At 67.0% G+C, this 57,671-nt stretch carries 42 protein-coding genes and 1 tRNA gene (2 of these 43 running past the window's edge); 29 read left to right on the top strand and 14 right to left on the bottom strand.

Features of this window, described 5'->3' with window-relative positions; all coding sequences use genetic code 11:
* The 3 genes from BpN12_RS28270 to BpN12_RS28260 form a co-directional block, all read right to left on the bottom strand.
* Window positions 1-357 carry the start of a fumarate hydratase gene (locus BpN12_RS28270; protein ID WP_246795479.1) on the bottom strand. Its footprint begins 1,167 nt before the window's first position, so the window shows 357 of its 1,524 coding nt (coding positions 1-357); it begins with the start codon at window positions 355-357; its stop codon lies off the left edge, out of view.
* Window positions 358-430: 73 nt separating this feature from the next.
* Window positions 431-1,018 carry a TIGR00645 family protein gene (locus tag BpN12_RS28265; protein WP_246795478.1) on the bottom strand — a complete coding sequence of 196 codons (588 nt, stop codon included), beginning with the start codon at window positions 1,016-1,018 and terminating at the stop codon, window positions 431-433.
* A 184-nt stretch (window positions 1,019-1,202) separates the two neighbouring features.
* Window positions 1,203-2,102 (bottom strand): DMT family transporter, encoded by a 900-nt coding sequence (locus BpN12_RS28260; protein ID WP_246795477.1) that lies wholly within the window; start codon window positions 2,100-2,102, stop codon window positions 1,203-1,205.
* 389 nt (window positions 2,103-2,491) lie between these two features.
* On the opposite strand from BpN12_RS28260, the gene acs reads away from it, so the two are divergent.
* The 10 genes from acs to BpN12_RS28210 all read left to right on the top strand — a co-directional run bounded on the left by acs (window position 2,492) and on the right by BpN12_RS28210 (window position 21,210).
* Window positions 2,492-4,474 (top strand): acetate--CoA ligase, encoded by a 1,983-nt coding sequence (acs, locus tag BpN12_RS28255; protein WP_246795476.1) that lies wholly within the window; start codon window positions 2,492-2,494, stop codon window positions 4,472-4,474.
* 106 nt (window positions 4,475-4,580) lie between these two features.
* The gene (locus BpN12_RS28250; RefSeq protein WP_425306332.1) at window positions 4,581-5,042 is read left to right on the top strand and encodes a DUF4212 domain-containing protein; all 462 of its coding nucleotides are present in this window, start codon (window positions 4,581-4,583) and stop codon (window positions 5,040-5,042) included.
* Window positions 5,039-7,051, top strand: a complete 2,013-nt coding sequence (locus BpN12_RS28245) for a sodium:solute symporter family protein (RefSeq protein WP_246795475.1) — start codon at window positions 5,039-5,041, stop codon at window positions 7,049-7,051. Before BpN12_RS28250 ends, BpN12_RS28245 begins: the two co-directional genes overlap by 4 nt.
* Window positions 7,052-7,541: 490 nt before the next feature.
* Complete coding sequence (locus BpN12_RS28240; RefSeq protein ID WP_246795474.1) at window positions 7,542-9,500, top strand: sensor histidine kinase; 1,959 nt, start codon at window positions 7,542-7,544, stop codon at window positions 9,498-9,500.
* Between the two features lie 263 nt (window positions 9,501-9,763).
* The gene (locus BpN12_RS28235) at window positions 9,764-12,970 is read left to right on the top strand and encodes a type VI secretion system Vgr family protein (RefSeq protein ID WP_246795473.1); all 3,207 of its coding nucleotides are present in this window, start codon (window positions 9,764-9,766) and stop codon (window positions 12,968-12,970) included.
* A gap of 84 nt (window positions 12,971-13,054) precedes the next feature.
* Complete coding sequence (locus tag BpN12_RS28230; protein ID WP_246795472.1) at window positions 13,055-17,863, top strand: RHS repeat-associated core domain-containing protein; 4,809 nt, start codon at window positions 13,055-13,057, stop codon at window positions 17,861-17,863.
* Window positions 17,860-18,294: a hypothetical protein gene (locus tag BpN12_RS28225; protein ID WP_246795471.1), complete on the top strand. Its 435-nt coding sequence runs from the start codon at window positions 17,860-17,862 to the stop codon at window positions 18,292-18,294. The genes BpN12_RS28230 and BpN12_RS28225 overlap by 4 nt, the downstream gene beginning before the upstream one ends.
* 61 nt (window positions 18,295-18,355) lie before the next feature.
* A complete protein-coding gene (locus tag BpN12_RS28220) occupies window positions 18,356-18,619 on the top strand; it encodes a PAAR domain-containing protein (RefSeq protein ID WP_042625545.1) in 264 nt (87 codons plus the stop codon).
* A gap of 97 nt (window positions 18,620-18,716) precedes the next feature.
* Window positions 18,717-18,983, top strand: a complete 267-nt coding sequence (locus tag BpN12_RS28215; RefSeq protein WP_246798029.1) for a DUF3761 domain-containing protein — start codon at window positions 18,717-18,719, stop codon at window positions 18,981-18,983.
* A gap of 265 nt (window positions 18,984-19,248) precedes the next feature.
* Window positions 19,249-21,210 (top strand): methyl-accepting chemotaxis protein, encoded by a 1,962-nt coding sequence (locus tag BpN12_RS28210; protein ID WP_246795470.1) that lies wholly within the window; start codon window positions 19,249-19,251, stop codon window positions 21,208-21,210.
* A 130-nt stretch (window positions 21,211-21,340) separates the two neighbouring features.
* Here BpN12_RS28210 and BpN12_RS28205 read toward each other — a convergent pair whose 3' ends face one another.
* The 3 genes from BpN12_RS28205 to BpN12_RS28195 form a co-directional block, all read right to left on the bottom strand.
* On the bottom strand, window positions 21,341-22,459 hold the full coding sequence (locus BpN12_RS28205; RefSeq protein ID WP_246795469.1) for an alpha-hydroxy acid oxidase: 1,119 nt from the start codon (window positions 22,457-22,459) through the stop codon (window positions 21,341-21,343).
* Window positions 22,456-23,142, bottom strand: coding sequence for a Fe2+-dependent dioxygenase (locus BpN12_RS28200; protein WP_246795468.1), 687 nt, complete (start codon window positions 23,140-23,142; stop codon window positions 22,456-22,458). Before BpN12_RS28200 ends, BpN12_RS28205 begins: the two co-directional genes overlap by 4 nt.
* Window positions 23,143-23,278: 136 nt before the next feature.
* Window positions 23,279-25,675: a TonB-dependent receptor gene (locus BpN12_RS28195; RefSeq protein WP_246795467.1), complete on the bottom strand. Its 2,397-nt coding sequence runs from the start codon at window positions 25,673-25,675 to the stop codon at window positions 23,279-23,281.
* A gap of 395 nt (window positions 25,676-26,070) precedes the next feature.
* Here BpN12_RS28195 and BpN12_RS28190 point away from each other — a divergent pair, with 395 nt between their 5' ends.
* From BpN12_RS28190 to BpN12_RS28180, 3 genes are all read left to right on the top strand, one after another.
* Window positions 26,071-26,316, top strand: a complete 246-nt coding sequence (locus BpN12_RS28190) for a hypothetical protein (protein ID WP_246795466.1) — start codon at window positions 26,071-26,073, stop codon at window positions 26,314-26,316.
* A gap of 1,193 nt (window positions 26,317-27,509) precedes the next feature.
* Complete coding sequence (locus tag BpN12_RS28185) at window positions 27,510-27,746, top strand: type II toxin-antitoxin system Phd/YefM family antitoxin (protein WP_246795465.1); 237 nt, start codon at window positions 27,510-27,512, stop codon at window positions 27,744-27,746.
* Complete coding sequence (locus BpN12_RS28180; protein ID WP_246795464.1) at window positions 27,746-28,123, top strand: type II toxin-antitoxin system VapC family toxin; 378 nt, start codon at window positions 27,746-27,748, stop codon at window positions 28,121-28,123. Before BpN12_RS28185 ends, BpN12_RS28180 begins: the two co-directional genes overlap by 1 nt.
* A 281-nt stretch (window positions 28,124-28,404) precedes the next feature.
* Here BpN12_RS28180 and BpN12_RS28175 read toward each other — a convergent pair whose 3' ends face one another.
* Window positions 28,405-29,004: a recombinase family protein gene (locus BpN12_RS28175; RefSeq protein ID WP_246795463.1), complete on the bottom strand. Its 600-nt coding sequence runs from the start codon at window positions 29,002-29,004 to the stop codon at window positions 28,405-28,407.
* 651 nt (window positions 29,005-29,655) lie between these two features.
* Here BpN12_RS28175 and BpN12_RS28170 point away from each other — a divergent pair.
* The 3 genes from BpN12_RS28170 to BpN12_RS28160 all read left to right on the top strand — a co-directional run bounded on the left by BpN12_RS28170 (window position 29,656) and on the right by BpN12_RS28160 (window position 34,202).
* On the top strand, window positions 29,656-32,034 hold the full coding sequence (locus tag BpN12_RS28170) for a KAP family P-loop NTPase fold protein (protein WP_246795462.1): 2,379 nt from the start codon (window positions 29,656-29,658) through the stop codon (window positions 32,032-32,034).
* Window positions 32,035-32,289: 255 nt separating this feature from the next.
* The gene (locus BpN12_RS28165; protein ID WP_246795461.1) at window positions 32,290-33,264 is read left to right on the top strand and encodes an SIR2 family protein; all 975 of its coding nucleotides are present in this window, start codon (window positions 32,290-32,292) and stop codon (window positions 33,262-33,264) included.
* A 722-nt stretch (window positions 33,265-33,986) separates the two neighbouring features.
* Window positions 33,987-34,202, top strand: a complete 216-nt coding sequence (locus tag BpN12_RS28160; protein WP_246795460.1) for a helix-turn-helix transcriptional regulator — start codon at window positions 33,987-33,989, stop codon at window positions 34,200-34,202.
* A 120-nt stretch (window positions 34,203-34,322) separates the two neighbouring features.
* Here the strand turns inward: BpN12_RS28160 and BpN12_RS28155 are convergent.
* The 3 genes from BpN12_RS28155 to BpN12_RS28145 form a co-directional block, all read right to left on the bottom strand.
* Window positions 34,323-35,128, bottom strand: a protein-coding gene (locus tag BpN12_RS28155; protein WP_246795459.1) for an IS5 family transposase whose coding sequence is annotated in 2 segments (ribosomal slippage) — window positions 34,323-34,798 and window positions 34,798-35,128 — 807 coding nt in all. Because the reading frame shifts where the segments join, the coding sequence is not laid out codon by codon here.
* A 237-nt stretch (window positions 35,129-35,365) separates the two neighbouring features.
* Window positions 35,366-36,913: a site-specific integrase gene (locus BpN12_RS28150; RefSeq protein WP_246795458.1), complete on the bottom strand. Its 1,548-nt coding sequence runs from the start codon at window positions 36,911-36,913 to the stop codon at window positions 35,366-35,368.
* A 55-nt stretch (window positions 36,914-36,968) separates the two neighbouring features.
* A tRNA-Ser gene (locus BpN12_RS28145) sits at window positions 36,969-37,058 on the bottom strand.
* 206 nt (window positions 37,059-37,264) lie between these two features.
* Here BpN12_RS28145 and BpN12_RS28140 point away from each other — a divergent pair.
* Both BpN12_RS28140 and BpN12_RS28135 read left to right on the top strand, forming a co-directional pair.
* Window positions 37,265-38,110, top strand: a complete 846-nt coding sequence (locus tag BpN12_RS28140) for a lytic transglycosylase domain-containing protein (RefSeq protein WP_246795457.1) — start codon at window positions 37,265-37,267, stop codon at window positions 38,108-38,110.
* 216 nt (window positions 38,111-38,326) lie between these two features.
* Window positions 38,327-39,301, top strand: coding sequence for a cupin domain-containing protein (locus tag BpN12_RS28135; RefSeq protein WP_246795456.1), 975 nt, complete (start codon window positions 38,327-38,329; stop codon window positions 39,299-39,301).
* A gap of 51 nt (window positions 39,302-39,352) precedes the next feature.
* On the opposite strand, the gene BpN12_RS28130 is transcribed toward BpN12_RS28135, so the two are convergent.
* Window positions 39,353-39,946 carry a DUF302 domain-containing protein gene (locus tag BpN12_RS28130; RefSeq protein ID WP_246798028.1) on the bottom strand — a complete coding sequence of 198 codons (594 nt, stop codon included), beginning with the start codon at window positions 39,944-39,946 and terminating at the stop codon, window positions 39,353-39,355.
* Between the two features lie 34 nt (window positions 39,947-39,980).
* Window positions 39,981-41,339, bottom strand: a complete 1,359-nt coding sequence (locus BpN12_RS28125) for an FAD-dependent oxidoreductase (protein WP_246795455.1) — start codon at window positions 41,337-41,339, stop codon at window positions 39,981-39,983.
* Window positions 41,340-41,800: 461 nt separating this feature from the next.
* Between BpN12_RS28125 and BpN12_RS28120 the strand changes: the two genes are divergently transcribed.
* On the top strand, window positions 41,801-43,246 hold the full coding sequence (locus BpN12_RS28120) for an NAD-dependent succinate-semialdehyde dehydrogenase (RefSeq protein WP_246795454.1): 1,446 nt from the start codon (window positions 41,801-41,803) through the stop codon (window positions 43,244-43,246).
* A 214-nt stretch (window positions 43,247-43,460) separates the two neighbouring features.
* On the opposite strand, the gene BpN12_RS28115 is transcribed toward BpN12_RS28120, so the two are convergent.
* Window positions 43,461-44,627, bottom strand: coding sequence for an alkane 1-monooxygenase (locus BpN12_RS28115; protein ID WP_246795453.1), 1,167 nt, complete (start codon window positions 44,625-44,627; stop codon window positions 43,461-43,463).
* A 576-nt stretch (window positions 44,628-45,203) separates the two neighbouring features.
* Between BpN12_RS28115 and BpN12_RS28110 the strand changes: the two genes are divergently transcribed.
* The 10 genes from BpN12_RS28110 to hutG all read left to right on the top strand — a co-directional run bounded on the left by BpN12_RS28110 (window position 45,204) and on the right by hutG (window position 57,333).
* Window positions 45,204-46,667, top strand: coding sequence for a cryptochrome/photolyase family protein (locus tag BpN12_RS28110; RefSeq protein ID WP_342346210.1), 1,464 nt, complete (start codon window positions 45,204-45,206; stop codon window positions 46,665-46,667).
* A 206-nt stretch (window positions 46,668-46,873) separates the two neighbouring features.
* A complete protein-coding gene (locus BpN12_RS28105) occupies window positions 46,874-47,860 on the top strand; it encodes an alpha/beta hydrolase family protein (protein ID WP_246795451.1) in 987 nt (328 codons plus the stop codon).
* A gap of 47 nt (window positions 47,861-47,907) precedes the next feature.
* Entirely contained in the window at window positions 47,908-48,705 is a 798-nt protein-coding gene (locus tag BpN12_RS28100) for a 4'-phosphopantetheinyl transferase family protein (RefSeq protein WP_246795450.1), read from the top strand.
* Between the two features lie 450 nt (window positions 48,706-49,155).
* Window positions 49,156-50,679 carry a histidine ammonia-lyase gene (gene hutH, locus BpN12_RS28095; RefSeq protein ID WP_246795449.1) on the top strand — a complete coding sequence of 508 codons (1,524 nt, stop codon included), beginning with the start codon at window positions 49,156-49,158 and terminating at the stop codon, window positions 50,677-50,679.
* Between the two features lie 4 nt (window positions 50,680-50,683).
* Window positions 50,684-51,379, top strand: coding sequence for a histidine utilization transcriptional repressor HutC (hutC, locus tag BpN12_RS28090; RefSeq protein ID WP_246795448.1), 696 nt, complete (start codon window positions 50,684-50,686; stop codon window positions 51,377-51,379).
* Between the two features lie 89 nt (window positions 51,380-51,468).
* Window positions 51,469-53,157: a urocanate hydratase gene (gene hutU / locus BpN12_RS28085; RefSeq protein ID WP_246795447.1), complete on the top strand. Its 1,689-nt coding sequence runs from the start codon at window positions 51,469-51,471 to the stop codon at window positions 53,155-53,157.
* Window positions 53,158-53,168: 11 nt separating this feature from the next.
* Window positions 53,169-53,810: a HutD/Ves family protein gene (locus tag BpN12_RS28080; protein WP_246795446.1), complete on the top strand. Its 642-nt coding sequence runs from the start codon at window positions 53,169-53,171 to the stop codon at window positions 53,808-53,810.
* Between the two features lie 4 nt (window positions 53,811-53,814).
* Entirely contained in the window at window positions 53,815-55,038 is a 1,224-nt protein-coding gene (gene hutI / locus BpN12_RS28075) for an imidazolonepropionase (protein WP_246795445.1), read from the top strand.
* A gap of 52 nt (window positions 55,039-55,090) precedes the next feature.
* The gene (locus BpN12_RS28070; protein ID WP_246795444.1) at window positions 55,091-56,467 is read left to right on the top strand and encodes a formimidoylglutamate deiminase; all 1,377 of its coding nucleotides are present in this window, start codon (window positions 55,091-55,093) and stop codon (window positions 56,465-56,467) included.
* 62 nt (window positions 56,468-56,529) lie between these two features.
* Window positions 56,530-57,333, top strand: coding sequence for an N-formylglutamate deformylase (hutG, locus tag BpN12_RS28065; RefSeq protein WP_246795443.1), 804 nt, complete (start codon window positions 56,530-56,532; stop codon window positions 57,331-57,333).
* A 94-nt stretch (window positions 57,334-57,427) separates the two neighbouring features.
* Here hutG and BpN12_RS28060 read toward each other — a convergent pair whose 3' ends face one another.
* On the bottom strand, window positions 57,428-57,671 hold the final stretch of the coding sequence (locus BpN12_RS28060) for an aldehyde dehydrogenase (RefSeq protein WP_246795442.1). The gene runs 1,244 nt beyond the window's last position; only the last 244 of its 1,488 coding nucleotides appear in the window; its start codon lies off the right edge, out of view — the gene reads right to left on this strand; the stop codon is at window positions 57,428-57,430.

Raw genomic sequence — 57,671 nt, 5'->3', positions numbered from 1 at the left:
TTCGGGCGGGTTGACGATCGAGGCGCGCAGCACGTTGTCGGGGTGCGTGTAACCGCGGCGCACGCCCTCGTTGATCATGTCGGTCACGCTCATCGTCGCGCCGTCCCAGCGCACGTCCATGCCGACCTTCACGAAGATCGTCACGATGCCGGTGTCCTGGCAGATCGGCCGGCGGCCTTCGGCGCACATCCGGCTGTTGGTCAGGATCTGCGCGATCGCGTCCTTCGCGGCCGGGCTCTGTTCGGCTTCGTAGGCGCGGCCGAGCGCCTCGATGTAGTCGAGCGGATGGTAATAGCTGATGTACTGGAGCGAATCCGCGACGCTCTGGATCAGGTCTTCCTGTTTGATGACGGTCATGGCTGTGACTCAGTGGGGACTATTTGTGTAAAAAATCATCGGGCCGGTCTGGTGCCGGCCCTTGCCGGCCTTGTCAGGCCGGCTCGCGAGGCGCGTGCGGCACCTCGTCGAAATGCTTCGGATGGGTATGCGTCGTGAGGCGGTCGACCCAGGCCATCACGAGCGCCGACACCAGGAACGACAGGTGGATCAGCACCTGCCACATGATGGCGTGCTGCGAATGCTGGTCCGGATCGATGAAGGTTTTCAGCAGATGAATCGATGAAATGCTGATCAGCGCCATCGACAGTTTCACTTTCAGTACGCCGGCGTTCACGTGGTCGAGCCACTCGGGCTCGTCGGGGTGGCCCTCCACGCCGAGGCGCGAGACGAAGGTTTCGTAGCCGCCCACGATCACCATGATCAGCAGGTTCGAGATCATCACCACGTCGATCAGCCCGAGCACGGCCAGCATCACGTTGGTCTCGTCGAGCGAGCTCGCGTGCGAGAGCAGGTGCCAGACTTCCTTCAGGAACAGGTAGACGTAGATGCCCTGCGCGACGATCAGGCCCAGATAGAGCGGCACCTGCAGCCAGCGGCTCATGAAAATGAGGGACGGGAGCGGCCTCATCTTGCGGCGGCGAACGGGCGAGGCATGCGGATTGGTCTGCGGAGCGGACATGGTCGGGCGGCTTGGAGCGCTTGTGTCTTGGGGGACGTGCCGGAAAGGCGCGCTATTGTAACGTGCCCGCCGGGCGGACGGCATCGGCGCGCCCGGCCGGCCGCGGGTGCCGGCGACCGGGCACGGGGCCGCAGCGTGAGGTGGCGGCGGCCAAGCGCGTGGCCGGCGCCTGCCGGCCGCGCGTTCAGGACAGCGGGTTCGGCGTGCGGCGCGGCTTCAGGCTCGCGAGCAGGATGCCGGTGACGACGCAGGCCAGCGCGAAGCCGTGCGCGAGCGTCGGGCGCTCGCCCAGGAACGTGATTCCGTAGATCGCGGCCGAGATCGGCAGCACCGCGCTGAACACGCCGGCGAGGCTGCCCGGCACGTGCCGGATGCCGATCATCCACAGCGTGAACGAGAAGATGCTGGCGGCGAGCGCGTACCAGACGACGAGCGCCCAGGTGCCGGCCGGCACCGCCGCGTAGTCGAAATGCGGCAGCGCCAGCAGCCCGAGCGGCAGCATCAGCAGCATGCCGAACAGGTGCGTGTAGGCGCAGATGTCGAGCGCGCGCAGCGTCCTGGTGAGCCGGCGCGACAGGATCACGTAGAACGATTCGCAGCATACGGCGCCGAGGATCAGCAGGTTGCCGGTGAGCGAGCCGGGCGTCGCGCCGGCCGGCTCGCCCTGGCCGTGGACCACGTTGATGGTGACCACGCCGACGATGGCGAGCGCGATCGACAGCAGCGCGCGGCCGTCGGGACGCTCGCGCAGGAACAGCCAGGCGAACAGCGCGACTACGGCGGGGATGGTGCTGGTGATCACGCCGGCCGCCACCGCGCTGGTGCGCTGCACGCCGTTGAGCATCAGCAGCGTGAACAGGAACGTGCCGAACAGCGCCTGCAGGAACAGGTTCAGCCATTCGGCGCGGCTCACGGCGCGCATCTTCGAGGGCCGCCAGAGCGGCCAGAGCACCGCGTTGGCGATCACGAAGCGCAGCGTGGCGAGGATGGCGACGGGCATCACCACGACGATGGACTTGCCGACACCGACGTTGCTGCCGACGAGCAGCATCGACAGAATCAGAAAGAGAGCGTAGCGATTCAAGCTGGAATCCGGGCGTTGAGTTCAGTTAGCATTGTAACGACCCGCGCGGCGCCGGCCCCCGGCGCGGCGGGCGTGCCGGCCAGTGTGCTCAAGTGCGCGTAAGTGGCGGGTAAGTTGCGCAGCTTATCGTGTCCGACACGCCCGCGGGTACCGCTTCATGCGGCGCCGCAGCATGGCGGACGGCGCGTGCCAGGCGCAGCGCCCGCCGCGCGGCATGCACGTCGAGTGGCATGCAACAGAAAGAGACAGCAACGCAAGATGCGCCGCCCGCCGCGATGCCGGCCGCGGCGCTTTCAGGAGGCACGGCGCGCGAGCTTCACCGCGCCGTGTGCGGTGCGCGATCCGCGCGCCGTCATGCAGTGGGTTTCACCTTCATCAAGGGGTAGTCGATGTCTGCGATTGAATCGGTTCTGCACGAACGCCGTCAGTTTGCTCCGCCCGCCAGCGTCGAACAGGCGGCCAACATTTCCGGCATGGACGCGTACCGCGCGCTGGTCGACGAGGCCGGCCGCGATTACGAAGGCTTCTGGGCGCGTCTCGCGCGCGAGTCGCTCGACTGGCACAAGCCGTTCTCGACCGTGCTCGACGAGTCGAACGCGCCGTTCTACAAGTGGTTCGAGGACGGCGAGCTGAACGCCTCCTACAACTGTCTCGACCGCCACGTGGCCGCCGGGCGCGGCGAGCGCGTCGCCGTGATCTTCGAGGCCGACGACGGCGCCGTCACGCGCGTCACCTACACCGAACTGCTGGCGCGCGTGTGCCGCCTCGCCAACGCGCTGAAGGCGCGCGGCATCGGCAAGGGTGACCGCGTGATCATCTACATCCCGATGTCGATCGAGGGCATCGTCGCGATGCAGGCCTGCGCGCGGATCGGCGCGACGCACTCGGTGGTGTTCGGCGGCTTCTCGGCGAAGTCGCTCAACGAGCGGCTGGTGGACGTGGGCGCCTGCGCGCTGATCACGGCCGACGAGCAGTTGCGCGGCGGCAAGACGCTGCCGATCAAGAGCATCGCCGACGACGCGATCGCGCTGGGCGGCTGCGAGGCCGTGAAGAGCGTGATCGTCTATCGCCGCACGGGCGGCGAGGTCGCCTGGCACGAAGGTCGCGACCTGTGGATGGACGAGATCACCGCGAACCAGCCCGACACCTGCGAACCGGAATGGGTCGGCGCCGAGCATCCGCTGTTCATCCTCTACACCTCGGGCTCGACCGGCAAGCCGAAGGGGCTGCAGCACAGCACCGGCGGCTACCTGCTGTGGGCCGCGCTGACGATGGACTGGACCTTCGACCGCAAGCCCGACGACGTGTTCTGGTGCACCGCCGACATCGGCTGGATCACCGGCCACACCTATATCACCTACGGGCCGCTCGCGACCTGTTCGACGCAGGTGGTGTTCGAGGGCGTGCCGACCTATCCGAACGCGGGCCGCTTCTGGAAGATGGTGGCCGACCACAAGGTCACCGTGTTCTACACGGCGCCCACCGCGATCCGCTCGCTGATCAAGGCCTCGGGCGCCGACGAGGCGGCCCATCCGTCGCAATACGACCTGTCGAGCCTGCGCATCATCGGCACGGTGGGCGAGCCGATCAATCCGGAATCGTGGATGTGGTATCACAAGAACGTCGGCGGCGAGCGTTGCCCGATCGTCGATACCTGGTTCCAGACCGAGACGGGCGGCCACATGATCACGCCGCTGCCGGGCGCCACGCCGACCGTGCCGGGCTCCTGCACGCTGGGGCTGCCGGGCATCATGGCGGCGGTGGTCGACGAAACCGGCCAGGACGTGCCGAACGGGCAGGGCGGGATCCTCGTGATCAAGCGGCCGTGGCCCGCGATGGCGCGCACCATCTGGGGCGATCCCGACCGGTTCCGCAAGAGCTACTTCCCCGACGAACTGGGCGGGCGGCTTTATCTGGCCGGCGACGGCACGGTGCGCGACAGGGACACCGGCTACTTCACCATCATGGGCCGCATCGACGACGTGCTGAACGTGTCGGGGCACCGGCTCGGCACGATGGAGATCGAATCGGCGCTGGTCTCGCACGAACTGGTGGCCGAGGCGGCCGTGGTGGGCCGCCCCGACGACATGACGGGCGAAGCGGTGGTCGCGTTCGTGGTGCTCAAGCGCACGCGCCCGGAAGGCGAGGAGGCGCAGCAGATCGCGAAGACGCTGCGCGACTGGGTCGGCAAGGAGATCGGTCCGATCGCGAAGCCCAAGGACATCCGCTTCGGCGACAACCTGCCCAAGACGCGCTCCGGCAAGATCATGCGGCGCCTGCTGCGCTCGCTGGCCAAGGGCGAGGCGGTCACCCAGGACACCTCGACGCTGGAGAACCCGGCGATCCTCGAGCAGCTCGCCGAAGTGCGCTGAGCGAGCCGGCGCCGCGCTCGGCAGGCGCGGCATTGCTCACCCGGCGGCGCGCCCCTGCGCGGCAATCCCGATTGCCCGCGCGGGGGCTTTTTTGTTAGATAAGCGGATGCCCGCTCCCTCACGCTCCCGCCCGGCGTCGACGGCCGCTCCGACGCCGACTTCGACCTCCTCGCACCGCACCGCGCCGCCGCCCGTGCCGGACGAGCTGGCACGCGCGCACGCGCGCTACTGGCGCTTCAATCTCGCGCTGATCGCGGTGCTGATGACGATCGGCTTCGCGGTGTCGTTCCTCGTGCCGTTCTTCGCGCCGGCGCTCGCCGCGCTGCGCTTCGCCGGCTTCAGCCTGCCGTTCTATCTCGGCGCGCAGGGCGCGATCCTAGTCTACCTGCTGCTGATCGCCGTCTACGTGGTGCTGATGCAGCGTGCCGACCGCACGCTGCGCCGCGCCTATGCGGCCTACGCCGCGCATGCCTCGCCCGCCGCCGGACGCGGCGGCGAGCCCCGCGGTGCGCCCGGCAACGCCGCCGACGGCATACCCGGCAGTGGCCCGGCGGGCGGCGGCCGATGACGCACCGGCTGATCCGCGCCTACGCCTGCTACACGATCGGCTTCCTCGCCTTCGTGCTGCTGCTCTGGCGCATCGAGCGCACCACCGGCCCCGGCGTCTGGATCGGCTACGTGTTCCTGTTCGTGCCGATCGCCGTCTACGCGGTGATCGGGCTGCTCTCGCGCACCTCGGACCTGGTCGAATACTACGTGGCCGGGCGGCGCGTGCCGTCGGCGTTCAACGGCATGGCGACCGCCGCGGACTGGCTGTCGGCCGCCTCGTTCATCGGCCTGGCGGGCTCGCTCTACGCCACCGGCTACGACGCGCTCGCCTACCTGATGGGCTGGACCGGCGGCTTCTGCCTCGTCGCGTTCCTGCTCGCCCCCTACGTGCGCAAGCTCGCGCGCTACACGATTCCCGACTTCCTCGGCACGCGCTACTCGAGCACGCTGGTGCGCGCGCTCGCGGCGGGCGCGGCGATCCTCTGCTCGTTCGTCTATCTGGTCGCGCAGATCCAGGGCATCGGGCTGATCGCGACGCGCTTCATCGGCGTCGATTTCGCGATCGGGATCTTCTGCGGGCTCGCGGGGATCCTGGTCTGCTCGTTCCTGGGCGGGATGCGCGCGGTGACCTGGACCCAGGTCGCGCAGTACGTGATCCTGATCAGCGCGTTCCTGATCCCGGTGTCGCTGATCGCGTGGAAGAACGGGCTCGGGCCGCTGCCGCAGGCCAGCTACGGGCACCTGATGGCGCGCGTCGAGGCGCTCGAGGCGCAGGTCCGCGCCTCGCCCGACGAGCGCGCGGTGCGCGAGGCGTTCCGGCATCGCGCGGCGGCGCTGCAGGTGCGCATCGACGGGCTGCCGGCCTCGTATGGCGCGGCGCGCGCGCATCTGGCCGACGAGCTGAACGCGCTGCGCCGCCGCAACGGCCCGTTGCGCGAGATCAGCCAGCGCGAGCGCGAGCTGGCCGCGTTCCCGCGCGACCCGGCGGCCGCGCGCGTGGTGTGGGAGCAGGCGCGCGACGAACTGCTCGCGCGCGCGGCCGAACCGCTGCCGATGCACGTGCCGTTCCCCGCCGCGAGCGACGACGAGCAGCGCCCGCGCGAACGCAACTTCCTCGCGCTGCTGCTGTGCCTGTCGCTCGGCACGGCGAGCCTGCCGCACATCCTCACGCGCTACAACACCACCACCTCGGTCGCCTCCGCGCGGCGCTCGGTCGGCTGGACGCTGTTCTTCATCGCGCTGTTCTATCTGACCGTGCCGGTGCTCGCGGTGCTGATCAAGTTCGAGATCCTCGCGCATCTGGTGGGCCAGCCGTTCGCGGCGCTGCCACCGTGGGTCACGCAGTGGCAGCATTCCGAGCCGGGCCTGATCGGCGTGGTGGACGTGATCCGCGATGGCGTGGTCCACTGGTCCGACATCCAGATGCAGCCCGACATCGTGGTGCTGGCCGCGCCCGAGATCGCCGGGCTGCCCTACGTGATGTCGGGGCTGGTGGCGGCGGGCGCGCTGGCCGCCGCGCTGTCGACGGCCGACGGGCTGCTGCTGACGATCGCCAATGCGCTCTCGCACGACGTCTACTACCACATGGTGGCGCCCGACGCGACGGCCCAGCGCCGCGTGACGATCTCGAAGGTGCTGCTGCTCGGCGTCGCGCTGCTCGCGTCCTATGTCGCGTCGCTGAACACCGGCAAGATCCTGTTCCTGGTCGGCGCGGCGTTCTCGCTGGCCGCCTCGAGCTTCTTCCCGGTGCTGGTGCTCGCGGTGTTCTGGAAACGCACCACCACGCGCGGCGCGGTGGCCGGCATGGTCACCGGGCTCGGCGTGTGCGTCTACTACATCCTCTCGACCTATCCGCTGTTCACGCAGCTGACCGGTTTCGCCGGGCCGACCTGGTTCGGCATCGAGCCGATCAGCTCGGGCGTGTTCGGCGTGCCGGCCGGCTTCGCGGCCGCGATCGGCGTGAGCCTGCTGGACCGGCGGCCCGACGCCTACACCCGCGCGCTGGTCGACTACATCCGGCATCCATGATGGGCGGCGCGCCGGAGCTCCGGGTGGGCCGTGATTGCCAAACGAACCCCGGCGCGGCAGGATGGATGACACCCCGGCGGGGCAGGCCGCGGTGGCGGCGTCGGGCCGGGGCGGACCGCGCCGGCTGCATCGGGCCAGGCATTGGTCCGGCTTCGGGCGCCGATGCCGGTGCCGGTGCCGATGCCGATGCGGCCATGATGGCGAGCCCGGGCCCGGTCGCATCGAGCCGCCGGTTGGCGCCGGCCCAGCCGGTCGATCCGCAATTCGCCGAGCGCTTCATGAACGAGCTGACCGAAAACGACAGGAAGGTGCCGCCGCGGAGCCGCCGCGCGGCGGCACGCGGACGGCGTGCTGGTGCCGCACGGGTTGGCGTGCCGGTTGGCGTGATGAGCGGCACGCGGCGCGCGCGGCCGGGCCTGCCGGCGCCTGATGCCTGCGGCCGGCGCCGTTTGACCGGCGCGCGCCGCCCGGTTCGTCGGGGGGCGGCGTCATGCCCGGCTCGCGGCTGCTGAAAGGGTCCCGGACGAAGGCGCTACGGCGCCTCGGCACCTACCAGAAGATCCGCATCGGGTTCCTGATCGTCGCGGCGATCATCGCGCTGCTGTGCGCCACGATCATTGCCGGCAACGTCGACCGGTTCCGCAAGAGCAGCGGCGACCTGCAGGGCTTCGAGCTGGCGCGCAGCGCGATGGAGGCGGCCAGCATCGTGTCGAGCGAGCGCGGGCCGATGAACAACCTGCTGGTCAACCCGCTGCCCGATGACGCACGCGAGCGCTACGAACTGGCGGTGGCGCGGGCCGCCTCCGACCAGGCACTGGTGCGCTTTCGCACGCTCGCCGCGCAGCAGGGCGCGCGCGGCGACCAGCAGGCGGCACGCGCGCCGGCGATCATCGATGCGGTCGGCCTGCGGCTCGCGCGGGCGCGCCGCGAGGTCGACGCGCTGGCCGCGCGCGCGCCCGCGCAACGCGAGGCGGCGCAACTGCGGCACGTGCAGGCCGAAATGTTCGCCGTCGTCGATGCGCTGATGCCGCTGACCGACGATCTGCTGATCCGCCTCACGCGCAACAACCCCGGCGTGGCGGGAGCGGTGATCCTGGCGCGTCAGGCCGGCAATCTGCGCGAATATTCGGGCCGCCTCGGCTCGAAGCTGGTCGCCGCGCTGTTCGCGCGGCAGCCGCTCGCCGACCAGCCGCTGATGGAGATCGCGCACCTCAGCGGCCAGATCGACGAACTGCGCGCGATGATCACCAGCACCATCAAGCCCTATCTCGACGATGCCCCGCTCGCGCGCGACTTCCGCGAGCTGCGCGGCTCGATGGGCGGCGGGCTGATGCCGCTGGCCGCCTCGATCGTCGCACCGGGCCGCGACGGCATCTACGGGATGAGCGCGGCCGATTTCTCGCGGCAGGCGGTGCTGTATTTGCGCGCCTCCGAGCTGCTGCGCGACCGCGCGATGGCGATCGCCAGCCGCGAGGCGGTGGCGTCGCGCGACCTCGCGCGGGCCAGGGTGGTGGTGTCGGTGGCCATGACGCTGCTGAGCTTCGTGATCCTGCTGGTGTTCGCGCGCGGCGCGCAGAACGCGCTGCTCAAGCCGCTCGGCGTGCTCGGCAAGCGCATCGCCGCGCTCGGCGACGGCGACAGCGCCTCGGTGATCCGCCCGCCCGCCGCGGCCGGCCCCGAACTCGTGCGCGTGTATCGCGCGTTCGAGATGCTGCGCGCGGCCCAGGCGCGCCGCGAAGTGCTGGAGCGCCAGCGCAGCGACATGCTGATGCTGTTCTCGCACGACATGCGCGCGCCGCTGACCTCGCTGATCATGCTCGCCGGCACGACCGGGTCCGCGAGCGGCGACGACGCCCGGCAGCGGCTGGAGAAAGTGGAAAAGCTCGCGCGCCACACGCTCGCGATGGCCGACGGCTTCGTGCAGGTGTCGCGCGCGGAGGCCAGCGAATTCGAGTCGATCCCGGTCAATCTCAGCGATCTGCTCAACGAGGCGCGCGACACGATCTGGCCGGTCGCGCGCGACCGGCAGATCGAGATCGACGACGTGCCGCGCCGCGACGACGCGATGGTACACGGCGACCCCGCATTGCTGTCGCGGGCCTTGATCAACCTGTTGAGCAATGCGGTGAAATACACCACGCCGCATACCCGCGTCGAATGCGCGGTGGAAATCCTCGACAATCGCGCGGCGGTGCGCTGCACGATTCGCGATCATGGTTATGGCATCGACGATGAGGCGCAGCGGCATTTGTTCGAGCGTTATCGGCGCTTTCGCCTGGAAGGCCAGCCGGAAACCAGCGGCGTCGGACTCGGGCTGGCCTTCGTGAAGGCGGTGATCACGCGCCATCGCGGCGAGATCCGGGTGCAGAGCGCCGCGTGGCGGGGCACCACTGTCACGATCACGCTGCCGGCGGCTCGCGAAGCCTGGCCGGCGCCGCCGCGCCGATGATTGCAGCCCGTTTATACCGGTATTAAATGCCGATAATCGGTAACTCGATTGAAAATGTTTCCGATTTTCCAATTGACAGCGGGAAAATCGAGGCTTTCCTCGGTTTCAATCGAAAGCAAACTCGTTAAATTTTGCGAGGATTACCGGCGCATTGCCATTCTGTTGTAAATTTCATGTTTTGTAATAATCCGCAAGGCGCCGGAACCGTTCGATTGCCGCGCGGATCGTCGCGCATACGAAGTGAAAGACCACGTGATCCGCGTATGAATCTCGACCAATTGACTCAGGCCATTCAGGGGGGGCTGATTCAGCAAGATCGATTGCTGAAGGCCGATATCCCGGCGTTACCCGACAACACGCTGATTCCGCGCCGCGCGCTCACGCACGCCGAGCTCGGTCGCGACTATTCGGTCACGCTCGACCTCGTCTCGAGCGCGGGCGACGTCGAGCTGAAGACGCTGATCGCGCAGCCGGTGACGCTGTGGATCCGCCAGGCCGACCAGTCCTACCTGCCGACCCACGGCTACATCCACACCGCGCGCCGGCTCGGCGCCGACGGCAGCCTCAGCACCTACCAGGTGACGTTCGCGTCGTGGATGCACTTCCTGCGCTTTCGCAGCGACATGCGGATCTGGCAGGACCAGCCGGCCGACCAGATCGTCACCGACGTGTTCAACGCGCATCCGCAGGCGCAGGGGCAGTTCCTGTTCCAGCTGTCGAAGCCGCTGCCGCCGCGCTCGTACTGCCGGCAGAGCGAGACGGACTGGCAGTTCGTGCATCGGCTGCTCGAATCGGAAGGGCTGTTCGGCTTCTGGCGCTTCGCGCAGGACGGCAAATCGCACACGCTGGTGATCACCGACGATCTCCATTCACTCGACAGGCTGGTGCCGGACACGCTCACGTTCTGGCGCGCGGGCGCCGCCAGCGAGGCGAACGCGCTGACCCAGTGGTCGGGCTCGCGCACGCTGCAGAGCGTCACGCACACCACGCGCACGTTCGACTACAAGGCGCCCGCGCCGGCCGCGAACCCGAAGGGCACGACGCTGCCCACGCGCGGCGACCAGGGCGACCTGCCTTCGCAGCTCGAGGTCTATCACTACACGGGCGCCTATACCTACCTCGACCAGGACCGCGGCGATCACCTCTCGCAGCTGAAACTCGAGGAATGGGAGTCGCGTGCCAAGCGCTTCCACGGCGCGGGCGGCGTGTACGGGATCGACGCGGGGCGGCGCTTCACGCTCGCCGACCATCCGGTCCACGATCGCGACGCGGCCGGCGAGCGCGAGTTCGCGACGATCCGCGTCGCGCGCTACATCGAGAACAACCTGCCGCTGTCGGATCACGAGACCAGCTTCCCGCACAGCCTGAAGGCGCGCATCGACGCCGCGAAGGCGGCCAACCGCGGCGCCGCGAACACGGTCGGCCATGCCGACGGCAGCGAAGGCTTCTTCGTCGCCGAGCTCGAGGCGCAGCGCATGACGGTGCCGTACCGCAGCCCGTTCGAGCACGACAAGCCCGAGATGCATCTGGAGACGGCGATCGTGGTCGGGCCGTCGGGCGAGGAGGTCTACACCGACGAGTTGAACCGCGTGAAGGTGCGCTTCGTGTGGGACCGCCTGAACGACGGCGACGAGCGCGCCTCGTGCTGGATGCGCGTGGCGCAGTCCGACACGGGCGGCGGCTACGGCGGGGTCCACATGCCGCGCGTGGGCGAGGAAGTGATCGTCGGCCACGTGGGCGGCGACTGCGACCGGCCGATCGTGCTGCACCGCGTCTACAACGGCGCGGTCAAGCCGCAGTGGCACAGCAACGGCATCCTGTCCGGCCATCGTTCCAAGGAGTACGGCGGCAGCGGCTACAACCAGATGGTGATGGACGACGCCACCGGCCAGAACCGCGTGCAGCTGATGAGCAGCAGCGCCAACAGCCTGCTGCATCTGGGCTACCTGATCGACCAGAGCGGCAACTCGCGCGGCGCCTACCTCGGCAGCGGCTTCGACCTGCGCACCGACGACTACGGCGCGGTGCGCGCGAGCCAGGGCCTGTACGTGACGACCTATCCGAAGGCCGCCGGCAGTCAGCCGCTCGACGTGAAGGAGACCCAGCAGCAGCTGGTGAACGCCGAGAGCGTGGTCGAGGCGATGTCGGAGGCGAGCGTCCAGCACCAGGCCGAGAGCCTGCAGGACGCGCACGACGCGATGCGCGCGCTGACCGACGCGACCCAGAACACCGTGACGGGCGCCGCCGCCTCGGGCGGCAACACCGCGGGCGGCGGCACCGGCAGCGCCAATGCGTTCCAGCAGCCGGTGATGGTGTTCGGCAGCCCGGCCGCGATCGGGCTGTCGTCGCAGCAGTCGATCCACGTGTCGGCGTCGCAGCACGTGAACCTGGTGAGCGGCGAGAGCACCCACATCGCGGCCGGCAAGTCGCTGCTGGCGAGCGTCGGCGAGAAGCTGAGCCTGTTCGTGCAGAACGCGGGCATGAAGCTGTTCGCGGCCAAGGGCAAGGTCGAGATCCAGGCGCAGTCGGACAACATCGAGATGACCGCGCAGAAGGGCGTGAAGATCGTGTCCTCGACCGAGCGGATCGAGGTCGCGGCCGACCAGGGCATCCTGCTGACGAGCGGCGGCGCCTACATCCGCATCGCCGGCGGCAACATCGAGATCCACGCGCCGGGCAGGATCGACGTGAAGGGTGCCTCGCACGTGTTCGCGGGGCCGGCCAGCATGGGCTACCCGCTGCCGTCGCCGCGCCCCGACCAGCCGGGCCAGCTCGAACTGCTGCACAAATATGCGAACGGCGAGGCCGTGAAGGGCGGCCAGTTCTCGATACTCGACGCGAACGGCGGCGTGCTGCGCCAGGGCGCGCTCGACGCGAGCGGCAAGACCGTGGTGAGCGGCCTGCCGGCCGGCGCCGCGCAGGTGCAGTTCGGCGAGGATCCGCGCAACCAGTACGATCCGGCGAGCGTGTTCAAGTCCGCCGCGTGGCCCGCCAAGCCCGCGCAGGGCGGCGACGCGGCGGCCACCGCGATGTCGCAGCTCGGCGGGCTGCTGCCGGGCGCGGCGGCTGGCGGCGCGGGCGCGGCCGGTGCCGCGGGCGGCCTCGGCGGTCTGGGTGGCTTGGGCGGTGCCGCGTCGGGGCTCGCGGGCGCGGCCTCGCAGGCATCGGGGCTCTCGGGGCTGGCCGGCGCGGCCGGCGGTTCGTCGCTGGCCTCGGGCGCGATGTCGGCCGTCTCGGGCGCCTCGAAGCTCGCGGGGCTGGCCGGGCAGGTGGCGAACGGCGGCGCGGCGCAGGCGCTGTCGGGCCAGGCGCTCGGGCTCGCGCAGGGCGCCGCCATGAAGGCCTTGCCGGCCGGCGCCGGCGGCGCGCTCGCCCAGGCGAGCCAGCTCGGCGCGGCCGCCAAGCAGGTCAGCACGCTCGCGCAGGGCGCGCGCGGCGCCGTCGGTGCACTGGGCTCGCTCAAGGCGTAGTGGCGTAGCCCGCTTTCTCGCATTCGTCGTCAACGCCGGCCGGGGCGAGTCCCGGACGGCTTCTTCTTTCGAACCGGAACCGTCATGGCTGATTCCGCGGGCGTGCTGATGCCCAAACCGACCGACGTCTACGTCGGCCCGCTGCTGCAGATCGAAACCGTCGACGTGTCCGCCGGCATCAAGGCCTGCGATCGGTGGCTGCGCAGCATCAGCCACGACATCATCACGATCGAGCGGCTCGAGATGGTGGCCAACGCGCTGCCGGTGGTCGCGAACATCATGTCGGCCGTCGATCTGGTGCTCGACATCAAGGACCTGATCGAACATCACCAGCAGGGCCAGGAGCCGGACCTGTTCGACTGGATCAACCTCGGCCTCGACCTGATCGGCATCATCCCGATCCCGCCCGCCACCTCCGAGTTCCGGATGGGCGCGCGGCCGGTGCTGAAGCTGGTGCGCCAGAAGATCCTCGAGAGCGGCAAGGCGATCGGCGAGGCCACCATCCAGGTGATGCAGACGGCGCTGCTGCAGGCCGTGATCGACAGCCTCAGCGAGCAGTTCGCGGGCAAGATCCAGAGCTTCGTGGACGGCATGAAGAGCCAGCTCGACGGCATCCTCAAGACCTGCGCCGACTACATCGAGAAGTTCCTGAACGGCTTCGCCGACCTGTTCGCCGAGGTGGCGGGCGAGAAGGAGCTGAGCACCGCGCACAACTACCGCGCCGCCGACCAGCACGCGAGCCAGATCGCCGACGGCTTCTCGGCGCACGACGCGCGCAAGACCTTCAGCGGCCTCGGCCATTTGATCGTCGACTTCGTGAAGATCGAGGCGAAGGACGTGATCAACAGCGGCACGCAGGTGGCCAAGGCGCTCGACCTGCCGTACCGCGAAGCGCTGATGAAGATGGCGAACCTGCTGCGCGGCATGATCCCGACCGTCAAGCAGCGCATCATCGCGCTCGGCGGCGTCGATGCCGGCACCATCGGCTGGCTCATCAACCTGATCCAGCTCGCCATCGAGAAGAAGCGCGACATCATCGAGAGCAAGCGCCGCCACGCCACCGGCGTGAAGGAGAGCGGTACCACCAAGGTTCATCACGAGGAAGGCGAGGGCAAGCAGGAAACCATCCGCCATACCGAGGATGCCGAGCATCCCGGGCCGAACCAGTGCAAGCTCGGCTGCCCGGTGTCGTCGGCCAAGTCGGCCACGCGCCATTCGGTCGGCTATGCGCTCGGCGACGAGCGGCTCGACCATCCCGACTTCGCGCTGCCCGGCACCATGCCGGTGGTCTGGAGCCGTACCTACCGCTCGTTCTTCGACGCCAACGACGAGATCGGCGAGACCGGCGCGCGCTGGATCACGCCGTACACGACGCGCATCGACATCCACGCCGCGAATTTCATCTACCACGACGCCACCGGCCGCAGCGTGAAGTGCCCGCGGCTCGCGCCGGGCGAGGCGCACGACGATCGCGGCGAGGGCTTCACGCTGCTGCGGCTCGACGAGACGTGGCTCACGCTCACGCGCGCGCACGACACGCTGGAAGCCTACGAGAAGCACGGTGACGCGTTCCGGCTCGCGTTCATCAAGGATCGCGCCGGCAACCAGATCACGCTCGACTACGACCCGCGCCGGCGGCTCGCGCGGCTGATCGCGCCGCAGGCGATCGTGGCGTTCCTGCACGACGACGCGGGCCGCATCGTCGAGGCCGTGCATCACGATCGCGAAGGCGCGCGCATCGGCACGCTCGCGCGCTATGCCTACGACCGCGACGGCGATCTGGTGACGGCGTTCGACGAATACGACAACCGCCGCGACTACCGCTACCGCCATCACCTGCTCACGCATTACACGGACCGCACCGGCCGCGGCATGCACCTCGAATGGAACGGCACCGGCGCCCGGGCGAAGTGCGTGCGCGAGTATGCCGACGACGGCAGCTTCGACACGCGCTTCGCCTGGCATCCGGACTTCCGGATGGTCAGCGTCACCGATGCGCACGGCAGCGTCACGCGCCATTACTACGACCGCCACGGCTACACGTTCCGCATCATCCATCCGGACGGCGGCGAGGAGTGGATGTATCGCGACGCGAACCACAACCTCGTGCAGCACACCTATGCCGACGGCGGCGTCGAGCGGATGCACTACGACGCGCGCGACAACCTGGTGCGCCACCAGCGCGTGGACGGCAGCGTGCTCGAGATGCATTACGACGCCAAGGACCAGATGGTCCGGCTGGTCGATCCGCAAGGCTACGCGTGGCAGCGCGAGTACGACGAGCACGGCAACGTGTCGACCGACATCGACCCGCTCGGCCACAAGACGCGCTATGTCTATGACGGCGCCGGGCGCCCCGTCGAGGTGACCGACGCGAAGGGCGGCACCAAGGTGATGACCTATGACGACGCGGGCCGGCTCGCGTCGTACACCGACTGCTCGGGCAAGACCAGCACCTGGACCTACGACGCCGAGGGACGGCTGCTCGCGGCCACCGACGCGGCCGGTGGCACCACCGCCTATCGCTACGCGGCCAACGGTACGCTCGAGGAAGTGAGCGGCGCGGCCGGCGTCGAGCGCTTCCAGTACGACGCCGAAGGCCGGCTGCTGACGCGCACCGACGCGCTGCAGCGCGTCACGCGCTTCGCCTACGATGCAGCCGGCCGGATCGGCACGCGCATCGACGCGGCCGGCCATACGCTCAGCTACGGCTACGACCGGATCGGCCGGCTGGTGCGCCTGACCGACGCGAATCACGCGAGCTTCCAGTTCCGCTACGACGCGCTCGGCCGCCTGCTCGAGACGGTCGGCTTCGACGGCAAGCTCACGCGCTACGAGTACGACGCCGACAGCGGCCAGCTCGCCTCGATCGACGACGCGGGGCGCCTCACGCAGGTCGAATACGATCGCGGCGGGCGCCTCGTGCGCCGCGTCAGCGGCGAGGTCGACGAGCGGTTCGCCTACGACGCGCTCGGCCGCCTGATCGACGCGCGCAACGCCCACAGCCGGGTGCAGCACTTCTACGATCCGGTCGGCAACCTGGTGCGCGAGCATCACGCGAGCGCGCTGTTCGGCGAGGCGCGCAGCGTGGTCTGGCATCACGCCTACGACGAACTCGGCGCGCGCGTGCGCACCGTGCGGCCCGATGGCCACCGCGTGGACTGGCTCACCTACGGCTCGGGCTACGTTCACGGCATGGTGCTCGACGGCGACGAGCGCGTGCAGTTCGAGCGCGACGACCTGCATCGCGAGGTGCGCCGCGCGCTGCCCGGCAAGCTGGTTCGCGAGACCACGCGCGATCCGGCCGGGCGGCTCGCGAAGCAGATCGTGCAGCGCGAGGACGCGCCCTCGGCGCTGGCCTCGCGCCACTATCGCTACGACGCGGCGAGCCAGCTCACGCAGGTGGACGACAGCCGCGCGGGCCCCACCGGCTACCGCTACGACCCGGTCGGCCGCCTGGTCGAGGCGGTCACGCCGAACCTCGGCGAGCGCTTCGCGTTCGATCCGGCCGGCAACTTCGTCGACGCGGCAGCACCGGGCATGCCCGCGGCCGGCAGCATCGCCGGCGCGGTCGGCTACGTGCCGCCCGGCACCACGCCGGCGGCGCCGCTGCCGCGCGTGCTCGGCAACCTGCTGCGCGACTACGCGGGGACCCATTTCGAGTACGACGCGCAGGGCAACGTGACCGAGAAGCGCTCGCCCGGCCGCGTGCAGCGCTTCGAGTGGGACAGCTTCAACCGGCTGGTCTGCGTGCGGTCCGAGACCGCCGCAGCGCGCACCGAGGCACGCTACTTCTACGATGCGTTCGGACGGCGCATCGCGCGCGTGGTGGACGGTCAGGCGACCGTGTTCGGCTGGGACGGCGACACGCTCGCCTACGAAAGCGGCCCCGCGTACAGCCGGCACTACCTCTACGAGGCCGGCACCTTCGTGCCGCTCGCGCAGTACACGGGCGCGCCCGTGGCCGGCATGCCGACCCCCGTGCCGCGCGAGCACGAGCGCTACACGCCCGAGGACGACCCGCTGCTGCGCGTGCCCGAGCGCGGTGCCGAGGCGCGGCTCGTGTTCTATCACTGCGACCAGATCGGCACGCCGCGCATGATCACCGACGAACTCGGCGAGATCGTCTGGGAGGCGCGCTACAAGGCCTGGGGCGAGGCGCTCGACGTGATCGAGCGGGTCTCGAAGGCGACCGGCGAGCTGGTGCGCAACCCGCTGCGCTTCCAGGGCCAGCACTTCGACGACGAAAGCGGGCTGGCCTACAATCGCCACCGCTATTACGCGGCCGACGTCGGGCGCTACGTGTCGAAGGATCCGGCCGAACTGCTCGGCGGCCTGAACGAGCTGGCCTATGTGCCGAACCCGGTGCAGTGGATCGATCCGCTCGGCCTCGCCGCGACGCCGGCCGGCGGGGCGGGCAGTGCCGGCGGCGCGGGCGGCAAGCCGGCCCGCTGCCCGAAGTGCAACCCGTGCGAGGGGCGCAATCCGACCGCCACGGCGCGCAGCTGGCAGGGCAGCGACCCGTACAGCGGCGTCGATTCGTACGAGAACGTGGTGGTCAAGCGCGGCACCGTGCTGTACACGCTCTATCCGCACGGCCCCGCGCCCGGCAACTACTTCGTGACCAGCAGCAGCGTGCTGGCCTCGTCCACCGCGCGCGAGTACAACGATTCGGTGCAGGTCGCGCACAAGGACAACTGGGACAGCCCGCGCGCGTTCCCGATGCGCACCCAGCTGCATGCCTACATCGTCGCCAAGGACACCTGCGTGGCGAAGGGCAAGACCGGCGCGAACCCGCATCTGGGCGGCGGCGGCGGCACTCAATACTTCGTCGAGAACCAGGACAAGGGCAACCTGATCGACACCGGAAAAATCATCGGTTATTCGAAATGACACTCGCATTGCAGATCGACTGGGCCACGGGCGCGGTCCACCTCGAACAGGTCCGCATCGACGTCGATGCCGGCGGCGCGCTGGCGGCCGACGTGCAGGCGCTGTGCGGCGCGCCCGAGACCACGCGCAGCGGCGCGCTGCGCTACCGCGTGACCAAGAAGGTCGCGCTCTGCGGCTATGCGGCCGCCTGCGTGATCGACGTGTCCGGCGGGCGAGTGCGGAGCGTGACCGTGCTGTTCGAGCTGATCCGCTTCTTCGACGCCAGCATCACCGAGTCGAAGATCGTGCAGGCCGTGGCGGCGGCGTCCGGGCGGCAGGTGGCGAGCCCGCATCCGACCAAGGCCACGCTCGAGCCGTGCCCGTGGGGCAAGGCGGAATTCGCCTTCGATCCGCGCCAGGGCGACCTGACGCTCGAGTTGCAGTACCCCTGAGCGCATCGAGGCGCGCGCCCGTGGGCGCGTTCAACGTACCGGGAAGACGGGAAGAGATCAGATGAAGAACGTGATTCGCGTCGGCGATCCGACGAGCCACGGCGGCGTGGTGCAGACCGGCGATTCGAGCCTGCTGGTGGACGGCAAGCCCGTCGCGCGTGTCGGCGACCTCTGCGTGTGTCCGATCGCCGGCCACCAGGCCTGCGTGATCGTCGAGGGCAATCCGGAGTTCACCGTGGGCGGCCGCGCGGTGGCGTTCGACGGCCACAAGACGAGCTGCGGCGCGACGCTGCAATCGACGCTGACCACGTTCGGCAGCGAATGAGCCGGCGGCCGGCCCGGCCCCGATCTGTCCGGCGGCCGCCGGTTGCTGTCCGCGAACCCGATCGACCGGCCGCGGCCGGACGGAGTGCGTGATGCGCATGATGCTCGCCGCGGCGTTCGCGGCCTGCCTGCTGGCCGCCTCGTCGGCCGGCGCCTACCAGCCCGCGCCGCCCGACGAGGCGCAGCTTCAGGAACACGGCCACTACCGCAACCGCGACGGCGACGAGGTCCACTCGCCCGCGCATACGAAGGACGGGCGCGTGCCCGAGGGTGCCACGGCGAAATGCCGCGACGGCAGCTACAGCTTCAGCCGCCACCGCTCCGGCACCTGTTCGCACCACGGCGGCGTGGCCGAATGGGAGTGAGCGCGGTGCCGAAGGCCGGCCTGGTCCGCGCCCGCAGCCGCCGATCGATCCCACCCGATTTTTACGTTTTGCAGGGTGGCTGCAATATGTTTGAAATATTCATATAAAGATCGATGCCGGGGTGCCGATAACAAGTCACCCTGTCATCCAGTCGTTCGCGGGTGGCGGCTCGCGCGAACCTGTCCGAGTTCCGCCGTCCGGCCATGCGCGAATACCGTCGCGCGGTGCCGGGCAAGCCCGACGGTTTTTCGAGTACACGTACCCTATGGACTTTTCCCCCTTGCGTCGCGCCGGCATCGGCGTGCGACTCGCCGTTCTATCGTGTCTGCTGTTCGCGCTGAGCCTGGCCGTGTTCGCCCTGGCGCTCACGCGCTCCGCGGGCCAGCAGGTCACCGGGCAGGTGCTGATGCGCATCGACGAGAAGGACAAGTCGATCGCCGAGACCATCGCGCTGCTCGACAAGGCGCTGACCGCCGAGGTCGGCCGTTCGATGACGCAGTTCGAGAGCCTGCTGTCGGCCAGCGTGGCGCTCGACGAGACGCAGCAGGTGGACATCCAGGGCACCCCGGCGCCGACGCTGAAGGCCGGCGACCGCGTGCTCGACATGGATTTCTCGATCCCCGACGAGTTTCTCGCGCGCACCGGCGCGATCGCCACCGTGTTCGCGCGCAATGGCGACGACTTCGTGCGCGTGACCACCTCGCTGAAGAAGGGCGACGGCACGCGCGCGATCGGCACGCTGCTCGACCGCAAGGGCCCGGCCTACGGGCCGGTGCTGGCCGGGCGCACCTACACGGGCCTGGCCGCGCTGTTCGGCAAACGTTACATCACGCAGTACAAGCCGCTCACCGACGCGAGCGGGCGCGTGATCGGCGCGCTGTTCGTCGGGGTCGACGTGGGCGCCGAGATCGGCGCGATCGAGGCCGACATCCGGCAGCTGAAGATCGGCGAGCACGGCTATTTCTTCGCGATGGACGCGTCGGACGGCCCCGACCGCGGCAAGTTCATCGTGCATCCGGTGAGCGTCGGCAAGCCGGCCGACGAGGCGAGCGCGCCCTACGGCCGGATGCTGGAGATGAAGCAGGGCCGGCTCGAGTATCGCTCCGTCGATGCGGCGCTCGGCGAGAGCGCGGCCAGCGACAAGTACGTGTCGTTCAGCTACGTGCCCGAGTGGCACTGGCTGGTGGGCGGCGTGGCGCCGCGCGACGAGGTGATGGCCGACGTGAAGGCCACGCGCGACCGCTTCCTGCTGGTCGGGATGGCGCTGGTGGTGGCGTTCGGCGTGCTGTTCGTGCTGGCCGTGCGGCGGCTCGTGAGCCGCCCGCTCGACGAGGCCGCCAAGGCCTCCGAACGGCTGGCCGCGGGTGACCTGAGCGTGCGTATCGGCGCCGGCAAGCCGGTGCGCGACGACGAGATCGGCCGCCTGATTCGCGCCGTCGACGGCATCGGCGACGGACTCGCGCGGATCGTCGCGCAGGTGCGTGAAGGAGCCGCCGCGATGTCCGAGCGCACCGGCCAGATCGCCAGCGACAGCGGCGACATCGCCACGCGCATCGCGAGCCAGGCCGGCAACCTCGAACGCACGGCCGCGAGCATGGAACAGCTCACCTCGAACGTGCAGCAGAACGCCGACAACGCGATCCAGGCCAACCAGCTCGTGTCCGGCGCCTCGGAGGCCGCGCTCGAAGGCGGCCGAGCGGCGCAGCGCGTGGTCTCGACGATGGACGAGATCGGCCGCTCCGCGCGCCGCATCGCCGACATCACCAGCGTGATCGAGAGCATCGCGTTCCAGACCAACATCCTGGCGCTGAACGCGGCCGTGGAAGCGGCGCGGGCCGGCGAGCAGGGGCGTGGCTTCGCGGTGGTGGCGAGCGAGGTGCGCGCGCTCGCGCAGCGCAGCGCCGCCTCGGTCAAGGAGATCGAGGCGCTGGTGGCCGAATCGACGGGCACCGTCGAGAGCGGCGCGCGAATCGCCGGCGAGGCGAGCGCGACGATGCAGGGGATCGTCGAGCGCGTGGGCCAGGTGCGCGACATCATGGGCGAGATCAGCCAGGCGTCGCGCGAGCAGTCGCAGGCCATCGAGCAGGTCAATCAGGCGGTAACGCAGATCGGCGAGGTGACGCAGCAGAACGCGCAGGTGGTGGACGAAGCGCAGCGGCAGGCGGTGACGCTGCGCGACGAGGCGGGCAGGCTGGCGGATGCGGTGCGGGTGTTCCGGTTGCGTTAAGCGGGATTGCGCCGGGCGCGTCGATCTTGCCGCTGTGGTCCCGGGCGCCTGATTAAGTCAGGCATGCCGTCCACGCGCATCGCGTTCGCCTTGCCCATGGTGAACGTGACGTGCGGCGCGGGCCGGCCGTTCAACGCGTCCAGATCAGCGACGCATCGATGTCGCGGATCCGCGCGCGGCCGACGAGCGCCATTGCCGCCTCGAGTTCGGTTTGCAGCAGTGTCAGCATGTGGGCGACGCCGGGCATGCCGCCGACCGCGAGCGCATGCAGCACCGGCTGGCCGATCAGCACGGCCGATGCGCCGAGCGCGAGCGCCTTCACGACGTCGGTGCCGCGGCGGATCCCGCCGTCGAGCAGCACCGGCACGCGCCCGGCGGCCGCACGCGCGACGGCCGGCAACGCATCGAGCGCGGCCGGCAGCGTGTCGAGCGTGCGGCCACCGTGGTTCGACACGATCAGCCCGGCCGCGCCGGCCTCCAGGGCGGGCCGCACATCGGCCGGGTTCAGCAGGCCCTTCAACACGATCGGCAGCGCGGTGCGCTCGCTCAGCCATGCCATGTCGGACCAGCCTGGCGCACCTTGCAGCATTTGACTGAATACCGGGCTGCCGGTGCGCGCGACGGCGGGCGCCGGCAGCTCGAAATCGGCGAGATTGGCGGCCGATATGCCGGGCGGCAGCCGAAAGCCCGCGCGCTGCTCGGCGTTGCGCGCGCCGCTCACGAGCGCATCGAGCGTGACGACGATCGCGCGGCAGCCGGCCTGCTCGGCGCGGCGGACCAGCGTGAGCGTATCGTCGCGGCGCGGCAGCCAGTAGAGCTGGAACCACAGCGGCGAGCTCGCGCGCCGTGCGATTGCTTCGAGCGGCACGCTCGCCTGCGCGCTGACGGTCATCCAGGTGCGGGTCAGCGAGGCCGCCTCGACCGTGGCGAGTTCGCCGTCGGGATGCACGAGACGGTGATAGGCGGTGGGCGCGAGCAGGATCGGATAGGCGAGCGGCGCGCCGAACAGCTCGCTGCCGGCGCTGGCGCCCGACAGGTCGGCCAGCGCGCGCGGCAGCAGCTTGATGCGCGCGAACGCGTCGAGATTGGCGCGCTGGGTGATGCCGTCGGCCGCCGCGCCGCCGATGTAGGCGGCGACCGCCGGATCGCAGAGGCGCGTGAAGTGCCGCGCGTAATCGGCGAGCGAGACGGTGTCGGCGGGGATCGTGCGCGGCGCGCCGCCAGCCGCGTGTAGCGGCGTCTGCGTCATAGTTCCGCCCATCGACGCAGCAGGTTGTGGTAGTGATTCACGAGGCTCAGCACCGCGTGATCGCCGTCGCCGAGCTTGCCCCGAATCGCCATGATCGCGAGATCGAGCTCGTGCAGCATCATGCGCTGCCCATCGTCCTTGACCAATGACTGCGCCCAGAAGAAGGCGGCTTCGCGTGTGCCGCGCGTGACCGGTTCCACGCGGTGCAGCGTGGATGCGGGATAGACGACCTGATGGCCGGCTGGCAGCTTGACCGCCTGCACGCCCGCACCCGTCTCGATCACGAGTTCGCCGCCATCGTAAGCGTCGGGGTCCGACAGGAACAACGTGCTGGACACGTCGCCGCGGAGCCGGGCGCCGCCGCTGCCGGGAATGGCCTGGATTGCGTTGTCGACATGCGTGCCGTAGGTCATGCCGGGGCCGTAGCGATTGAAACGCGGCGGCAGCACGCGCAACGGCAGCGCGGCCGAGTGATAGGCGCTATTGCGGCCGAGCGCGGCCAGCACGATCTCGCCGAGCTCGCGGGCGACCTGGCTGTCGGCCGGGATCTGCTGGTTGTGCTTGGCCTGCACGGCCTGGTCGCCGGCCGTCAGGCCGCCGTCCTGCCAGGGCGCGTCGGCCAGCAGGCGCCGGCACGCGGCGACTTCGTCGCCTGTCAGCACGTCCGGGATGTGAATGAGCATGGGGAGCCTCCCTTCGGATGAACAGCGGCCCGCACGGCGGGGCTACGGACAAGGGTATCGAGGGCGCGCGGATACATGGCGGCCGGCACCGCGAAGCGCGCCGGCTATGGACATCGCGCGCGCCGCGCCGCCGACGTCAGAGCATGACGCCGAAGTTCAGCGTGACCGTGCGGCCCGACACCGGCACCGCGCGTGCGGAGCTGAACGCCGACTGGTAGTTCAGATGATCGGTCAGGTTGTAGCCGTTCAGCGAGAGGCTGTAGCGGCCATACTGATAGGCGATCATCGCGTCGAGCGCGAACGTATGCGGCATGTGCCCCGGGTTGGCGGTCTTGGCCCCGTTCGCGAGATACGACGACGCGTACTGCAGGCCACCGCCGAGGACGAGCTTACCGGGGATCGGCAGCGCCACCTGCGGCACGTCGTAGCTGGTCCACAGCGTCAGGTTGTTGTGTGGCACGTCCGGTGCGTTTTCGCCGGTTCTGAACGGAATGCTCGAATACGTGACCTTGCCGTCGAGATAGGCATAAGCGAGATTCGCCGACCAGTGACGTGTGATCTTGCCGGACAGTCCTACCTCGAAGCCGCGTACGCGCAGCCCTTCGCCGTCCTCCTTGAAGCCGGCCAGAATGTCGCCTGTCTCCGGATCGATCGAATATGCGTGGGTTTTCTTCGTCTGAAACAACGCACCCGTCAGCCCGAGCCGGCCGTTCATCAGATCCAGCTTCGAACCGATTTCCACCGTGTCCGACCGTTCGGGTTCGCTCGCCGGTCCGCTGCTCGGTACTTCGGCTTGCTTGCCGCCCACGGCGTAGGCGATGTCGGTGCCGATCGGCCGGTAGGTGCGCGAGAACGCGGCATAGAACATCGCGGCCTTGGTCGGCTCCCAGATCGCGCTGATCGACGGGCTCAGCTTGTTCGTGTTCGAGGTGCCGCCGATCGATGAGGCATTGGTTGCGAACGAACTGCGGAAATAGTCCCAGCGCAGCGCGCCCAGCAGCGAAATCTGTTCGTTGAGCCAGAAGCGGTCGCTCGCGAACACACCGATGTCGGTCGCGTCCGCCGAGCGTGTGGTCGCGCCGTAGGCGATCGAGTGATCACCCGGCATCACGTGGGACGGATCGATCACGGTCTGGTTGTTGATGCGCCCGCTCCATTTGCCGAGGTCACGGTGGTCGCGCTCGTAGATCGTATCGAGGCCGAGCATGGCCTGATTGCGGAACTGGCCGAGGTGGAAATCGAACTTGCCGCTCAGCACGTTCTGGAACGCCCAGCCGCTCTGGCGATAGGCCACGCCGCCGCCCGCGCCGTAGCGAAGCGGGATGTTCGTGCCGTCGAGCAGCGTGTGCAGGTTCGCGTTGGTCAGCGTGTTGGGTGTTGTCGCCGAGAAATCGCGTTCGTAGACGGTCGCACGCGTGTCGTTCTCGATCGTGATGCCGTTGCCAAGCGCTTTTTTGAACAGCGACGTGATGAGGTGCGTGTCGGTGCTGTCGCGATCGGTGTCGCGCACATAGGATGTGGAGGGAGAGAGTCCCGGCACGCCGTATTCGGTCAGTGGCCGATAGATGCCGTCGTCTCCCTGCGCCATCGAGATGCCGTAGTCCGGCACGCCCCTGCGATGCAGATACTCGTAGTTCAGGTGCCATTCGGTGCTGGTACCGATCCCGGTGCCAAAATCGATCGCGACGCCACGCCGGTCGTCGCGGACGTGGTCCCGATCGGGAACATTGCCATCCTGGAACATCCCGTTGACGCGCACGGCTGTCGTGTCGCCGAGCTTGACGTTGCTGTCAACCGTGGTGCGGAACGTCGACGCCGAGCCGATGCTCTGATTGACGCTCGTGGCCGTGTCGAGCACCGCGCGCTTGGTCGTCTGGTTGATGATGCCGGCTACGTTGCCGACACCGAATGCGGCGCCCGACGGACCCTTGACCACCTCGATGCTCTCGGTGTCGAAGCTGTCGCGCTTGTAGGCGCCGAAGTCGCGCAGCCCGTCCACGTAGATGTCGCCCTTCGCCGACATGCCGCGAATGCTGAACTGGTCGCCGTTCTGGCCGCCGTTGCCTTCGCCTGTCGACATCGTGATGCCGGGGACATTTTTCAGTGCCTGTTCCAGCGAAGTCACGTGCTGCTGCTCGATCAGCCGGTGCGAGATGACGTTGATCGTCTTGGGTGTGTCCTGCACGGTGTCGCCGAGCCGCGAAATGCCGACCGGAGCGTGGTTGGTGTTGCCGATCGTGGTGCCGTGGATGTCGATGCGCGGCAGTGCCGTACTTGTCGGGAGAGGATTCTGCGTTGCGCCGCCGCCGACGGCGCCCGATTGGGCGTGGGCGGCGAGTGGCGTCAGCGAGGCGCCCATTGCGAGGCTGGCGGTGGTGGCGCTGGACGCAAGTACGCGCAGCGCCGCGCGGCAAGTGATGAATGACATGGTATGGAACGTTCCCCGTGAGCGGTGGTGTGTCGAAGCACCATCGCGCCTCCCGGCTGGCGGCCGCGTGATTGATGCGGGACGTGGCGGCACATCGATAGGCATGCGGAATGGCAGACTGGATGGTCGGTTTTTGGGTTCGCCAGAAAATGACGATTAATTCGGATGCCGAATCAATGAGCACGCAGGAAGGCGGCGAAATGATGTGAGCGAGAATGTAAATCATTTCTATTTTCAGACGATGCGTTTGCTTGAGGAATGTGACGTGGATCAACACGAGGGATTGCCCGTCTCGGCGTGAACGGGCAGGAATGGGGGAGATAAAGATTGAAAAAATCAAAATTTTCGGCTTATCTTTATTGGAGTTTTATGAGTTGAATTGACTGGCCGAAATGAGAGGCCGGGAAACGCCGCGTCGGGCCGGAACGATGACGACCGAGCATGCCTGATGAACCACTGAAGCTAACTTCCGTTGCAAGGTAGGCGACCTGGCGATCGTGATGCGGTGCGCGCGACTCGATCTCGTCGGCAGGCTCGTGCTCGTCGCCGAGCCTGCGGCCACCGGCCGCCACGACTGGATCGTGACGCTGCAGGGCGGCGGGATAGTCGCTCCCGGCGCCTTCACCGGCGTCGTGATGCGCCGGACGCGTGCGTTGGTGCTCGACAGCAGCCTCACGCCGATCCGCGGCGAGCCGCTGGCCGACAGCGAGTCGGCCAGCCGAACCAGGCCGGTGCCGGTCGCGTGACCGGCCGCTGCTGAAGCGCGAGAGCCCTCGGCTCAGCCGAGGGCTTTCTCATTGGTGCTGCCGGGAATGAGGGAGCCCCGTTTGAGTAACGTACCTCGCACGCTACCGGGGGCGCGGTGGTTTAACGTCCGGGGCTCGTGATCCGCGTTTAAGCAAGGTGCCTCCCGCTGCCGGGGCGGGCTAGTTTGAACCTCCGCGGATCTGACTCCCGTTTGAAGAAGGCACCCCCTGCCTTGCGACAGTCGGCTCACCCCCGGGAATCAACCTCGATTGTAGCGGCGCGCGTGCGCTGCGCAAGACGGTTACGTTGTTCCAGCGTTGAAGAAATCGCCCGGTGCTCAAAAAATAGGCAGTGGCGACGGTCGCTCGTGCGCGCCGATCGGGGCCGGCTGAGAAGCCAGAAACGACACTTTCGCGGAAGGTGGGTTGGATGGGGGGAGAAAAGAAAAACGGGCCGAGAGGCCCGTATTCATTGATTCCGTGGCGGAGAGAGGGGAAGTACGGCCGCCTTATAAATCAAGGGTTTGCGCCAAATTTTTTTAAAAAGTACCCGACAAAGTACCCAGAAAAAAGGAGTATTTTGTCGCATAAGGCTTTGAGGCGGTTTAATCATCCTTTTTCCGCCTATCGTTCCGCCAAACATCCTTGCTGCAAGCGGGTCTGCGGCGATTCGCGGCTCAAAGTAACCGATTAAGTACCCGCCAAAATCGAGCCTTACGAGCGTATCTTCCGGCTGCGAAAAAATGCTGGAGATTTGGAGAGAAACCCGACAATCGGCCGGAAAGTCCCGCCAGATAAGGATCCGTCTATCTCCAAGTGTATCTCCAGAACACTCATATTTCTGGAGATAAATCTGGAGATGAGCACATGTTGTCGCAGTCTCGCTCGATCCTGCGTCGATCGGCCCCGCCTCCTGGAACGCTACGCGCAAAGAATGTCCCGGCGCCGCCGCGCTCGGGCGACGGCAAAATTTCCTGGTGACAGCAAGGGTCCCGAGACTGCCGGCAGGCCGCCGAAGTTCGTCCGCCTCGGCGCCACTGGTTGCGGCCACGACGGCGACAGTCAATAGAAAACCTCACCTTGCAGGCGAGCCGCTTTCCGTCCGCGACGACCGCCGTCATTTTCGTTCGAAGCGTACATTTGACGAGTATTAGGAAGTGGACTAACATGGACTTAGTCCATTAGGAGCAGTCATGCAAACCGTTAACATTCATGAAGCGAAGACTCAGTTTTCGCGCCTGGTCGACGCCGCAGCCGGCGGGGAGGAAATCGTGATTGCGAAGGCGGGTAAGCCGGCCGCGCGTCTGGTGCCGATGGCGCAGGCCAAAGTGGCGCGGCGGTTTGGTGGCTTGAAAGATAAGATTCGCATCGCTGACGATTTCGACGCGCCGCTTCCCGACGACATCCTCGCCGAATTCGAGGGACGCTGATGCGCCTGTTACTCGATACACACATTTTCCTATGGTCGGTCGCGGACGACCCCAGGTTGAGCGCGAAAGCGCGGCAGCTGATACTGGATGCCGAGGATGTATTCGTGAGTAGCGCCTCTATCTGGGAGGCGTCGATCAAAGCGGGGCTTGGCAAACTCGATGTCGATGTGAACTTGCTGGTGGCCGAGATTCATGCAAGTGGATTTTTAGAGCTTCCGGTGCGTGCCGTTCACGCTGCCATGGTTCGTGATTTGCCTGAGATTCACCGCGACCCATTCGACCGCCTTCTGGTAGCGCAGGCTCTATATGAGCCGTTACGGTTGGTGACCTGCGATGGCCACCTTTCGAAGTACACGGATCTCGTCATCACGGTATAGAAAAGCGAGTTGCTTCATCGCGACGCGGTTGGAATGTCAGATGTCGCTCTCGGGGGGATGGTGATGAAAAACCTCTCCTTCCGAGCACGCGGTGTGCGGAACTTGATAAATCTCTGCGGCGATCGGAAAAGAGGCGAAGAAGAAAGCGCAAGCGAAACGCAGCCGTGACCGCGCGCGATTGAAAAACACCGGCTCGCTGGCACCAAGGTCTGGTTCGGAATGGGAGCGGGCCGCATGGGCCCATGCCAAGTGCCTTTGCGCTTGAAGCGCCGTTTGTTTGGCTAGGTGCTTGCGGCCTCGATATTCGTCGCGCTGTCGCGTATCCGCATGATGGTCTGGCGGCTGGTGCTGTAGAGCTTGGCCACCCTCGACACGCTAGCACCGTCGCTCAGTTGTCGCCGAACCTCGTCCTGCTGTTGTTTTGTTAGGGCAGCCGGCCGGCCCATTGGCTTTCCTTCTGCCCTCGCTCGCGCAATGCCGGCTTGGGTCCGCTCGATCAGCAGATCGCGCTCAAATTCAGCAACGGCGTTCAGTACCTGCATCGTCATCCGGCCGGCCGCGCTCGTCAGATCGACGCCGCCGAGCGCCAGACAATGAATTCGGATGCCCCGGCCGGCCAGGTCTTCCACCGTTGCCCGCACATCCATGGCGTTGCGGCCGAGACGATCCAGCTTTGTCACGACCAGGATGTCGCCATCTTCCATATGATCGAGCAACTTGGCGAAGCCAGGGCGCTGGGCGGCGCCGACGCTGCCTGAAATGCTTTCTTCGACCACGCGGCGCTTGTCGATTGTGAAGCCGGCGGCTTCAATTTCTCGAAGCTGGTTTGCCGTCGTCTGATCCGTGGTGCTGACGCGTGCGTAAGCAAACGTGCGGGGCATACGTACCTCACTATCTGTTCAAAAGTGATGTACGAAAACTGTAGCATGTCCAAATCTAAATATGCTTACTTTCGGACGTAGTTTTGATCTACGTCTTGGGGGTGTCCGAAAGGGTTCGGTTTTGGACAGAGTATTGCGAAATCGTAATAACCCAGCGAAGCTTGCCCAGGGCAGGTGGCTAAAGAAAATATTTCAACCGAGGGTTTTATTTTCAGTATTTAATGCATCATAGAAGCGACAATGCCAAGTGCGCGAATGGATCGGGTTCTCAGGCGATCAAAAAATTGCTTTGGCTGCCGAGGCTAGCCGCAGGCCGAAGGAGGATGTTTGAATTTTGCTTTTCGACCGGCTGTCGCCGCGCGCCACTGGCAGCTATTGATCGAGGTTGTATGAAAAACTCGAAATTATCCGGTTTCAAGTGCCGCCTTACCTTTCCCGAACTGCTTCGAAGCTCGTGCGCGGCGATCTGGCTAGCCGAGTTTGTGACGCGGTGTGTTCAGCGGGAGCTTTTACACAGCTTTAGCCTGAAGTGGTCAGTAATCAAGGAGCATCGAAATTTCTCAACAAGGCGAAAAGAGTGGGATTTCTATCCGCCCATTGCGCTTGACAGGTACCATCGTTGTCACCTTTTCGACGAAAAATATACAGATCATGAAATCGAATAAAAGTAAGGGATTTTGGGGAATTTTAATCGCGCTATGGGTACGTATTTCTATGAAGTTGGCTCACCTCCATGCACTGCATGGAGCACACGGAGCAAGAAGTCAGGTGTCTGAAGGTGGAATTGGTGCTGAGGCTCCTATCCGCACGTCTGCCGAAGACAAGTTGCGTAGAACAGATTTTGCCGACCGTATTGCCTCAGTTCTTTCGGAGCTCACTCTCAGCGAAGGTCGAGTTTTCTCGATTCGTGGCGGGTGGGGCTTTGGCAAGTCCTCTCTAAAAAATCTGATAACCGAGAGATTGGACGCTCGTTGCAAACAAGCGGACTGGCTGGATTTCAATCCTTGGCAATGGGGTGATGGTGAAGCGATATCCCATGCCTTATTCGGTCAAATTGCGGACCGTTTAGGTGGCGAACATTCTAGGAAAGCTCTTGCTCGTGCAAAAGCGCTGCGGAGCTACGGTGCAATTCTCACTGGAGCCAGCTCGTCACTTAAGCAAGCTAGCAAATCAAACAACGTTATCACAGTAATACTTACGAATGCCTCGCTGGCTACTTTGGCAACTGCCATCGGATTTAATCTTCCAAATGCAGCAAAGGCCGCCATTGCGCTTGCTACTGTAGCAATTGTTATCTCTTTGATAGGCCAGCTTCTTACGTATCTCGGACGCGACCACGGCTCCGATCCGATCGATAAAATGCGTGAAGCGCTGGAGAAGCGTCTCTGCGAACTTGATCACCCTTTGGTTGTCTTCGTAGATGATATTGATAGGCTTGAGCCGGATCAGATCCGAACGCTCCTGCGGCAGATTAAAGCAAATGCAAATCTACCCAATATCGTTTTTGTTCTCATCTTTCAATCAAGCATTGTCGAAAAAGCTTTACATCCGGTTGCGGGCGGGGACGGGCGCGCATTCCTGGAAAAAGTGGTGCAGGCTAACTTCGATCTTCCTGAAGTGTCGAAGTCTACCGTGCATCAAATATTTGCCTCTGAACTGGAAACTATCGCAGATTCATATGCGACTGAAGCGAATGGCTTCACGGTGACGCGATGGGGCAATGCATCTGTTGGATGCATTCTCCCTCTGGTGCGCAACCTGCGTGACGCACGAAGGCTTATCTCTTCAATTTCAGTCCACATGCCTTTGCATGTGGATCACGACGTTTTTGAGGTAAATCTTATCGATTTTTTGCTTCTAGAGGCCTTGCGAGTTTTTGAGCCGGATTTGCACAAAGCCCTATTCGCACAGAGAGACCTCCTGATTCAGGAGGGCCGCTACGATAGATATCGAGGCCACGAACGCGATCAGGCTGAAGCTGAGCGCCTGCTTGAACTCGTGCCGGCTGAGCGCAAGCTAATTGCTCAGGACGCCATGAAGGAACTTTTTCCGCCAATCGAATGGGCATATGGTGGCACGAGATATAGTGATGGTTTTCATGTCAGATGGTTAGCGGAAAAAAGAGTATGCACCTCGCGCTTCTTTGCACGTTATTTTGAGTTGCAAACGCCGATCGGCGAAGTCTCGGAGCAACGCTTCGTCCGTTTCATCGAAGCCGCAGCAGCGGAAAATACGTTAGATATGGTTGTCGCTGACCTAGAGGTTAATCAACTTCTACCCTCAATGGTGGCAAGGCTAGACGAGGCAGTGGATCGACTCCCAATAGAACATGCTGCCGTGCTGCTTCCCGGGTTGTTTCGTATAGCTGAAAAGGTACTCGGCTCACGTAGTGCAAGCCCGTTTAATTCTCCGTGGGTCTCAGCTTGGCGCTCTACACATCGGTTCGTGAAGCGGATCCCTGAGGACTTGCGGGGCGGATTGATGCTTGAGGCGTTGCGCAAAACTGAAGCCCTTTCGCTTGCTGCGATGTTGATTCACCTCAATGATCCTGATGACATTGCGGAGGAAGACAAAGGTGCATTTGAACCCACGCTTAATCACCAAGCTGTGCGAGAACTAAAGGATGAGTGGCTACAGATAATTAGGATTCGATCGGCCGGCGCAGCAATGATCGACGCTTCGGATCTCGCGACCATACTGTATCGTTGGGCGAAATACTCCGGATCGCTGAGTGAACCTCGCAAATGGGTAGAAGAAAAAATTCAGCCTGATGAAGGATTCGCAATAGTTGCTTCTCGCCTGATGAGTCGAAGTTCCGTGTATTCCGCTGGAGATCGAGTTTCGACGCCGCGGAATATTTTTAGTAAAGAAACCATAGAAGATTTTATTGGCATAAAAACGGCAAAAGCAAGATGCGATGCAATAGATCCAGCCAAATTTCCGCAGCACACAGATGCTCTTCGAACTTTACATAGAAGTCTTGAACTGTGGCTTGGACTGAGAGAACGGGACCTACATGATCTTCCATAGGCCAGACTACGATAGGCCGTATGCCAATGAGAATATAGGTCGGACGTTGTCGATCGAGCGGCACCGGACGCCGACAGGCGGCTTCTAGGGACAAAATCATCATTGCTCTGACATTTTGGGGTATATCGTCTCAGCAAGTGGTCGCTTAATGTGCGGGAGTGATTGATTAAGTTCATAGGAATATTTTATTTATATTGTTGAGATCAAGACGCCATGCACTGCTTACTTATTGGAAACGGATTTAACCGCCTATCAATGCAACTTAGTTGGCAGCAACTACTGTCAAAGCTGACTGCGGAACTCGGGCTTGACGGACAGATCACCTACCACGATCAGAAACCGCTCTCCTTACTTTTCGAAGAGCTTTGTGTTCGGGTGCCCGATTTCAAGACTGTCCGTGCTGCTGAACACGAGGTAAAAAAAAGAATTGCCTTGCTGATGGATTCGTTTCCCCCTCATGAATTGCTGCGTCCATTGGTTGTGCAGTTTGATAGTATATTGACGACTAATTATGATGCCTCGATTGAAGATGCCTTGGCAGGGCCACTTTATTATCAACAATCGATGATGCCTGAATCGCGATATAGCCTATTTAGAAAGAACGATGTGGGGGCGCGTCAGGTGTGGCATATTCATGGTGATGCGTCCCGCCCGCAAAGTATCCTTCTTGGATATGATCATTATGCTGGATATTTGCAAAAAATTAGGAACTACGTTACCAACGGAATGTCGCCCACTGAAAGCAAAGTTGTTCTATCGAACGCTGCGACTAGAAGAAAAGAAGAAAATCAAGGTGGAAGGCCAATTTTTTCGTGGGTCGATCTGTTTTTAAGGGACCATCTTCATATTGTCGGCTTTGGTTTCGATTTCACAGAAATCGATCTTTGGTGGCTGCTTGTGTATAAGCGGCGAAGAGATACGAAAACTGGGAAAACTTTTTTTTACTGTATTGATATTGATCGCAATATATACGAGCGCGAGGCTGCAAAGATGTCATTGTTTACATCGCTCGGTGTTGAAATCGTTGTGGTCAACGCAGATTCTTATGTGAGTGGCTACGAATCTATAATTTGCATGGTGAAGAAAAATATCGAATCAAATCGTGATTGGTTGGCTGGCGGCAGAAAGGAGAGATTGGAGGCGAGTGTTTCGAGTTTTTCATCGTTTGACTGCGTGGTGAGCCGCCCTGTTGATCGGCAACGTAGCCTGCCATTTAAAAAGAGAAAATAAATATAACTGGATAATATGTTGGAGCTCTGATGAAGATTTGGCTGGATAACCCGAAATGATGGCTCGAATGGAGTGCAATTCCTGTTCTAATTAATTGAGGGCCGGTCGCTAGCTCTTCAACATAGCCGAGTGCATCATGAAGGTTTGGTGGTTTTGAAGTGATTTTGGACGGATGTCAAGCTAATATCGATAAATTCGAAAGCTGGATGTTGCGACAAAATGCCCATATGAAGGCCCGGAAGATACGAAAAGATACATAAAGGCACGTAAAGACGCATGCACATGACCCCCGAAAATTCGATCTGTACATGATCGCCTTGGGGGGCAGTGCGCTTTGCCTTGTATAATTACGGAACCAAACAGCGCTTAACGACACGCTGTCGGAAAGATGGTGTGTGTTGGATGCTTTAGGCCAAATACCCTAATGCTACGGGCGGAAGGCTTTCATGGCGCTGATGGGAGGGTGCCGGGAGTGCGACGCAATCACAACTCCCGGCAATTGTGGCTTACGAAGCCTGCCCCTCGAAAGGAGCATCAATGACGAGTCGCCTAGGAAACGTATCGCCATTGATGGATAGATCATAAGTGTGATGGCGCGCCGCGTAAAGTTACTTTGGCGCGCTCAGGTGGAAATTTCATCGCACGACGACAGCCGAAAAATTAATATTTCGACCGTCGTCACTGACCCTTTCATCGGGTAGGCCATTTTTCTGGATGGAAAAATGGACCGTCAAATCGTTCGTCTTCAGGGTGTTCTCGAACAAATCGGAGTTAAAAAGACAACGCTGTATCGATGGATACGGAAAGGCGCTTTTCCAGGCCCGGTGAGGCTGGGAGAGCGTAGCGTCGGGTGGTTTCAATGTGACGTTTCTCGCTGGATCGAGTCCCGGCAGCCGGCTCGAATGCAAGATGCCGAAGCCAAAGGGGACGCGCGATGACAAGCGAAATCACGCTTACTCGCGTTGCGGCGAAGATAGCCAAGAAGCGCGCCGACTCAACTTTCTACGGAAGCCAACTCGCGCACCAGCGAGAGCGGTTCGCCAAGGCATTTAGAGTCGCTAACACAAGTCATCCACGAACCTCGCGCAGATAATGGCGGCAGCCAGGACGAGCAAAGCGGCATTAATATCCAGTCTGCGCTCGAAACGAATCCGCAGCTTTCCAAATCCGGCGAACCAGGCATGCGTGCGCTCGACCACCCAACGATACCTCCCGAGCCGCTCGCTGCTTTCGATACCGCGACGCGCGATACGGGCCTTGATGCCGCGCTGTCTCAGATAGCGCCGGCAACGTGCGAAGTCATACCCTTTGTCAGCGTGCAGTTTGGTCGGCCGCTTGCGCGGCTGACCATTCAGCCCAGGCACGGCAGGAATGGCATCCAGCGTGGACTCGAATGCCATCGAATCGTGTCGGTTGGCTCCCGTGATCGTGATAGCCAGCGGGACGCCGCGTGCATCTACGACGATGTGTCGTTTCGATCCGAGCTTGCCGCGGTCCGTCGGGTTGGGGCCGGTTTCCTGGCCCCCCGGGGGCTGGAGACGCTGGCTCCATCGAGGCTGGCGCGCTCCCAATCGATCTGGTCGTGTTCACGTAGCCGACGCAGCATTGCAAGATGCAACCGCTCCCACACGCCTGCGGCCTGCCAGTCTCGCAAGCGTCTCCAACATGTCATGCCGCTGCCGAAGCCAAGTCCCTGCGGCAAGTCTTCCCACGGGATACCGGTTTGCAGGACATACAGGATGCCGTTCAGAGCCGCACGGTCATCCACCGTACGACGTCGGCCACCCTTGGGCGACGGCGTGAAAACCGGAATGAGCGGTTCCAGTTCCACCCACAATTCTTTGCTGATTTTGCGTCTCGTCATACCGCGAGGATATGACGGTCACGGCTTCATGTCCAGGTTGCGTTAGCGATTCTAAGATGCCGAGCCGGAGGCAAACGGAAAGGATAGTCGCTGGCCCTGCCGAATGTCTCCTGGCGCTAGGAACTTTCAACGACTCAGTAGCTCGCTGCGGAGAGCAGCGGCGAGTAGTCGACGCTTGAATGTCCAATCGACACAGAGAGGAAGCGACGGCTTATGGCCAATCAAGCGAACTGTATCTCATTGCAGCAGGCTTCGTTGCACAGGAGGTAACGTCAGCCCCCTGATTTGATACGTCATAATGGCTTGGACGAGCGGCCGCAACGGGTAAAACTCCCCGCCATAATCTGATGAGCTATCGCCGTCGTCGTGCCCCTGTATTGCGTCCGCTAGTTCCTTGCCAATACCGCATTCACGGCATACATCTTTGAATGTGTGCCTATACGAGTGAAAGACGCGCTTCGGGTCAGTAATGCCGCATGTGCCGCGCAGAAACTTCCCGTATGCCTTTGAAAAATCCTGTCCAAACTCTCCGTCCTTGTTAGGCTCAAGATCGAAAATGCGGAGCTTGCCGGAGCGAGATTTGGCGAGATCGACAAATCCCTGCTCGATCAGGATCGGATGGATCGGGATGCGGCGCACACTGCTAGCAGTCTTAACGCGCTTACCATCGCCGTCGTTATTGATGTAGATGCACCATGAGCTGCGCTCCCCGTCCGCGTCGAAATACGTTTCCTCACGTACATCAGAGGGTGTGAGTTGGCATAATTCAGCTAAACGTGCGCCGGTGTAGAGGCCGAGCAGCGGCAACCAGAACCCCTCACGATCGTCTCGCCGGCTCGGTAGATTTGCACAGATGATGCGGAGGTGATCAAGTGTGTACGGGAGTCGCTTGGCCTTGCTAGAGCGGTTGTCAATCAGCTTGACTCCACGGGCCACGTTCGACTGCACTAAGTCATTGGTCAGGCCAAAATTGAATAGCGTGCCCAAGCAATCAAGCGTGTGATTCGTTTGGGGAATGCTGACGCCAGTCTCAACCAACTTGTCTTTAAATTCAACAACGTGACGGCGTGTGATTTGTTCGATAGGAACGCGGCCCACGAGCGAATAGAAGCGCTCAACCGCCTTATTGTATTTGGCAACCGAGCGTGCTGCGGGTTTTCGCTCCGTCGCCCATCGGTCGCAGAGATCAGCGAGGCTGACTGTATCTAGCTGCGACGGCGGCGGTGTTCCCGTGTGCGTCGGGGAGATCGATGCAGGAACGCCCGGCGAAGAAACGGGCGCATTCATCAATCGTCGCCCCTTCCGAGCCTTGTTGAGCGGCGGCATGTTGTCGCCATCAAAGCCGCCAAACGCGTTCAGGTGTTCGAGTTGTTGGGACGTAGGGAGACCCATGGAGCTAAGTAGCGTGTCCGTGGATTCCAGCGCTTGCTTGCGCCCCTCGGCCGCGGCGGCATGCCACCCCGGATTTGCGGAAAGATCTGCCTCCCATTCGGTCTCACCTTCTACCTCGTGGTGGACTACATCCGCCATGCCTTCGTCAAGGTGTTGAGGTGCAGCCAGTGCCGCAGCGAGCGCAGCCCATTCCGCGTCTGTGATAACGGTTTGCACGGCCGCAAGGCGTTTCGCTTCGGAGTAGTCAGAGGTCTCAAGCGCACGGACGATTTCCTGCTTGCCGTAGTGGGCGTGGAGCGCTTTGGGAATTTTGCGGCGGAAGTAGTAGCGAGCGCCACGACGTGTGAGGTGGTTTGTCATTTGTCCCGGTGTACCACCCACCTTGTCCACCATACTTAAACCCTTGAATTTGCTTGAAAAGCCTTATTCTACAAGGGTTTGGGAATTCTGGCGGAGAGAGGGGGATTCGAACCCCCGATAGGCGTAAACCTATACACGCTTTCCAGGCGTGCGACTTAAACCACTCATCCATCTCTCCAGCAAGAGCGAGAGTATAGCAAACTCCACACGCCGGCCGCCAGCCCCCTTGGCTGTCCCGCGCGTCATCCGCCGACGACATGACCCCCGCGCCGCGCCATCTGCTTTCGCATCCCCGTCGCGGTCTTCGCGCCGCCCGGCCACCGTTCGCGCGGCAGGCCTAGAGTTCCGGAATATCCGTCACGCCGTCCTCAGAGGGAGACGTCCATGTCGTTGTCCGTGAGTTCGGTCGGTTCGAGCAGTTTCGACCCGACGCAAAGTTCCGCCGTCAGCCAGGCGCTGCAGCAACTCCAGCAGATCGAACAGCTGATTCGCGCGCTGATCGCTGCGCTGCAGATGACTGCCAGCCTGAACAACAACCCGTCGCCGTCGGTCGGCGGCGTGGGTGGCGGAGGAGGGGGCGGCGGTGGCATGCCGTCGTTCGGCGGTGGTGGCCTGGGCGGTGGGGGGGGCGGCGCGCCGTCCACCCTCGCGGCAGCCACGCCCGCCGCCACGCCGGCAACGGGCGCGACACCGAGCGCAATCCCGGGTGCCGACGCAGCCGCCCCGGCCGCACCAACCACCCCAACCACCGATGCCACGACCACGCCCCAGCCCGCTTCAGCCCCTGCCGTGCAATCGCCGCCCGACACCTCGGGCGGCGACATGACTCCGCAGCAGGTCGCCAGCAAGTACAACAGCGAGATCATGTCCGCCTCGCAGGCCACGGGTGTGCCGCCGGGCATTCTGGCCGGCCAGATCTGGCAGGAATCGAAGGGCGTTGCCAGCACGCCGGGCGGCGGCCTGATGCAGCTCGGCCCGGACGAGTTCCAGAAATACGGCGGCGGCGACATCTCGAACCCGGCCGACAACATCCGCGCCGGCGCGAACTACATGAAGGATCTCGCCACGCAGTTCGGCGGCAACATGGATGCCGCGCTGCGCGCCTACAACTCCGGCCCGAACGGCGTCGACCTCAGCAATCTGAATTCGACGCCGGCCGGCACGGGCGACCCGACCTACGTGCAGAAGGTCACGCAGGCCGCGCAGGAGTCGGGTCTGGCCACCACCTGAACGCACGCGTCCCGGCGACATTCCCGGCGCCCTCCCGCTCGCGCATCGCGTGAGCGGGAGGGCGCTGTCGTTTCACGGCCCGGTAATCGGCATCACGGCAAATAATTTGAGTCAATCGATCATATTATTTGTAGTATCGATGCCTTAATATCTCATCCAGCCGAACATCGCCAACACCCTCCCGTTCCACCCCAACGACCCGACCCGGAGCCCCCGATGGATCTGCTGAGCCGCCTGCTGGCCCTGATGCCCGTGACGGGCGAACTGGAAGCACGCTGTCAGTTCGGTGCGCCGTGGCGCATCCAGAGTGCGGCGGCGGCCGAGCATGAGATCCACTATCACGTACTGCTGAGCGGCGAGGCGCTATTCGAGGATGGCAACGGCCCGCCGCTCGCGATGCGGGCCGGCGACATCGTGATGCTGCCGTCGGGCGCGCTGCACACGCTGCACGACGGCAGCGGCAGGAAGCCGGCGGGATCGACGACGCAGTTCGTCGACGGCCTCGAAGTGGTGACGAACAAGGGGCGCGGTGCGCCGGCCGACGTGTTGTGCGGGCGTTTCCTGTTGCCGGCGATGCCGCAGCAGTTGCTGCGCGACCATCTGCCGGGCCGTCTGCTGGTCAGGACCGCGGCACCGGCGGGCGACGAGGCCGGCGGCGGGGCGCCGGGCACGAACCGCCTGACGCGGCTCGTCGAGCTGATGCGCGAGGAGTCGGCCGAACTGGGCGCGGGCAGCATGGCGCTGGTCAACCATCTGTCGGGCGCGCTGTTCGCGCTGGCGATGCGTTTCGCGAGCGAGTCGGGCGAGCCGCCGCGCGGCCTGCTCGCGCTGGCGGCGCGCCCGCGCCTGCAGCCGGCGCTCGCGGCGATGTTCGATGCGCCCGAGCGGCCGTGGACGCTGCCCGAACTGGCCGAGTTGTGCCACATGTCGCGCGCCACGTTCGCGCGGCACTTCGACGAGGCGCTCGGCCGCTCGGCCAGCGATCTGCTCACCGAGATCCGCATGACGGTGGCCGGCAAGCTGCTCGGCGAGGGCGCGCTGTCGGTCGCGGAGATCGGCGAGCGCGTCGGCTATCAGTCCGATGCCGCGTTCCAGCGCGTGTTCAAGCGGCAGGTGGGCGTGACGCCGGCGCAGTGGCGCGCGCGCAGTCGCGACCGCGGGCGCCGCGCGATGCAGGACGAAGCTGCGTGAGGCGTACCAGCCACGCGTCGCGAAGGCACGGCCCTCGCGATGCCGCGCGGTTCAGTGGTCGTCCTGGCCGTTCGCGGTCGCGACGGCCGCCGCGAGCAGGTCCGGCACGCGGGCCAGCGGCGCGACGAGCGCTTCGTCCACGCCGTAGTCACGCGTCAGCACGCGCGCCGCGTCGAGATACTCGACGCGCACCGTTTCGCCGTCCTGGCGGACCACGAGCTTCAGCGGCAGTTCGACGGCGGTTTGCGGATGGCGGACCATGATCGGCGTGCCCGCGAGCGGATTGCCGAACACGATCAGCACGGTGGGCGGCATGACCGCGCCGGCCGCTGCGGCGGCAGCGGCCTGATCGATCTCCGCGAAGATCGTGATGCCTTTTGCGGCGAGCGTGCCGCGCAGCCGTTCCAGCGTCGTCGCGAAGTCGAACCGGCTCTGCCACGCGCGCAGCGCGTCGCCGTGGGTCCGGGTTGCATGGGTTGCGTTCATTTCCGTTTCCGTTACCGCTTCGAGATTGCCGCGCGGCGCGCGATTCGCGTCCGCGCGCATTGGCGTCGGCACCGGCAGCGAACCGGCCGCGCGCGGCGAGCCCGCGAACCCGGCAAGGCCGACCGCGACGATCGCGACGATCGCCGCGCCCGTCAGCACCGGCAACACGGGTCCGCCCCGTCGCCGTCGCCGATTATCGCGCCTCACGCGCCGGCACCGCGTTGAGCAGGATGTTGAGCCCCTCGGACATCAGCGGATGCGCGATGATCGCGTCGCGCACGGCCGGGTAGGGCAGCCCGCCGAGCATGGCCATCTGCACGGCCGTCATCACGTCGCCGGCATGCAGGCCGAGCATCGTGAAGCCGAGTATCCGGTCCGAGGCGGCGTCGACCACGATCTTCATGAAGCCCTGCGTCGCGCCGGCGGTGCGTGCCTTCGGCACCGCGCTCATCGGCAGCTTCGCGATGCGCACGGCGACGCCGGCCGCCTTCGCGTCCTGCTCGTTGAGGCCGATCCGCGCGAGTTCGGGCTCGATGAACAGCGCATAGGGAATGGTCCGTTCTCGCGTGGTGCGCGTGCCGCCCGCCAGCTGCGATTTCAGCACGCGATAGTCGTCGTAGGACGCGTGCGTGAACATCGGCGTGCCGGCCACCTCGCCGATCGCCCAGGTATTCGGCGCGCTGGTGGCGAGGCGCTCGTCCACCTTGACGAAGCCGCGCGCGTCGAGTTCGACGCCGGCCGCGGCGAGGCCGATGTCGTGCGTGAGCGGCGTGCGCCCGGTGGCCACCAGCAGGTGGCTGCCGGTCACGCTGCCGCCGTCGTCGAGGCGCAGCGTCACCGCCTGGCCCGAGTTGCCGCTCACGCCGGCGGCACGCGCGCCCTTGCGGATCGTGATGCCCTCGGCGGCGAACGCGGCCTCGATCGCGGCGCTCACGTCCTCGTCCTCGCGCAGCGCGACGCGCGCGCCGTCATGCACCACCGTCACGCGGCTGCCGAGCCGCGCGAACGCCTGCGCCATCTCGAGCCCGATGTAGCCGCCGCCGAGCACGATCAGGTGGTCGGGCAACGTGTCGAGGCGCAGCGCCTCGACGTGCGTCAGCGGCTGCGCGTCCCGCAGGCCCGGGATCGCGGGGATCTGCGCGACCGTGCCGGTGTTGATGAACGCGTGCTCGCCCTCGAGCGTGCGCGTCGCGCCGTCGGCGGTCGTTACCTCGATGCGGCGCGGGCCGACGAAGCGGCCGCTGCCGATCACGAGTTCGAGGCCCGAGCCGAGCAGCGCCTGGTGGTTGATCTCCACCATGCCGTCCACCACCGAGCGCACGTAGGCCGCCACGCGCGGCATGTCGGCCTGCCGGTTCGCGAGCCGGGCGAGGCCGGCCTCGTGGATCAGCGCCTTGCTCGGGATGCAGGCGACGTTGATGCACGAGCCGCCGATCATGCCGCGCTCGACCACGGCCACGCGCCGGCCGGCGCGCGCCAGTTCCATCGCGAGCGTCTTGCCGCCCTTGCCGCCACCGAGGAACACGTATTCGAAACTTTCGACGTTTGACATGGGACCGTCCGATCAATGAAAGAGGAAGAGAGAGCACGCCGTGGAACGCGTGCTGTCGATGTCCGCCATCTTCGCGCCGCGCATGGCCGGCAGCCACGCCGGCCCGTCTCGGTTTCATGCCCGAACGTCTCATGGTGGCCGTGCGCCGGCCCGGCGCCCGGCCGAGGGCCTGCCTCGTCGACCTGTCACGCAGACTTTTCGCGGACGCGGTACGCTTACGTCTTTGCGCGGCCGGCAGGCGCCGCGCCGGACCCGGCCACGCGCCGGCCCGGCGGCGGCGCCAGGCCGGCCGCGCCCGGGACGACACGGCACCGGTCCGGCCCGCCATGTCGTCGACGGCGCCTGCCGCCGAACCGGATGCCGCGGGCCGCACGCGCCGTCCACGCCCGAGCCCCGGGCGTCCGGGCCGGCGCCGGCCCCCGGTGCTGGCCGCTCCTTTTCCCGATCAGGTGGATATCCAGATGACGAATACGAACTACACCGACACGCAGCTCCTCATCAACGGCGAATGGTGCGATGCCGCCAGCGGCAAGACCATCGACGTCGCGAATCCGGCGACGGGCCAGGTGATCGGCAAGGTCGCGCATGCGGGCATCGCCGATCTCGACCGTGCGCTCGACGCCGCGCAGCGCGGCTTCGAAACCTGGCGCAAGGTCAGCGCCTACGAGCGCGCGGTGCTGATGCGCAAGGCCGCGGCGCTGGTACGCGAGCGCGCGGATTCGATCGCGCAGCTGATGACGCTGGAGCAGGGCAAGCCGCTCGCCGAGGCGAAGATCGAAGTGATGTCGGCCGCCGACATCATCGAGTGGTTCGCCGACGAAGGCCGCCGCGTCTACGGCCGGATCGTGCCGCCGCGCAACCTGGCGGTGCAGCAGACGGTGGTCAAGGAGCCGGTCGGCCCGGTGGCGGCGTTCACGCCGTGGAACTTCCCGGTCAACCAGGTGGTGCGCAAGCTCAGCGCGGCGCTCGCCACCGGCTGCTCGTTCCTCGTCAAGGCACCGGAGGAAACCCCGGCGTCGCCGGCGCAGCTGCTGCGCGCGTTCGTGGACGCGGGCGTGCCGGCCGGCGTGGTGGGCCTCGTCTACGGCGACCCGGCCGAGATCTCGAACTACCTGATCCCGCACCCGGTGATCCGCAAGGTCACGTTCACGGGCTCGACGCCGGTGGGCAAGCAGCTCGCCGCGCTGGCGGGCCAGCACATGAAGCGCGCGACGATGGAGCTGGGCGGCCACGCGCCGGTGATCGTCGCCGAGGACGCCGACCTCGAACTCGCGGTCAAGGCCTCGGGCGGCGCGAAGTTCCGCAACGCGGGCCAGGTCTGCATCTCGCCGACGCGTTTCCTGGTCCACAACAGCGTGCGCGAGGAATTCGTGAAGGCGCTGGTCAAGCACGCCGAAGGGCTGAAGGTGGGCGACGGCCTCGCGGCCGGCACGAGCCTCGGGCCGCTCGCGAACCCGCGCCGCCTGACGGCGATGGAAAAGGTGGTGGCCGACGCACGCAAGGCGGGCGCGACGGTGGCCACGGGCGGCGAGCGGATCGGCTCGGCCGGCAACTTCTTCGCGCCGACCGTGCTGGCCGACGTGCCGCTCGACGCCGACGTGTTCAACAACGAGCCGTTCGGCCCGATCGCGGCGGTGCGCGGCTTCGATTCGCTCGACGACGCGATCACCGAAGCGAACCGCCTGCCTTACGGCCTGGCCGGCTACGCGTTCACGCGTTCGTTCAAGAACGTCCACCTGCTGACGCAGCGCGTCGAAGTGGGGATGCTGTGGATCAACCAGCCGGCCACGCCGTGGCCGGAAATGCCGTTCGGCGGCGTGAAGGATTCGGGCTACGGCTCGGAAGGCGGCCCGGAAGCGCTCGAGCCGTACCTCGTCACGAAGTCGGTGACGGTCGCGGCGGTCTGATGCCGGCGGCGCACCGCCGCCTGCTCTGAACCGCTGCGTGCGACGCGCGCCCGCGAGGGCCGCGTCGCCGTCCCCCCCATCTCCCTCCGCAGATCATCTCGACGTGAAGTGACGGACCTCACATGAAGGCCCGGCCTCGTCACGCCGGCTTCGCGCGCCATACGCGTGCCATACGCGTGCCGCCACCGCAAACCCTCGTCCCGATACGCCGCGCTCAGCCCGGCGCCTGCGCCGCGTAGCGCGCGATCACGCGCTCGCGGATCGACGGCTTGATGTTCGAGCGGCGCATGTCGCCGCCATAGTGGGCGGCCACGCGCGGGTTCATCACGCGGAACCACAGCGGCGGCAGATAGGCGAGCAGGATCATCGTCGCGTAGCCGGACGGCAGTTGCGGCGAGTGATCGAAGTGGCGCAGCGCCTGGTACGGGCGCGTCGGGTGCGCGTGGTGATCGGCGTGGCGCTGGAGCTGGTAGAGGAACAGGTTCGTCACGACATGGTTGCTGTTCCATGAGTGCTCGGGCGAGCAGCGCTCGTAGCGTCCGTCCGGCAGCTGCCGGCGCCCGAGCCCGTAGTGCTCGACGTAGTTGACCACTTCCAGCAGCGACGCGCCGTAGACGGCCTGGATCAGCAGGAACGGGATCACGCGCGGCCCGCACCAGGCGAGCGCGGCGCCCCACAGCACGGCGGTCATCGCCCAGGCTTGCAGCACCTCGTTGCGCGGCGACCAGACGGAGCGCCCGTCCTGTTTGAGCCGGCGCGCCTCGAGTCGCCAGGCCGAGGCGATGCTGCCCGCGAACGTGCGGGGCAGGAACGCCCAGAACGATTCGCCGAAACGCGCGCTGGCCGGGTCGGGCGGCGTCGCCACGCGCACGTGGTGGCCGCGGTTGTGCTCGACGAAGAAGTGGCCGTAGGCGACCGGCGCGAGCGTGAGCTTGGCGAGCCAGCGTTCGCCGCGATGCGTCTTGTGGCCGAGTTCGTGCGCGGTGTTGATCGACACGCCGGTGGCCGCGCCGAGCGACATCGCGAAGCCCACGTAGTCGTACCCGGTGAGCGGTACGTGGCGCAGCACCCACAGCGCGACGCCGAACGACAGGTAGACGACTGCGGTGGCCAGGTACACGACGTAGCGGTAGTAGCGGTCGTTCTCGAGCACGGCCACGGATGCCTCGGGCGGGTTGCCGGCGTCGTCGCCGATCAGCCAGTCGAGCAGCGGGATCACGCCGAACGCGAACAGCGGGCCGAACCACCAGAACAGATGCCAGCCCGTACTCAGCGCGAGCTGCGCCGAGACCATCGGCAGCGTGATCGTCAGCGCGCCGAGCAGCCACCAGTAACGCTTGCCGTCGGTCCAGCCGGCCTCGGCCGGATGCGGATTCGCCATCGTCTCCCTCCTGTTCTCGTCGGGCCGCCATGCGGGGCGGGCCTGCTGCGCCGCGCGCGGGCGGTGCGTCGTTGATTTATAAGACGTGGTCGCGCGCTTCGCCAGCCCGTCGGGTAGGTGGCGGACTTCAAACGGATGGGCGCCGCCGCCGGGCCTTGGTGGGGCGCGCGGTCGGACGATTGAAACGCGCGTCACGCCGCGGTGGCGGGCGAGGTGGACGGCTGCGGCGCGGATCTTGCTGAGCCGGCAGTGAAACGGGCCTTGGCGCGTGGCAGCCTGGGCGGGGCGTTGGTCGCGGCTGCACCGTCGACGGTACGGTGTGGATGGGCAGCGCCTGCCAGCCGGACGCATGAAACGCGCCGGGTACGCGGTCGGGCCGAGCCGGGCAGCGCATGCCCCGGTGGCGCGGCTGCGGTGGACGGCGGTCGAGCATGGTTTAATGGCGCGCATTCAGCCCGATACGGGCACTCGTCGCAAGCCCGAGGCCGGTATTCTCGCGGCCCGCCGACGCCGCGCGCCATGCATCGCGCCAGCCTTCATCCCTGCATCCACCCCGTTTCCACCGGAGCCTTGCCCTTGTCCGCCGATTCCCAAGCCCAGCCCGCGATCGTCTGGTTTCGCGACGATCTGCGCGTGACCGACAACCCGGCACTCGCGCGCGCGGCCGAGTCGGGCCGCCCGCTCGTCTGCGTCTACGTGTTCGAGCGCGACGGCACGCGTCCGCTCGGCGGCGCCGCGCTGTGGTGGCTCGACGGCGCGCTGCGTTCGCTCGACGTGCAACTCGCCGCGCATGGCGGCGGCCTCGTCGTGCTCGAAGGCGGCGAGCGCGAGACGATCGACGCGCTGGCCGGCGAACTCGGCGCCGGCGCGGTCTACTGGAACCGCCGCTACGACGGGCTCGCGCGCGAAACCGACGCCGCGCTGAAGCGTTCGCTGAAGGACGCCGGAATCGACGTGGAGAGCTGCAACGGCGCGCTGCTGCACGAGCCGTGGGAGATCCGTACCGGCAGCGGCGGCGCGTTCCAGGTGTTCACGGCCTACTGGCGCGCGGCGCGCGCGGCGGGCGACCTGCCGCCGCCGCTCGCGGAGCCCGTGACGTGGCGCTTTCACCGGCTGTCCGAGGCGCTCGCGCGGCGCGCCACGCGCATCGACGCGCTCGGCCTGCTGCCGACCCGTCCCGACTGGGCGGGCGGCCTGCGCGAGGCGTGGCAGCCGTCGGAGGAGGGCGGCCTCGCGCTGCTCGAGACGTTCCTCGACAAGAAGATCCGCGGCTATGGCGATGCGCGCGACCGGCCCGACCGCCCGGCCACCAGCCGGCTCTCGCCGTACCTGCGCTTCGGCCAGCTGTCGGCGCGGCAGGTCTGGCACGCGGCGCTGGCCGCCGAGCGCGAGGGCGGCGCGGCGGTGGCGGCCGACATCGAGAAATTCCTCAGCGAGCTGGGCTGGCGCGAGTTCAACACGAGCCTGCTCTACCACTTCCCCGAGCTGCCGATGCGCAACTATCGCGACCGCTTCGACGCGATGCCGTGGCGCAGCGACGAGGCGGCGTTCGCAGCGTGGTGCCGGGGCCGCACCGGCTATCCGATGGTCGACGCGGGCATGCGCGAGCTGTGGGCGACGGGCTGGATGCACAACCGCGTGCGGATGGTAACGGCCTCGTTCCTGATCAAGCATCTGCTGATCGACTGGCGCGCCGGCGAGCGCTGGTTCTGGGACACGCTGGTGGACGCCGACATCGCCAACAACTCGGCGAACTGGCAGTGGGTGGCCGGCAGCGGCGCCGACGCGTCGCCGTACTTCCGGATCTTCAATCCGGTCATGCAGGGCCGCAAGTTCGATCCGGACGGCGACTACGTGCGCCGCTGGGTGCCCGAACTCGCGGGCCTGCCGGCCGACGCGATCCACGAGCCATGGCGCGCCAAGCCGATGGTGCTGGAGGCGGCCGGCGTCGTGCTCGGCCGCACTTATCCGGAACCGATCGTCGATCACGACGCCGCGCGCAAGCGTGCGCTCGGCGCGCTCGAAGCGACCAAACGCTAGGCGAGCCCGCCGCGCGCGAGCGCCTCGCCGGGCACGGCGAAATGTTCCGGATGGTCCATCCGGCGCGGCATGCGCGGCACCGCGCGCTGTGGCACAGTGGCCGCATTCGTGGCCGTCCGCGACCCATCGGCCCGCAACCCATCGGCCCGCAACCGACGCCTGCCGCGCGCCGCCATCCGGCGCCGTCGCCCCCCGGAGGAGACACGATGACGAGCGCCCCGACGCCGAGCCTGCCGCCCGAGCCGTTCACAGCCCCGGCGGCGGACGGCTTCGCGCTGAACGGATTCGCGTGGAGCCATCGCGCGCCCGATCCGAACCGCGCGGTGGTGGTGATCCAGTGCGCGACGGCGGTGCGCTGCCGCTACTACTTCCGTTTCGCGGCCTGGCTGTTCGCACAGGGCTTCGACGCGCTCGTCTACGACTACCGCGGCATCGGCGAATCAAGGCCGGCCTCGCTGCGGGCGCTGCGCGCGAACTGGCTCGACTGGGGCCGGCTCGACAGCGAGGCGGTGCTGCAATACGCGGCGCGCGCATTTCCGGGGCAGCCGGTGGACGTGGTGGCGCACAGCGTCGGCGGCTTCGCGTTCGGGCTCGCGGCCTCGAACGCGCGGGTGCGCCGCGCGGTGATGGTCGGCTCGCAGACGGCGCACTGGCCCGACTACGCGCCGTGGGCGCGCCGGCGCATGTTCTGGAAATGGCACGTCGCGATGCCGCTGCTCGCGCATCTGCTCGGCTACGTGCCGGCACGGCGGCTCGGCTGGATGGAGGACGTGCCGAAGGGCGTCGCGCTGTCGTGGAGCCGCAGCCGGCCGCGTTTCGAGGATACCTACCGGCGCGCGCCGATCGCCGAGACGCCCGACGAGCGGCGCGCGATGGCGGCGCGCTTCGCGAACCTCACGGCGCCGCTGCTCGCGATCAGCGTCAGCGACGATCCGTTCGGCACGATCGCGGCCACCGAGCGGCTGCTCTGCTACTACGTCCACAGCCCCGTCACGCATCTGCGCATCGCGCCCGAGCGGATCGGCGTGAGCGAGATCGGGCATTTCGCGTTTTTCCACAGCCGCTTCGAGTCGGCACTGTGGCCGCTCGTGCTGCACTGGCTGCGCGAGGCGGTGCTGCCGGACGACGCGCCGGGCGAGATCCTGCGCCGGCCGGCCCCGGCGGCGCCGCTGTCATCCGACGCGATCCGGTAAGATCGGCGCTCCCCGTTCGCGATCCGGCCGCGCGCCGCCCCCGCCCCATGGCTTCCGTCTTCGAGACCGCTTCGTCCGTTCCGTTCGCCGCCGCGCTCGCGCCGCACCGGCTGGTGCCGCTCGCGGTGCCCGAGGCCGCCGCGCGGGCCGGCGTGCAGCTGCTGCGCGTCGATTTCGCGTTCGGCACGCCGCTCGACGCGCCGGCCCACGCCGCGCTCGACGCGGCCGAGCGCGCGCGGGCCGCGCGCTTCCTGCGCGCCGAGGATGCGATCCGCCATGCGGCCACACGGGCCGCGCTGCGTCAGTTGCTCGGCTTCGCGCTGCAATTGCCGGCCGCGTCGCTGCGCTTCGTGACGGGCGAGGCGGGGCGGCCCGAACTGGCGCCGGACGATGCGATGGCGGCTGATGCCGATGCCGGCGTCGCACAGCTCGACTTCAACGTCTCGCATTCGGGCGACCATGCGCTGATCGCCTGGAGCGCGGCGACGCGCGTCGGCGTCGACATCGAGGCAGCGCGCAGCAGCCTCGACTGGGCGTCGCTGGGGCCGTCGGTGTTCGCGCCGGCCGACGAGGCCGCCGTCCACGGCCATGCGCCGCAGGCACGGCGCGACGCGTTCTTCCGCGTCTGGACCGCCAAGGAGGCGCTGCTGAAGGTGCTTGGCGTCGGCATCACGGGCGGCCTGACCGCGTTCTCGGTGCTCGATCCGCGCGCGCCCGGCACGCTCGCGCCGGCGGTGGTCGATCCGCTCGCGCCGGCAAGCGGCGTGGCGGCCTATACGGCGGCCTGGGTCGATGCCGCGCCCGGTTATGCGGCCTGCCTGGCCTGGCGGCCCGTCGGCGGCTGAGCCGTCGGCCGGGTCGGCGGTTGCCGCGAGCCCGGCCGGTTTTTCGGGCGATCCCTGCCAGGGCGTGCCGGCGCCATGCCGCCACCTGCGGTCCCGCCGCCGGCGCCAGGCCGCACATGAGCCGCATGAGAGCCGCGCTCGAGCCGCACCCACGCCGCCGTGATCAATCGCCGCGCGGCGCGGCTCGACTTCCCCGCATACGGCCCGCCGCGCGCCGCTTTACCTCGCCGCGCACCGCTTCGTTCCGTGCCTGCCGGGCCCGGATCCCGCCTCGTTTCCCCGCTCCCGGCCGCCCCGCGAGCGCGCTTCCGGCACCGTTTCCAGCCGGCCGCGCCCGCGCTCGGGCCGCTAGGGAAATCCCTGACAGGCGAATATTGAAAACGAATTGTCTATACAAGTCTGCGCATCTACACTGATGCGCATCTCACTTGTATAGACAGGATGCCTTTCATGATCACGTTGACCCCCGGCCATCTGACGCTCGCCCAGCTCCGCTCGATCGCTCGCGAGGAGGTGCGCATCGAGCTCGACCCCGCCAGCTTCGCGGCGATCGATCGCGGCGCGCAGGCGGTGGCGGACATCGCGGCGAAGGGCGAGCCGGCCTACGGCATCAACACCGGCTTCGGCCGCCTCGCCAGCACCCACATCCCGCACGACCAGCTCGAACTGCTGCAGAAGAACCTGGTGCTGTCGCACGCGGTGGGCGTGGGCGAGCCGATGAAGCCGGCGGTGGTGCGCCTCTTGATCGCGCTGAAGCTGTCGAGCCTCGGCCGCGGCCACTCGGGCATCCGCCGCGAGGTGATGAACGCGCTCGTGACGCTGTTCAACGCCGACGTGCTGCCGCTGATCCCGGTGAAGGGCTCGGTCGGCGCGTCGGGTGACCTGGCGCCGCTCGCGCACATGTCGGCCACGCTGCTCGGCATCGGCGAAGTGTTCATCCGCGGCGAGCGCGCGAGCGCGGCCGACGGGCTGCGCTCGGTCGGCCTTGCGCCGCTCACGCTGCAGGCCAAGGAAGGGCTCGCGCTGCTGAACGGCACGCAGGCGTCCACGGCGCTCGCGCTCGACAACCTGTTCGCGATCGAGGACCTCTACCGCAGCGCGCTGGTGGCGGGCGCGCTGTCGGTGGACGCGGCGGCCGGCTCGGTCAAGCCGTTCGACGCGCGCATCCACGAACTGCGCGGCCATCGCGGCCAGATCGATGCGGCCGCAGCCTACCGCGCGCTGCTCGACGGCTCGAAGATCAACCTCTCGCACCAGGATTGCGAGAAGGTGCAGGACCCGTACAGCCTGCGCTGCCAGCCGCAGGTGATGGGCGCCTGCCTGGACCAGATGCGCCACGCGGCCGAGGTGCTGCTGATCGAGGCGAACGCCGTGTCCGACAACCCGCTGATCTTCCCCGACACGCTCGAAGTGCTGTCGGGCGGCAACTTCCACGCCGAGCCGGTGGCGTTCGCGGCCGACAACCTCGCGCTGGCCGCCGCCGAAATCGGCGCGCTCGCCGAGCGCCGCATCGCGCTCCTGATCGACGCCACGCTGTCGGGCCTGCCGCCGTTCCTCGTCAAGGATGGCGGCGTCAATTCGGGCTTCATGATCGCGCACGTCACGGCTGCCGCGCTGGCCTCCGAGAACAAGACGCTCGCGCATCCGGCCTCGGTCGATTCGCTGCCCACCTCGGCGAACCAGGAAGACCACGTGTCGATGGCGACCTTCGCGGCGCGCAAGCTCGGCGACATCGCCGAGAACGTCGCCGCGATCATCGCGATCGAGCTGCTGGCCGCCGCGCAGGGCGTGGACCTGCGCCAGCCGCATGAAACCAGCCCGGCGCTCGCCAAGGCCATGCGGGTGATCCGCGAGCAGGTGCCGCACTACGACCTCGACCGCTACTTCGCACCCGACATCGCGTCGATCACGCAATTGGTGCAGGCCGGCGCGTTCGCGGCGCTGAGCCCGCTGTCGTTCGCCTCGGAGCAGTAAGGCGATGAGTACGCCCGCCTATCAGGAGATCAAGGATTTCATCCTGGGCCGGATTCACGCGGGCGAGTGGGCCGAGGGCGATCAGGTGCCGTCCGAGAACGAGCTCGCGCGCGACTTCAAGGTTGCGCGCATGACGGTCAACCGCGCGCTGCGCGAGCTGACCGCCGAGCAGGTGCTCACGCGCGTGCAGGGCGCGGGCACGTTCGTGGCGCGCACGAAGTACGAGTCGACGCTGGTCGCGATCCGCAGCATCTCGGACGAGATCACCGGGCGCGGCCATCGCCACGACGCGAAGGTGCTCGACCTCGCGGCGATCGAGGCCGACGACGCGCTCGCGGGCGAGATGCAGCTGGCCGCCGGCGCGCGCGTGTTCCGCTCGACGATGCTGCACTACGAGAACGACGAGCCGGTGCAGCTCGAGGAGCGCTGGGTCAACCCGGCCGTGGCGGCCCGCTACATCGAGCAGGACTTCACGGCCGTCACGCCGAACCAGTACCTGATGCGCGTCGCGCCGCTGCAGCGCGTGGAGTACCGGATCGAGGCAGCCCTGCCCGACCGCGCGATGCGCGAGCGGCTCGCGATGGGCGACGCCGAGCCGTGCCTCGTGCTGCACCGGCGTACCTGGTCGCAGGGCGTCGTCGCCTCGATCGCGAACCTGTGGCACCCGAGCGGCCGCTATCGTTTCACCGGCCATTTCTGAACCGACATCACCTGTCCGGCGGCCCGCGCGGCACGCCGGTCGAGTCAGCCGTCACGTATCCCCTCTATTCCGTTGGAGCGCCGTCGACCATGAACCATCCGAACCACATCGATCCGCGTCTGGACCCGACGCGCGTGATCCGCGCGCCGCGCGGCGCCGAGAAGACCTGCAAGACCTGGCTCGCCGAGGCGGCGTACCGGATGCTGCAGAACAACCTCGACGCCGAGGTGGCCGAGCATCCGCATGCGCTGGTGGTGTACGGCGGCATCGGCCGTGCCGCGCGCAACTGGGAATGCTTCGACCAGATCCTCGCCTCGCTGAAGGATCTCGAGGACAACGAAACGCTGCTGATCCAGTCGGGCAAGCCGGTCGGCGTGTTCCGCACGCACGCCGACGCGCCGCGCGTGCTGCTCGCGAACTCGAACCTCGTGCCGCACTGGGCCAACTGGGACCACTTCAACGCGCTCGACCGCCAGGGCCTGATGATGTACGGCCAGATGACGGCCGGCAGCTGGATCTACATCGGCAGCCAGGGCATCGTGCAGGGCACCTACGAAACCTTCTTCTCGGTGGCGAACCAGCACTTCAACGGCGATCCGTCGGGCCGCTGGATCCTGACCGGCGGCCTGGGCGGGATGGGCGGCGCGCAGCCGCTCGCGGCCACCATGGCCGGCTTCTCGATGATCGCGGTGGAATGCGACGAGTCACGCATCGATTTCCGCCTGAAGACGCGCTACGTCGACAAGAAAGCGACCAGCCTCGACGAGGCGCTCGCGATGCTCGACGAAGCGAAGCGCGACGGCCGGCCGGTGTCGATCGGCCTGCTCGGCAACGCGGCCGACGTGTTCGCCGAAGTGGTCGCGCGCGGCATCACGCCGGACTGCGTGACGGACCAGACCAGCGCGCACGATCCGGTGAACGGCTACCTGCCGCAAGGCTGGAGCGTGGCGCAGTGGCAGGAGGCGCGCAAGGTCGATCCGCAAGGCATCGTCGCGCCGGCCAAGCAGTCGATGGCCAGGCAGGTGCAGGCGATGCTGACGCTGCAGCAGCGCGGCGCGGCCACGCTCGACTACGGCAACAACATCCGCCAGATGGCGCTGGAAATGGGCGTGCAGAACGCGTTCGATTTCCCGGGCTTCGTGCCGGCCTACATCCGGCCGCTGTTCTGCGAGGGCAAGGGGCCGTTCCGCTGGGTGGCGCTGTCGGGCGACCCGGAGGACATCTACAAGACCGACGCAAAGGTCAAGGAGCTGATCCCCGACGATCCGCACCTGCACAACTGGCTCGACATGGCGCGCGAGCGGATCGCGTTCCAGGGGCTGCCGGCGCGGATCTGCTGGGTGGGCGTGAAGGATCGCTATCGGCTGGGCCAGGCGTTCAACGAGATGGTCAAGAACGGCGAGCTGAAGGCGCCGGTCGTGATCGGCCGCGACCACCTCGACACGGGCTCGGTGGCAAGCCCGAACCGCGAGACCGAAGCGATGAAGGACGGCTCGGACGCGGTCAGCGACTGGCCGCTGTTGAACGCGCTGCTGAATACGGCGGGCGGCGCGACCTGGGTGTCGCTGCACCATGGCGGCGGGGTGGGGATGGGCTTCTCGCAGCACGCGGGCGTGGTGATCGTGGCCGACGGCAGCGAGGCGGCGCGCGAGCGACTGGGCCGCGTGCTGTTCAACGATCCGGCCACGGGCGTGATGCGCCATGCCGATGCCGGTTATGAACTCGCGCAGCAGACCGCGCGCGAGGTCGGGCTCAAACTGCCGATGCTGGGGCGTTGAGCGTCATGGCGATGCCTTGCGAACCGCGCCTGTCGCTGATCCGCGCGGAGCAACTCGTCGCCGCGCCGTGGAAGAACGGCGGCGGCGTGACGCGCGAGATCGCGGCCGAGCCGCCCGGCGCCTCGCTCGACACGTTTGCCTGGCGCGTGAGCGTGGCCGACGTGGCGCAGCCCGGACCGTTCTCGCGGTTTCCCGGCGTCGATCGCACGCTGGTGCTGCTGTCGGGCGCCGGCATGACGCTGGTGGACGAGCATGGCGCGCGGCAGGTGCTGGCCGCGCCGCTCGACCGTCTCGCGTTCGCCGGCGAGACGCCGCTCGCGGCCGAACTGGCCAACGGCCCGACGCGCGACTTCAACCTGATGACGCGCCGCGCCGCGATGAGCGGCAGCGTGTCGGTGCTCGGCGACGGCGGCGCGATCGCCTCGCATGCGCCCACGCTGCTGCTGTTCTGCGCCTGCGGGGCGCCGAGCGTCGCGATCGACGGCGCCGGGGCCGTCACGCTCGGCGCGCTCGACACGCTGCGGATCGACGCGGGCACCGAGGCGGGAGCCAATGCGGGCGAGGGCACCGGCCGCATCAGCGGCACGGTCCATGGCGAGGGCGCGCTGCTCTGTATCGAACTGACTCCGAACACGGCCGCGGCGGCCGCATGAACCGATGATTCCTACCGTCTGGCATCACCTGAATCTCTGCGCCACGGGCGACCCGCGCGAGACGCTGGCCGACGCGGCGCTCGCCGTGGACGACAGCGGCACGATCGTCTGGCTCGGCGCGCAGGCCGACCTGCCGGCCGCCTATGCAAACTGGTCGCGCGAAAGCCTCGGCGGCGCCTGGGTCACGCCGGGCCTGGTGGACTGCCACACCCACCTCGTCTACGGCGGCCAGCGCGCCGACGAATTCGCGCTGCGGCTGGCCGGCGCCAGCTACGAGGAAGTGGCGCGCGCGGGCGGCGGGATCGTCTCGACGGTGCGCGCCACGCGCGAGGCCGACGAGGGCGCGCTGTTCGAGCAGGCGGCCGCGCGGCTGCGGCCGCTGCTGGCCGAGGGCGTGACCGCGATCGAGATCAAGTCCGGCTATGGGCTCGACCTCGACGCCGAGCGCAAGATGCTGCGCGTCGCGCGCCGGCTCGGCGAGGCGTTCCCGGTCGACGTCTGCACCACCTTCCTCGGCGCGCACGCGCTGCCGCCCGAATACGCGGGCCGCGCCGACGACTACATCACGCTGGTCTGCGACACCATGCTGCCGGCGCTCGCGGCCGAGGGGCTCGTCGATGCCGTCGACGTGTTCTGCGAGCGGATCGGCTTCTCGCTCGAACAGAGCCGGCGCGTGTTCGACGCGGCGCTGGCCCACGGGCTGCCGGTGAAGATGCATGCCGAGCAGCTGTCGAACGCGGGCGGCAGCGCGCTGGCCGCGAGCTACCGCGCGCTGTCGGCCGACCACCTCGAATACCTCGACGAGGCCGGCGTGATCGCGATGAAGGCGGCCGGCACGGTGGCCGTGCTGCTGCCCGGCGCCTACTACTTCATCCGCGAGACGCAACTGCCGCCGCTCGAACTGCTGCGCCGGCACGAGGTGCCGATCGCGATCGCGACCGACCACAACCCCGGCACCTCGCCGCTCACCTCGCTGCTGCTGACCATGAACCTGGGCTGCACGCTGTTCCGCATGACGGTGCCCGAGGTGCTGCTCGGCGTGACGCGGCACGCGGCGGCCGCGCTCGGCCGCGCCGATCGCCACGGCCTGCTCGCGGCCGGCCGCGCCGCCGATTTCGCGGTCTGGCCGGTGGCCTCGCTCGCCGAACTCGCCTACTGGTTCGGCCGGCCGCTCTGCGCGCGCGTGGTCAGGCACGGCGCGACGGTGTATCGCCGCGAGGCCGCCTGACGGGCGCGGCGAGCGCGCCCTCCGCCACTCATTTCGAACGGAATCCGACACGATGAAACAGGCCATGCTGTTTGCCGACCATGCGTTCCTGCCGGACGGCTGGCAGCGCGACGTGCTGCTGAGCTGGGACGAGCATGGCGTGCTGAGCGAGGTGCGCGCCGGCGCCGACTGCCCGCCCGGTGTCGCGCGTGCGCGCGGCCCGCTCGCGCCGGGCATGCCGAACCTGCATTCGCACGCGTTCCAGCGCGCGATGGCGGGGCTCACCGAGTACCGCGCCAACCCGTCCGACAGCTTCTGGAGCTGGCGCGACCTGATGTACCGCTTCGCACTGAAGATCACGCCCGAGTCGCTGGCCGCGATTGCGCGCTGGCTCTATGTCGAGATGCTGAAGTGTGGCTATACCTCGGTCTGCGAATTCCATTACGTGCATCACGCGCAGGACGGCGCGCGCTATCCGCGCCACGAGGAACTGGCGCGGCGCGTGGTCGATGCGGCCGGCGAGGCCGGGATCGGCATCACGATGCTGCCGGTCGCCTATCAGTACAGCGGCTTCGGCGAGACGCCGCCGCGCGACGACCAGCGCCGCTTCCTACATTCTTCCGACGGCCTGCTCGCGCTGCTCGATGCGCTGCGCTCGGCGGCGCCCGAGCACGCCGGCCTGCGCTACGGGATCGCGCCGCATTCGCTGCGCGCGGTGTCCGAGCCCGGCCTGCGTGAGCTGCTCGCGGGCCTGCCCGCCGACGCGCCGGTCCACATCCACGTCGCCGAGCAGACCGCCGAGGTGGACGACTGCGTGCGCAGCACGGGCCTGCGGCCGGTGCAGCTGCTGCTCGATCGCTTCGCGGTGGACGCGCGCTGGTGCCTCGTCCACGCCACCCACGTCGACGCGGCCGAAACCGCCGCGCTGGCGGCGAGCGGCGCCGTGGCGGGGCTATGCCTGACCACCGAGGCGAATCTCGGCGACGGCCTGTTCCCGGCCGTCGATTACCTCGCGCGCGGCGGCGCGATCGGCGTCGGCTCGGATAGCCACGCGAGCGTGGACTGGCGCGCCGAGCTGCGCCTGCTCGAATACGGCCAACGGCTCGCGCGACGCGAGCGCAACGTGCTGGCCGGCACGCGTGAGCCGCGCGTGGCCGACCGGCTGTTCGCGGCCTCGCTGGCCGGCGGCGCGCGTGCGAGCGGCCGCGCGGTCGGCGCGCTGCGCGCCGGCTGCCGCGCCGACTGGATCGTGTTCGATCCCGACCATCCGTCGCTGGCCGAGCGCGGCAGCGAGTACTGGCTGTCCGGCGCGGTGTTCGCCGAGCACGGCGAGACGCCGGTACTCGACGTCTACACCGGCGGCGAGCAGGTGGTCGAGGCGCGCCGCCATCGCGACGAAGCGGCGGCCTACGCGGGCTACCGCCGCGCGCTCGCGGAACTGCTGCGCTGAACGGCGCGCTTCCCGGGCTTCCCCCAACCGGCACCCTCGACCCCTCGAAAGGATCTCGAACGATGAACTCCGCGGACCAACCGGCCGTCTTTACCCTGCATCGCGGCAGCGTGCCGCTCGTCGTGTCGATTCCGCACGCGGGCACCCATCTGCCTGACGACATCGCGCGCACCATGACGCCCGTCGCGCGCCACGTCGACGATTGCGACTGGCATCTCGAACGGCTGTACGGCTTCGTGCGCGCGCTCGGCGGCTCGGTGCTGGTGCCTTCGCACGCGCGCTACGTGGTGGACCTGAACCGGCCGCCCGACAACGCGAACCTGTATCCGGGGCAGGACACCACCGGGCTCGTGCCGGTCGACACGTTCGACAAGGAAGCGCTGTATCCGGAAGGCGGCACGCCCGACGCGGCCGAGATCGCGCGGCGCCGCGACCTTTACTGGCACCCGTACCACGACGCGCTGCAGGGCGAGATCGCGCGGCTGGCCGCCGAGCACGGCCGCGTGCTGCTGTGGGAAGCGCATTCGATCCGCTCGCACGTGCCGCGCTTCTTCGACGGACGTCTGCCCGACTTCAACTTCGGCACCGCGAACGGCGCGAGCGCGGCGCCGGGCCTCGGCGAGGCGCTGGCCGAGGTCGTGACGAAACACGGCGGCTACACGGCGGTGGCGAACGGCCGCTTCAAGGGCGGCTACATCACGCGCCAATACGGCGCGCCGGACGCGAACGTCGATGCGGTCCAGCTCGAACTCGCGCAGATCGCCTACATGGAGGAAACGCGGCCCTACGCCTACGACGAGCGCAAGGCCGAGGTGGTCGGCCCGCTGCTCGAAACGCTCTTGAAGACGGCGCTCGCTTATCGTTGAACGATTATTGAGTGATGGAGTACGCGGCGGCGCGTCGTCGTTTGGCGGCGACGCGCCGCCGTCGTTTCCGGCACGCGAACCGCCGGCGCCTGCCTCAGCGCAGCCGGATCAGCGTCGATTTCAGCTCGGTGTATTTCTCGAGCGCATGCAGCGACTTGTCCCGGCCGTTGCCGGACTGCCGGTAGCCGCCGAACGGGAAGTTCATGTCGCCGCCCTCGTCGTAGCAGTTGACCCAGACCGTGCCCGCGCGCAGCCGCCGCGACACCTCGTGCGCGGTGGTCAGGTTGCCGGTCCAGACTGCGGCGGCGAGCCCGTAGTCGCTGTCGTTGGCGATCCGG

Source organism: Burkholderia perseverans, assembly GCF_022870505.1.
In the GTDB taxonomy this organism is placed as follows: Bacteria; Pseudomonadota; Gammaproteobacteria; order Burkholderiales; family Burkholderiaceae; genus Burkholderia; species Burkholderia plantarii.
The sequence above is the reverse complement of the archived record's forward strand: the minus strand, read 5'-3'. Positions and strand labels throughout refer to the sequence as shown.

Bases quoted from the DNA above. Each gene is read 5' to 3' on its own strand.
- hutG (WP_246795443.1), top strand. From the start codon at position 56,530: ATGAACTCCGCGGACCAACCGGCCGTCTTTACCCTGCATCGCGGCAGC.
- BpN12_RS28230 (WP_246795472.1), top strand. From the start codon at position 13,055: ATGGCTGATTCCGCGGGCGTGCTGATGCCCAAACCGACCGACGTCTAC.
- BpN12_RS28140 (WP_246795457.1), top strand. From the start codon at position 37,265: ATGTCGTTGTCCGTGAGTTCGGTCGGTTCGAGCAGTTTCGACCCGACG.
- BpN12_RS28240 (WP_246795474.1), top strand. From the start codon at position 7,542: ATGCCCGGCTCGCGGCTGCTGAAAGGGTCCCGGACGAAGGCGCTACGG.
- BpN12_RS28205 (WP_246795469.1), bottom strand. From the start codon at position 22,459: ATGACGCAGACGCCGCTACACGCGGCTGGCGGCGCGCCGCGCACGATC.
- BpN12_RS28235 (WP_246795473.1), top strand. From the start codon at position 9,764: ATGAATCTCGACCAATTGACTCAGGCCATTCAGGGGGGGCTGATTCAG.
- BpN12_RS28080 (WP_246795446.1), top strand. From the start codon at position 53,169: ATGCCTTGCGAACCGCGCCTGTCGCTGATCCGCGCGGAGCAACTCGTC.
- BpN12_RS28105 (WP_246795451.1), top strand. From the start codon at position 46,874: ATGACGAGCGCCCCGACGCCGAGCCTGCCGCCCGAGCCGTTCACAGCC.
- BpN12_RS28170 (WP_246795462.1), top strand. From the start codon at position 29,656: ATGAAATCGAATAAAAGTAAGGGATTTTGGGGAATTTTAATCGCGCTA.
- BpN12_RS28185 (WP_246795465.1), top strand. From the start codon at position 27,510: ATGCAAACCGTTAACATTCATGAAGCGAAGACTCAGTTTTCGCGCCTG.
- BpN12_RS28135 (WP_246795456.1), top strand. From the start codon at position 38,327: ATGGATCTGCTGAGCCGCCTGCTGGCCCTGATGCCCGTGACGGGCGAA.
- BpN12_RS28165 (WP_246795461.1), top strand. From the start codon at position 32,290: ATGCAACTTAGTTGGCAGCAACTACTGTCAAAGCTGACTGCGGAACTC.
- hutU (WP_246795447.1), top strand. From the start codon at position 51,469: ATGAACCATCCGAACCACATCGATCCGCGTCTGGACCCGACGCGCGTG.
- BpN12_RS28160 (WP_246795460.1), top strand. From the start codon at position 33,987: ATGGACCGTCAAATCGTTCGTCTTCAGGGTGTTCTCGAACAAATCGGA.
- BpN12_RS28195 (WP_246795467.1), bottom strand. From the start codon at position 25,675: ATGCCTATCGATGTGCCGCCACGTCCCGCATCAATCACGCGGCCGCCA.
- BpN12_RS28175 (WP_246795463.1), bottom strand. From the start codon at position 29,004: ATGCCCCGCACGTTTGCTTACGCACGCGTCAGCACCACGGATCAGACG.
- BpN12_RS28120 (WP_246795454.1), top strand. From the start codon at position 41,801: ATGACGAATACGAACTACACCGACACGCAGCTCCTCATCAACGGCGAA.
- BpN12_RS28215 (WP_246798029.1), top strand. From the start codon at position 18,717: ATGATGCTCGCCGCGGCGTTCGCGGCCTGCCTGCTGGCCGCCTCGTCG.
- BpN12_RS28250 (WP_425306332.1), top strand. From the start codon at position 4,581: ATGCCCGCTCCCTCACGCTCCCGCCCGGCGTCGACGGCCGCTCCGACG.
- BpN12_RS28210 (WP_246795470.1), top strand. From the start codon at position 19,249: ATGGACTTTTCCCCCTTGCGTCGCGCCGGCATCGGCGTGCGACTCGCC.
- BpN12_RS28070 (WP_246795444.1), top strand. From the start codon at position 55,091: ATGAAACAGGCCATGCTGTTTGCCGACCATGCGTTCCTGCCGGACGGC.
- BpN12_RS28180 (WP_246795464.1), top strand. From the start codon at position 27,746: ATGCGCCTGTTACTCGATACACACATTTTCCTATGGTCGGTCGCGGAC.
- BpN12_RS28100 (WP_246795450.1), top strand. From the start codon at position 47,908: ATGGCTTCCGTCTTCGAGACCGCTTCGTCCGTTCCGTTCGCCGCCGCG.
- BpN12_RS28115 (WP_246795453.1), bottom strand. From the start codon at position 44,627: ATGGCGAATCCGCATCCGGCCGAGGCCGGCTGGACCGACGGCAAGCGT.
- BpN12_RS28190 (WP_246795466.1), top strand. From the start codon at position 26,071: ATGCGGTGCGCGCGACTCGATCTCGTCGGCAGGCTCGTGCTCGTCGCC.
- BpN12_RS28150 (WP_246795458.1), bottom strand. From the start codon at position 36,913: ATGGTGGACAAGGTGGGTGGTACACCGGGACAAATGACAAACCACCTC.
- hutH (WP_246795449.1), top strand. From the start codon at position 49,156: ATGATCACGTTGACCCCCGGCCATCTGACGCTCGCCCAGCTCCGCTCG.
- hutC (WP_246795448.1), top strand. From the start codon at position 50,684: ATGAGTACGCCCGCCTATCAGGAGATCAAGGATTTCATCCTGGGCCGG.
- hutI (WP_246795445.1), top strand. From the start codon at position 53,815: ATGATTCCTACCGTCTGGCATCACCTGAATCTCTGCGCCACGGGCGAC.
- BpN12_RS28220 (WP_042625545.1), top strand. From the start codon at position 18,356: ATGAAGAACGTGATTCGCGTCGGCGATCCGACGAGCCACGGCGGCGTG.
- BpN12_RS28265 (WP_246795478.1), bottom strand. From the start codon at position 1,018: ATGTCCGCTCCGCAGACCAATCCGCATGCCTCGCCCGTTCGCCGCCGC.
- BpN12_RS28225 (WP_246795471.1), top strand. From the start codon at position 17,860: ATGACACTCGCATTGCAGATCGACTGGGCCACGGGCGCGGTCCACCTC.
- BpN12_RS28125 (WP_246795455.1), bottom strand. From the start codon at position 41,339: ATGTCAAACGTCGAAAGTTTCGAATACGTGTTCCTCGGTGGCGGCAAG.
- BpN12_RS28200 (WP_246795468.1), bottom strand. From the start codon at position 23,142: ATGCTCATTCACATCCCGGACGTGCTGACAGGCGACGAAGTCGCCGCG.
- acs (WP_246795476.1), top strand. From the start codon at position 2,492: ATGTCTGCGATTGAATCGGTTCTGCACGAACGCCGTCAGTTTGCTCCG.
- BpN12_RS28245 (WP_246795475.1), top strand. From the start codon at position 5,039: ATGACGCACCGGCTGATCCGCGCCTACGCCTGCTACACGATCGGCTTC.